General features: G+C 48.6%; 35 protein-coding genes and 1 pseudogene (1 of these 36 running past the window's edge). 24 read left to right on the top strand and 12 right to left on the bottom strand.

The annotated features are described in order from the left end of the window. Positions 1–988, top strand: the 3' end of a protein-coding gene (locus DFP95_RS09295; protein WP_115992342.1) for a glycoside hydrolase family 97 N-terminal domain-containing protein. 1,571 nt of this gene lie to the left of the window's left edge; only the last 988 of its 2,559 coding nucleotides appear in the window; the start codon falls outside the window, past its left edge; the stop codon is at positions 986–988. 59 nt (positions 989–1,047) lie between these two features. Here DFP95_RS09295 and DFP95_RS09290 read toward each other — a convergent pair whose 3' ends face one another. From DFP95_RS09290 to DFP95_RS29105, 3 genes are all read right to left on the bottom strand, one after another. Next, complete coding sequence (locus DFP95_RS09290; protein ID WP_115992341.1) at positions 1,048–1,746, bottom strand: response regulator transcription factor; 699 nt, start codon at positions 1,744–1,746, stop codon at positions 1,048–1,050. Between the two features lie 7 nt (positions 1,747–1,753). Continuing rightward, entirely contained in the window at positions 1,754–3,904 is a 2,151-nt protein-coding gene (locus tag DFP95_RS09285; RefSeq protein ID WP_245987502.1) for a sensor histidine kinase, read from the bottom strand. A 185-nt stretch (positions 3,905–4,089) separates the two neighbouring features. Further along, positions 4,090–5,733 carry a chitobiase/beta-hexosaminidase C-terminal domain-containing protein gene (locus DFP95_RS29105; RefSeq protein WP_220376363.1) on the bottom strand — a complete coding sequence of 548 codons (1,644 nt, stop codon included), beginning with the start codon at positions 5,731–5,733 and terminating at the stop codon, positions 4,090–4,092. 295 nt (positions 5,734–6,028) lie between these two features. Here DFP95_RS29105 and DFP95_RS09270 point away from each other — a divergent pair, with 295 nt between their 5' ends. After that, positions 6,029–12,949 (top strand): S-layer homology domain-containing protein, encoded by a 6,921-nt coding sequence (locus DFP95_RS09270; protein ID WP_115992340.1) that lies wholly within the window; start codon positions 6,029–6,031, stop codon positions 12,947–12,949. Between the two features lie 180 nt (positions 12,950–13,129). Beyond that, complete coding sequence (locus tag DFP95_RS09265) at positions 13,130–13,477, top strand: hypothetical protein (protein ID WP_115992339.1); 348 nt, start codon at positions 13,130–13,132, stop codon at positions 13,475–13,477. Between the two features lie 35 nt (positions 13,478–13,512). Here DFP95_RS09265 and DFP95_RS09260 read toward each other — a convergent pair whose 3' ends face one another. From DFP95_RS09260 to DFP95_RS09230, 7 genes are all read right to left on the bottom strand, one after another. Beyond that, positions 13,513–15,288, bottom strand: a complete 1,776-nt coding sequence (locus DFP95_RS09260; protein ID WP_115992338.1) for an ABC transporter ATP-binding protein — start codon at positions 15,286–15,288, stop codon at positions 13,513–13,515. 12 nt (positions 15,289–15,300) lie between these two features. Then, positions 15,301–16,485: a nucleotidyltransferase domain-containing protein gene (locus DFP95_RS09255; protein WP_245987500.1), complete on the bottom strand. Its 1,185-nt coding sequence runs from the start codon at positions 16,483–16,485 to the stop codon at positions 15,301–15,303. Beyond that, positions 16,475–16,954 (bottom strand): lasso peptide biosynthesis B2 protein, encoded by a 480-nt coding sequence (locus DFP95_RS09250; protein WP_115992337.1) that lies wholly within the window; start codon positions 16,952–16,954, stop codon positions 16,475–16,477. The genes DFP95_RS09255 and DFP95_RS09250 overlap by 11 nt, the downstream gene beginning before the upstream one ends. Further along, on the bottom strand, positions 16,951–17,259 hold the full coding sequence (locus DFP95_RS09245) for a lasso peptide biosynthesis PqqD family chaperone (protein ID WP_115992336.1): 309 nt from the start codon (positions 17,257–17,259) through the stop codon (positions 16,951–16,953). Before DFP95_RS09245 ends, DFP95_RS09250 begins: the two co-directional genes overlap by 4 nt. A gap of 4 nt (positions 17,260–17,263) precedes the next feature. Continuing rightward, the gene (locus DFP95_RS09240; RefSeq protein WP_115992335.1) at positions 17,264–18,190 is read right to left on the bottom strand and encodes an HPr kinase/phosphorylase; all 927 of its coding nucleotides are present in this window, start codon (positions 18,188–18,190) and stop codon (positions 17,264–17,266) included. A 75-nt stretch (positions 18,191–18,265) separates the two neighbouring features. Then, positions 18,266–18,388 (bottom strand): paeninodin family lasso peptide, encoded by a 123-nt coding sequence (locus DFP95_RS09235; RefSeq protein WP_115992334.1) that lies wholly within the window; start codon positions 18,386–18,388, stop codon positions 18,266–18,268. A 5-nt stretch (positions 18,389–18,393) separates the two neighbouring features. Continuing rightward, positions 18,394–20,334 carry an asparagine synthase-related protein gene (locus tag DFP95_RS09230; protein WP_115992333.1) on the bottom strand — a complete coding sequence of 647 codons (1,941 nt, stop codon included), beginning with the start codon at positions 20,332–20,334 and terminating at the stop codon, positions 18,394–18,396. Between the two features lie 328 nt (positions 20,335–20,662). On the opposite strand from DFP95_RS09230, the gene DFP95_RS09225 reads away from it, so the two are divergent. From DFP95_RS09225 to DFP95_RS09215, 3 genes are all read left to right on the top strand, one after another. Next, positions 20,663–29,344, top strand: coding sequence for an immunoglobulin-like domain-containing protein (locus DFP95_RS09225; protein ID WP_115992332.1), 8,682 nt, complete (start codon positions 20,663–20,665; stop codon positions 29,342–29,344). 262 nt (positions 29,345–29,606) lie between these two features. Further along, positions 29,607–30,725, top strand: a complete 1,119-nt coding sequence (locus tag DFP95_RS09220) for a Gfo/Idh/MocA family protein (RefSeq protein WP_245987498.1) — start codon at positions 29,607–29,609, stop codon at positions 30,723–30,725. Next, positions 30,722–31,744 carry an NAD(P)-dependent oxidoreductase gene (locus DFP95_RS09215; RefSeq protein WP_115992330.1) on the top strand — a complete coding sequence of 341 codons (1,023 nt, stop codon included), beginning with the start codon at positions 30,722–30,724 and terminating at the stop codon, positions 31,742–31,744. Before DFP95_RS09220 ends, DFP95_RS09215 begins: the two co-directional genes overlap by 4 nt. Before the next feature lie 102 nt (positions 31,745–31,846). On the opposite strand, the gene DFP95_RS09210 is transcribed toward DFP95_RS09215, so the two are convergent. Further along, positions 31,847–33,592: a sensor histidine kinase gene (locus DFP95_RS09210; RefSeq protein WP_115992329.1), complete on the bottom strand. Its 1,746-nt coding sequence runs from the start codon at positions 33,590–33,592 to the stop codon at positions 31,847–31,849. Then, positions 33,589–34,398: a LytR/AlgR family response regulator transcription factor gene (locus DFP95_RS09205; RefSeq protein ID WP_181907336.1), complete on the bottom strand. Its 810-nt coding sequence runs from the start codon at positions 34,396–34,398 to the stop codon at positions 33,589–33,591. The genes DFP95_RS09210 and DFP95_RS09205 overlap by 4 nt, the downstream gene beginning before the upstream one ends. 389 nt (positions 34,399–34,787) lie before the next feature. Here DFP95_RS09205 and DFP95_RS09200 point away from each other — a divergent pair, with 389 nt between their 5' ends. The 18 genes and pseudogenes from DFP95_RS09200 to DFP95_RS09120 all read left to right on the top strand — a co-directional run bounded on the left by DFP95_RS09200 (position 34,788) and on the right by DFP95_RS09120 (position 57,630). Next, positions 34,788–35,894: an AAA family ATPase gene (locus DFP95_RS09200; RefSeq protein WP_115992327.1), complete on the top strand. Its 1,107-nt coding sequence runs from the start codon at positions 34,788–34,790 to the stop codon at positions 35,892–35,894. A gap of 10 nt (positions 35,895–35,904) precedes the next feature. Continuing rightward, positions 35,905–37,128 carry a TadA family conjugal transfer-associated ATPase gene (locus DFP95_RS09195; protein ID WP_245987497.1) on the top strand — a complete coding sequence of 408 codons (1,224 nt, stop codon included), beginning with the start codon at positions 35,905–35,907 and terminating at the stop codon, positions 37,126–37,128. Between the two features lie 33 nt (positions 37,129–37,161). After that, the gene (locus tag DFP95_RS09190; protein WP_115992325.1) at positions 37,162–38,082 is read left to right on the top strand and encodes a type II secretion system F family protein; all 921 of its coding nucleotides are present in this window, start codon (positions 37,162–37,164) and stop codon (positions 38,080–38,082) included. A 4-nt stretch (positions 38,083–38,086) separates the two neighbouring features. Beyond that, positions 38,087–38,959 carry a type II secretion system F family protein gene (locus tag DFP95_RS09185; protein ID WP_115992324.1) on the top strand — a complete coding sequence of 291 codons (873 nt, stop codon included), beginning with the start codon at positions 38,087–38,089 and terminating at the stop codon, positions 38,957–38,959. 24 nt (positions 38,960–38,983) lie between these two features. Next, entirely contained in the window at positions 38,984–39,202 is a 219-nt protein-coding gene (locus DFP95_RS09180; protein WP_115992323.1) for a Flp1 family type IVb pilin, read from the top strand. A gap of 14 nt (positions 39,203–39,216) precedes the next feature. Beyond that, positions 39,217–39,936: a TadE/TadG family type IV pilus assembly protein gene (locus tag DFP95_RS09175; protein ID WP_181907335.1), complete on the top strand. Its 720-nt coding sequence runs from the start codon at positions 39,217–39,219 to the stop codon at positions 39,934–39,936. Positions 39,937–39,958: 22 nt separating this feature from the next. Next, positions 39,959–42,373 carry a hypothetical protein gene (locus tag DFP95_RS09170; protein ID WP_115992321.1) on the top strand — a complete coding sequence of 805 codons (2,415 nt, stop codon included), beginning with the start codon at positions 39,959–39,961 and terminating at the stop codon, positions 42,371–42,373. A 59-nt stretch (positions 42,374–42,432) separates the two neighbouring features. After that, complete coding sequence (locus DFP95_RS09165) at positions 42,433–43,203, top strand: TadE/TadG family type IV pilus assembly protein (protein ID WP_115992320.1); 771 nt, start codon at positions 42,433–42,435, stop codon at positions 43,201–43,203. A gap of 29 nt (positions 43,204–43,232) precedes the next feature. Further along, positions 43,233–43,748 (top strand): A24 family peptidase, encoded by a 516-nt coding sequence (locus DFP95_RS09160; RefSeq protein ID WP_115992319.1) that lies wholly within the window; start codon positions 43,233–43,235, stop codon positions 43,746–43,748. A gap of 18 nt (positions 43,749–43,766) precedes the next feature. Further along, positions 43,767–45,194: a DUF6382 domain-containing protein gene (locus DFP95_RS09155; RefSeq protein WP_115992318.1), complete on the top strand. Its 1,428-nt coding sequence runs from the start codon at positions 43,767–43,769 to the stop codon at positions 45,192–45,194. Positions 45,195–45,199: 5 nt separating this feature from the next. Then, positions 45,200–46,072, top strand: coding sequence for a PP2C family protein-serine/threonine phosphatase (locus DFP95_RS09150; protein ID WP_181907334.1), 873 nt, complete (start codon positions 45,200–45,202; stop codon positions 46,070–46,072). 22 nt (positions 46,073–46,094) lie between these two features. After that, positions 46,095–46,469 (top strand): hypothetical protein, encoded by a 375-nt coding sequence (locus DFP95_RS09145; protein ID WP_115992316.1) that lies wholly within the window; start codon positions 46,095–46,097, stop codon positions 46,467–46,469. Between the two features lie 36 nt (positions 46,470–46,505). Then, positions 46,506–47,237: pseudogene (locus DFP95_RS29290) on the top strand (serine/threonine protein kinase); the annotation flags it as partial. Positions 47,238–47,330: 93 nt separating this feature from the next. Next, positions 47,331–48,116 (top strand): vWA domain-containing protein, encoded by a 786-nt coding sequence (locus DFP95_RS29285; RefSeq protein WP_245987533.1) that lies wholly within the window; start codon positions 47,331–47,333, stop codon positions 48,114–48,116. A gap of 145 nt (positions 48,117–48,261) precedes the next feature. Beyond that, positions 48,262–49,404, top strand: coding sequence for a copper amine oxidase N-terminal domain-containing protein (locus DFP95_RS09135; RefSeq protein ID WP_115992314.1), 1,143 nt, complete (start codon positions 48,262–48,264; stop codon positions 49,402–49,404). A gap of 29 nt (positions 49,405–49,433) precedes the next feature. Further along, positions 49,434–55,265 (top strand): glycine rich domain-containing protein, encoded by a 5,832-nt coding sequence (locus tag DFP95_RS09130; RefSeq protein WP_115992313.1) that lies wholly within the window; start codon positions 49,434–49,436, stop codon positions 55,263–55,265. 32 nt (positions 55,266–55,297) lie between these two features. Further along, the gene (locus DFP95_RS09125) at positions 55,298–56,383 is read left to right on the top strand and encodes an S-layer homology domain-containing protein (protein ID WP_115992312.1); all 1,086 of its coding nucleotides are present in this window, start codon (positions 55,298–55,300) and stop codon (positions 56,381–56,383) included. Between the two features lie 179 nt (positions 56,384–56,562). Beyond that, the gene (locus tag DFP95_RS09120) at positions 56,563–57,630 is read left to right on the top strand and encodes a copper amine oxidase N-terminal domain-containing protein (protein ID WP_115992311.1); all 1,068 of its coding nucleotides are present in this window, start codon (positions 56,563–56,565) and stop codon (positions 57,628–57,630) included. Positions 57,631–57,671: the final 41 nt, after the last annotated feature.

The following is a 57,671-nucleotide window of genomic DNA, read 5'->3' as shown; positions in this document are numbered from 1 at the left end:
CGAAGCGATGATCGTACGTCTGCAAATGGATTTCCTGCCCGAAGGCGAATTCGTGGCCGAAGTTTACGAGGATGATTCGAGCGGCGAAATGATGAAAGTAAGAAGCTTCAAAGTGACTAGCGAGACTGTGATTGAACTTCCGCTTAAGAAAAGCGGAGGCGCCGGCATTTATATCGCCAAAGAGATTCTACCATTGCCAAAAGGGATTGAATCCGGCTATATGAGCGCTGCAAGATCGGAATATTTGGCGCAAGAGGCACAAACGCGGCAAGGAAGCGAGCCTGTCGTATATGAGAACGATCAGCAAGCCGTATTGCTGACTTTGAACAGCCGTCTTGTTTTTTCGGTGAAAACAACGGCCGAGCCGCAAACCATAAGGCTGTTCTACGCGGCGAAGGAACCTTGGAAAGTGCGTATTAGCGATGGAATCAACCAAGTGGAAATGGATATTCCGCAAAGCGGATCCGTTAAGATATTTATGACGAAAGACGTGGTATTCCCTTTCTCAGGCGGCGAGAACGCTTTGACCATCGAACGTATTGCAGGATCCGTGCCCGCCTTGGAAAAAATCCATATTATCGATAATAAACCGCGGCCGGAATTGTATGTTCCTGTGGGACAAGGCATCTTGAGCGGCGGCGCGGAATTCGTATTGGATGCGTCGGGCGAAGAAAAGGTTACAGGTCTTGGCAACGGAGGCGAGCTTAAGTTTGATTCCATTACGCTGCCGAAGGATGGCTATTATTTGATGCGCTTCGAATATTGCGCGGGGGAAAGCAGAGACCTTAGCGTAGAAGTGAATGGAGGAGCCCACACGTACAGAACGAATTTACACACCACGGACGGCTGGGAATTCCCGACTTGGAGTATCAAGGACCAGCGTGAAATCCGCATCCGGATGCAAGCGGGCAAGAATACGTTGCGTCTATACAATGATCAAGGTCGGGCAGCTCATATCTACGGCTTGGCGATTACGGCAGATGACTGAGATTGGATATCGTTGAAAATGTTGCACCAAACAAAGCATCCTCGGGGGGCGAAAGCCTCCTAAGGATGCTTTGTTTTACCGGCAACCAGCATATATCCGGCCCCCCGAATCGTAATGATTCTCTCGGGATTGGCAGGGTCGGCCTCGATTTTTTTGCGCAGATTACTGATGTGTACGGCGACCGTTCTCGTATCCTCCAGACTCTCCGTACCCCAGATGAGCTGAAACAACGCATCGACGCTGACGACGCGATTAACGTTTTGTGCCATATAGGACAGTAGACCGAACTCTTTTTTCGATAAAAAGATAGTTTCGCTACCCACGTTGACGGACTGTGCGTAGAAATCCAGCGTCAAACCCGGTAACTCCAGCAGTTGTTCCCTTCTGCCCGTCGACACTCTGCGAAGATGAGCCTTGATCTTGGCCATGAGTACTCCCGGACTGAACGGCTTAGTCACATAATCGTCTCCGCCATAGGATAACGCGCTGATTTTCACCTCGTCTTCCTCGCGACTGCTCAGAAACACGATCGGCGCATTCGTGTAGCTGCGTGCGTTCCTGCACCAGTCAATGCCGTTTTCGTTAGCCAGCAGTACATCCAATACAATCAAATCCGGCTCGAAAGACGCAAGCAGCTTCATGGCTTCCGTCCCGTTATGACTGTAGGCGGAAATGAAACCCTCCCGCTCGCAATACACCTGAACAATCTCGCATATATGGGGATCATCATCGACGATCATTATTTTGTGCGTATCCATCTCGCCGTCACCTTCCTTCTTCTAAGATACAAGGAAGCGATACATAGAATATCGAGCCCGTCTTGCCGTCGCTCTCCGCTCGAACCGTTCCTCCATGCGCTTGGACGATTTCCCGGCAAATCGCCAGTCCGAGCCCGCTACCCTCTACTCCATTCTCCATGCCCGGTCTATCAACCTTGTAATTGCGATCGAAGATTTCCTCGAGCTGATCCGGAGGAATTCCCGTCCCGGAATCTTGTACGCTAATGATCGCATAGCGGTTATCCTTCACATCGTCCACGGCAATTGCAAGACGCACCACCCCGCCGCTAGAGGTGAACTTCATCGCGTTCGACACTAGATTAAACAACGCCTGCTCTAATCTTTGCGCATCCATCTCGACAACAAGCAAGTCAGGTCGTTGATCTTCCGTATTTCCGATATCCAGTATGAAATCCAACCCTGCGTCGCGCACAACCAGCTCATATTGTTCATAAAAACCATGCAAGAAGCGAATCGCATGAACCGGCTCCATTCGGTAAGAGACTTGGCCCGTTTCCAAATGCGACAAGAAGGACAGCTCCTCGATCATGCGGTTAATCCTTATCGTGTTATCCCGGATATACTTCAGGTACTGTTCATCGCGTTCCGGCTTGACCCTGTCCTGCACGGCTTCTACATAACCAAGCATGCTGGACAGCGGCATACGCAGATCATGCGTAATATAGGCCAGGAGCTTCTTCCGTCCTTGCTCGGAGTGAAGCAACCGGTCATACGAAGCGCTGAGATCGTCGTGAGCTGCGGATAAGGCGTGCGTGCGCTCCTGTACGGTCCGTTCCAAATTCATATTCATTTCGGTCAGCTTGTCGTTAGCGTCCCGCAACTCGCGTGCAATCCTCACCTCGTTAGATGCCGCCCTCGTAAATCTTGAAGAGAGCAGAAGCATCTGCGCGATCGTAAATACCAACAGTCCAAGCGGAGATGTATTTCCGATCGGCGACCATTCGTTGTAATATAAAAAATCGTTGATAACCGTGACTAAAGTAACCACCGAAACCAACAGGAAGGTCAGCGCTCCCTCTGTACGCCGCGCAGCCTCTTGGACCAGCCCAACCATCAGATACACCATATGCAGAACAACGATCACGCCGATCGTCAGTAACATTTTCGAATAGAGAAGAGCAGGGGTCACCGCAACAACTAGACAGAGCGCGCCGGTTACGATCCGGGTGCCAAGACGAAACCATCGCGACACGTAATTCGGGAAAATGCAATCAAAATACATGGTGATGATATAACCGCTGACGCAAAGAATCAGATACTCGATCTTAAACTGCAATTCCCACGGAAAATGGGGAAACAATTGCGTAATCATGAGCTCGCCGACCAGCAAGGATCGGATACCGAACAACAGGGCGAACAGACCAAAATACAACGGCGCCCTGTCCTTGCGTCGTTGCACGAACAACAGCAGATTATATACGCCAATCACCAGCAGGCTTGCGGTTATGAACATTTCGGCAGCGATCTTCAGATGGGTCCTGACCGTTAACGCATCGCTACCGCCCAGCTCTATATATTTGGTGATGCCGCCGCGCTTATGATGGAAGTTGGCTACCTGCATAACCAACTCTACTGTTTTGTTCTCAGGCTGGAAGAACACCAGCTTCGTTGACAGATGCGGCGTCACGCCGCTCTTGTCCGGACCAACCCCACCGACTTCGGCCAGCAGGTCTCCGTTAACCCATAATTTATACGAATGAAAAATAGTAGGAATCCGCAGAGCGAGTCGCTTATTCCTATCCTGTTCGCTAAGCTCGATGACTACCCGAAAGGTTGCAAAGCCTGTACCCTTCAACTGCCGACCATCTAACCGATAGCCTAGCCAGGAGCTCGGGATGCGGATCCAGCGGTCATGATTTCCGTCCCTTGCGGAACGAATCCGTATGTCCTCGGGCGACAGCAGCTCTTGCCAGTAAAACGCCCACTCCCCGTTTAACTTGATCGGATTCTCGCTGACATGAACCTGCGTTAAATCCAGAATGCCTTCTTCGCTTTGGAGCTTAGGGGAGTCCGGTGCCGAGATGACGGCATAGCCTGCTACCAAACCGACAACAACGGCAGCAGCTATATAAAGGAAGATAGTACGAGAACCGAATCGGAGAATACCCCTCATCATGAAGTCGACCCCAATCTACAAGATGCGCTATAAAAAATAAGTTGAGTTAATGATAGCATCATAGGAAGAAAATGTGTTAAAAGCGGCGATAAAATGTAGTCTGTTTGTTTGGCATGTTTGATCTGGAGGATAAAAATAGCGGCGCAGGGATTAACTCCCTTGCGCCGCTATTTTTATAGGGTCAGTTATACGGTTAAGAAAAGATCAACAACGTCCTGAATATCTTGCTTCGTAGACATCGGCGTTCCAAAAGGATTGTTCCTAGACTCCTGATAGGCCAAACTAAGTTCATCTAAGATAGCGTCTAAATTGACTGCATCCACACCGGTGATACCGGCGCGAGCGAATACTTCTACGGTAGGGGCAGATCCTCCACCGAAAGGATTCAAGTAAGCATAGATTGCATCTACCGTAATGGCTTGAATAGCCTCAACAACAATCGCTTGAATTTGAGCCAATGTTCTTGGAAGCGGCGTTGCACCGGTTTCCAAATAGTATTGGACGGCGGACAGGTTATCCGATGCGACATCCGTAATACCTGCAGTAGCAAAAGTCGTCGCATCTACATCGGTCCATACAGTCGAAGCCGATGCGGCATTGATCAAATCTAGTGCCGATTGCTTCGTGATATCGTCAATAACCTCATCGACGATGGCTTGAATTTCCGAAACCGTCCACGAAGATCTTCCAGCAGAGTCGAGTGCATCTATAACAGCTGATACATTCGATGTCGTTACGCCCGTAACGCCTGCATCGCCAAAAGTCGTCACATTAACATCGTTCCAATTATGGGATTCCGACGCTTCATTGATTACATCCAGTGCCGATTTCGGTACGATAATCGTGTACGACGCCGATATGATGTCACTGTCTCTCATGCCATTTTGTACCGCGAGCGCTTTGACCGTCATTGCGTGATTAACTACGATCGGAACGCTATATACGAGGCCGTTCGTCCTCGTCGGCGTGCTGCCGTCTGTCGTATAGTAGATCGTTGCGGCACCCGTTGCGCTAAGCGATACTTGCGTATCTGACACGACAGCGCCGCCTGCGGGAAGTGCCGTAGGAGCCTCGACGGTAGCCTGTACCGGCTGCGGAGCCGGAGACCAAGACTGCTCTTCCTGCTTTTTCTTTTCTTCTTCCTTCTTCTTCTCTTCTTCCTCTTTCTTTTTCTGTTCTACCTGTGCTACGTATTGCCCCTTGGCTTCGAATGCGCCCGTAACAAGCAGATCGCGCGTTGCGTTGGCTTGCCCGCCGAACTTTCCATCCGCTCCGTTGTCCAACAATTTTAGTCCCAACGCCAAGGCGACATAGCCCTCCGCCCAGTTAGATACGGTAGAATCGTTCACGCCTGCCGTTGCCTTGGCTTCCTCGTTCATACCGAGTCCGCGTACAAGGAACGTCGCGAGCTGCTCCTTCGTCACCTTACCGGCAGGAGCGAAATTCCCTTCGCCATTGCCAGCCGTGATCCCTGCCGTTTTCACCGCTTCAATGTACGGCAACGCGTATCCATTTGCAGGATCGTCGGCGCTGACGTCTTTGAATGAAGACGTCGTTAAGTCCTTATTCACCTCCAAATCGAAAATCAACGCTGCAACCTTAGCTAATTGCGCCCGGTTCATCTCCTCCCCGATACCGAATTTGCTTTCGCTTACACCGTTGAATATACCGGCGGAGATCAGGGCATCGAACTTGGCCTTCGTTGCGGCATCCAGATCCTTCAAGTCCGTAAAGTCGGCCGAAGTTTTCGTTGCGCCTGCTGCAAAGCTGACGGAAAAATGAAAGCACAGGAGCACCGCCATCAATAACCCGACCATTTTTTTCCTCATCGTTTGTCCCCCTGAAGTATGTTATGAGATCGATTTACCTCTTTCATTTTATCAGGTAGATTAGTCCATCTATGAAACATAAAGAAAACTTTAAGATCTTGCTTGCAGGAATGAGAATGGACTCCAATTTTTGCTTCCGCTGAAGATAGGTTTACACAAAAATAGGATTAAGTTAACAATACATCGCTATACTCGAGGTTATGACTTTTGAGTTGAAGATGAAGGGGGCTGTAGCCTGAACACTGGAATCGTCGTTTCTTAATGTAAAAACAATCCTAGAATAGGGAGTTTCATCATGAAAACAACATTAAAGAAATATGCAAAACCGCTGTTAAGCGTCACCCTGCTATTTTCCATGACTCTATCCATTTTACCTCCTATTACGGCATCGGCAGCCGAGCCTGTTGTCCCCGATGAGACGCGTCCCACCTACCTCGGAAAGTCCCTATACACGGGCGAGTTTCATGCGCACACGTCGGTGAGCGACGGAGTGAAATTGCCGCCGGATGCCTTCGAATACGTGCACGATAAGACGCAGGCCGACTTCTTCGCGGTCACCGAGCATGACGTCATGTGGGACATTCGCAACGGCGACGACTTCATCGACGACTGGCGCGACGCTGCGTCGGAAGAGTGGCGGTACGTGCACGAGCGGGCGTTCGCGTTCAACGAGTCGCAAGACGACCTCGTTGCCGTCCCTGCCATCGAGAACACGTGGTATGACGGCACGGGCCACATCAACGTCTTCAATTCGGACTGGCACGCGACGGCACGGGCGACCGAGAAGGGCTCGGTCGACGGTTTCCTCAATTCGTTCGGCACGGGGAACATGATGTACGACCTGTACACGTTCTACGCGCGTCTCAAGCAGGACCCCGACGCGATCGCGCAGTTCAACCACCCGAACCCGACCAGCAAGGGCGACTTCTTCGGGTTCAAGGGTCTTGACCCGGTCACCGACGAGCGCATGGAGCTTATCGAGGTCAAGACCGACGGGCAGTTCGGCGAGTTCCAGAAGGCTCTGGACGCGGGCTGGCACCTGGGTCCGGTATGGAACGGCGACGAGCACTCCGATAACTGGGTCACCTCGAACGAGTCGATCACCGGCGTGTGGGCCGAGGAGCACTCGCTCGAGGGCCTCTACGCCGCGATGCGCGACCGCAGCGTCTTCTCGACGCTCGACGTCAACACGGCGCTCGAGTTCAGCGCGAACGACAAGCTCATGGGCGCGATCCTTCCCGCCGACACGACCTCGCTCTCGTTCGACATCTCGGTGACGGACGCCGACGCCGGCGATGCCTTCACTTCGGTGAAACTCTACACGAACGGCGGCAGAGTCGCCCGTGAATTCACGGGAGTGAACGGACGCGACGTACACCTGACCGCCGAGCTTCCGTCATCCGACGGCGACTACTTCTATGTGCGCGCCGACCAGGCCGACGGCGACTTCGTGGTCTCCGCTCCGATCTGGGTGGGCGAGAAGACGCGCGGCGCGAACTACGCGCCTGCGATCGTCGTCGACGACGAGGTGCCGACGCTTGCCAAGTACGGGCAGTCGATCGAGCTGCCGAAGGTCACCGCGGTCGACGACTCGGGCGTAGAGCCCAACGTCGCGTACGAGGTGTACGACTCCACGGGCAAGGTGCCCGTAGCGGATGGCGCGTTCGAGATCCGCAGCTACGACGACGCGTTCATCGTTGTCAAGGCGACGGATGCGACGGGCAACACGAACGCGGAGCTCATCCGGATCCAGGTCGACAAGGACGGGCTTGATCCCGCCGGCGTCTTCCAATACTTCGGCTCGACGGCTGCGGTCACCGAGAAACCGGGCGGAGCGGGCATCGCCGTGTCGACCGATCGTACCGTCGGGAAGGTCTATGCACAGGTCATGCCGGCGGATTCGAACGACTGGTCTTCGGCATCCGTTCTCGCTTCCGCGAACGACAAGCCCTACGAGGTCAACGCGATCGGCAACGACGAGTCCGAGTACCAATATTCGATCACGGGCCAGACCTTGCGTAGCCACGAGTTCGACGTAACTGGGCTCGATGCGGGCGAAACGTATAAGTACCGCTTCGGAGTCGCGGTCGACGGCACGGCACCCAACGCGGGCGACACCGATGCTTGGACCGAGACGAAGGGCGAGTTCACCACGGGCGGCTCCGGGAACGAGCCGATCTACGTCGTCGGCGACCTGCAGGCAACTACCCACGACGCCTCGGACCTCGGCTTGTTCGGCCAGGTCGTCGACCGACTCGAGGCCGAGTCCCCGGGCGGGGGCACGTTGATCCAAACCGGCGACTTGGTCGATAACGGCGGGCGCGGACAATACTGGGACGAGATATTCGACCACGTCTGGGACGGCCTCGATGTGCAGATCGCACCCGTCGTAGGCAACCACGAAACCTATGGCGACCTCGACTACGACGTGGTGAACGGGGACCGTACCGCGATTTTCTCTAACATGTACGACCTGCCGAAGAACGGCGCGATCGGCGAGAGCAACTACTCGTTCGAGCGAGGCGACGTGCACGTCGCGGTACTGAACTCGAACTTCGATATGGACGAGCAACTGGCTTGGCTGAAGGAAGACATTCGTTCGTCGACCAAGAAATGGAACGTCGTCACGGGGCACTTCTCGTACTACGGCGGACAGCACGGAGACGACGCGGGGCTTGCCGCCGACCGGCCCAAGATCACCGCGGCGCTGGATGCGCTGGGAGTCGACCTATACATCGGCGGACACGACCACGTCTACAAGCGCTCGACGATCTACGACGGCCGCCTCGCCGCGACGCCGAACGAAGAGGCGCTCGGCACCACATACGTGACGATGGGTTCTGCCGGACCGAAGTTCTACGACAACACAGTGCACTGGTGGGATGACGTCGTGTTCGACGAGGACACGCAGATGGGCGGCGTGCTCGAGGTCACGGACGACGGTCTGAGGATCGCCACCTACACGCTTGACGGTCGGGTCGTAGACGACTACACCGTTCGTAAGCCGAGCGGCGAGTTCCGTATCGGGTCGACCGAGATCGCGAATCGCGAGCTCGAGGGCGTCGGTCTGCTCAGCTATGAGGGCAGCCGCGACAGCCTCGCTCTCATCGCCGCGACCTATGACAGCACCCAGACGCAGCTTCACGACATTCGCAGCGTCGACGTGGAGCTCGATCACCAGGGCAGGGAGCAGTTCGTCACGTTCGACAGCCCGCTTCCGGTGAAGACCAGCGACGTAGTGAAGCTCTTCGTATGGGATAAGCTCGGCAACGGGAAACCGCTTATCCCGTCGCTCACCCTGCGCGAGGGAATCGCGGGCGACGGAACCGAGGAGGATCCGTACCTCATCCAATCCGCCGCGGACTTCGGCAAGATCGTCTACGACCCGAAAGGACACTATCGGCTTGCCAAAGATCTAGATCTGGGCAATGCCGGCGTTCGCGTGGAGGTACCGTTCGGGGGCGAGTTCGACGGCGCGGGTCATGCTCTGACAGGATTCTCCTCGACGGAGGGCGGACTATTCGCGATTCTCGCGGCGGGTTCGTCGGTGCATGATCTGGCTATCGTGGACGCGAACGTTAAGAAGAGCACCTCGACGGTCGGTATTCTGGTCGACTCGCTGGGTACGAGCATAAATGCTCTTGGCGGTACGGTGGAGCGGGTGTGGACGTCGGGGACGGTGAGCGGGCCGACCTATGTGGCGGGTATCGCCGGGACGTCGTTCGGCACGATCCGCGACACGTACTCGACTGCGAACGTGACGGCCTCCGGTACTTACGCTGGCGGCATTATCGGCGTAGCCGATTCGCCGAGTATGACCGAGCGCGTGTACGCGACCGGCAAGATCATTTCGGGATCGACCGCGGGAGGTCTGACCGGCTACGCGCGCAACTCGGATGTGACGGTACGCGACAGCTTCGCGCTCAACCCGACGGTGACGGGAAGCGCGTTCGCGCAGCGTGTCGTTGCGCGCTTCGCAAGCGGTCAGACTGCCGCGCTCGAGAACAATTACGCGGCCGAGACCGTATCCGCCGCAACTCAGTCGAACACGGCTACGGGACCGACGACGCTCAACGGCGCAACTAAGACGACCGTCGAGACGCGCGATGTCGCTACATGGCAGACGGGTCTCGGATGGGACTTCGATTCAGTGTGGCAGTGGAACGACAACGGGTCCCGGCCGGTGCTGCAATCCCTTCCGGAACAGATCGCCGCGCCTCCCACTGCACCTGCGCTCGAGCGGGACGCGGACGGCGCCTACCTCGTCGCCGAAGCGGGAGACTTCGCCGAGCTAGATGCGTGGCCTGCCGAGCGCTTCCGGTTGGCGTCCGACCTTGACCTGAGCGGTGTCGATGTTCGTGTCGACGCTCTCTTCATGGGCGAGCTCGATGGCGCGGGTCACGTCCTGACCGGGTTCAAGTCCACCGCAGGCGGTTTGTTCGCGAGTCTCCGCGCCGGTTCGTCGGTGCACGATCTTGGTATCGCGGGCGCCGAGGTGAGTAAGTCCACTTCTACCGTGGGCATCCTAGTCGACTCGCTGGGCACTAGCGCAAGTGCCCTTGGCGGCACGGTGGAGCGGGTATGGACGTCGGGGACGGTGATCGGTCCGACGTATGTGGCGGGTATCGCCGGAACGTCGTTCGGCACGATCCGCGACTCGTACTCGACTGCGGACGCGACCGCGACGACCGGTAATTATGCGGCGGGCATTATCGGCGTAGCCGATTCGCCGAGTATGACCGAGCGCGTGTACGCGACCGGCAAGATCACCGCGGTATCGACCGCGGGAGGTCTGACCGGCTACGCCCGCAACTCGGGCGTGACGGTTCGTAACAGCTTCGCGCTCAACCCGTCGGTGACGGGAAGCGCGTTCGCGCAGCGTGTCGTTGCGCGCTTCGCAAGCGGCCAGACTGCCGTGCTCGGGAACAATTACGCGGCCGAGACCGTTTCCGCGTCCGTTCAGTCGAACACTCCTACGGGACCGACGACGCTCAACGGCGCCACCAAGACGACCGCCGAAACGCGCGACGTCGCGACATGGCAGACAGGTCTCGGATGGGATTTCGACGCGGTCTGGCAATGGGATGCCGCGACCGCACGTCCCGTTCTGCGGGCGACCGGCTCGGCGAGCGTCAAGGGTGCGGCCGTTACGGGCGCGCTTGAAGTTAGGGCATCTGTCATGGAGGTTGTCTACGACGCGATCTCGCACGAGGCCGCTGCGGGAGAGGACGGCATGGTGTCGCTGACGCTGAACGGCGGAGCGAGTGCGGCCGGACAGCGGATGTCGGTGCTGGTGCTGAAGAAGGACGCCTACGTTCCGTTGATCGACGACGTGGCGTATCTCAACGAGGTCATGCTCGACGCATCCGGTGCCGTTCAACTCTCGGTGAGACTGCCGGACGAGAACCTGGACGAGTATGCGATCGCCCTCAACACGACAGGTGAGTCTACGCGGTACGTCGCATCTCTCGACGTTGAGTGGTCCTCCGTTGATAGCGTTACGGTTACGCCATCAACAGCTACCGTGCAGAAGGGAAGCATGCAAGCGTTCAGCGCTACGGTGAACGGAAAGAACGATCCGGAGCAATCCGTAACCTGGAGCGTGTATGGCACCGGCAACGCCGGCACAACCATTAGCAGCTCCGGCGTGTTGACGATTGCTGCCGATGAAGCGGCGGAAGTTCTGACGGTCAAAGCCGCTTCGACGGTGGATCCCGCGAAATTCGGCATGGCAACCGTGACTGTGAAAACGGACGAAAATAACGATACGGGCGTTACGAGCGTTACGGTTACGCCATCGACAGCCACCGTGCACAAGGGCGGCATGGAATCGTTCAGCGCTACGGTGAACGGGGCGAACAATCCGGAGCAATCCGTAATCTGGAGCGTGTATGGCACCGGCAACGCCGGCACAACCATCAGCGGCTCCGGCGTTCTGATGATTGCTGCCGATGAAACGGCGGAAGTTCTGACGGTCAAAGCCGCTTCGACGGTGGATCCAGCGAAATTCGGTACGGCAAACGTGACTGTTACGGAAGAGCCGGTTCAGCCGATCGTTCTGCAAAGTATCGTGCAGCCGTCGAATATCGCGGAGCTAGCTAACGGTACTCCCAAAACGGCAGAGGCATTCGGACTGCCCACGTCGGTCACCTTAGCGACGTACGGCGGCAGCACCACAACCATGCCGGCGGCTGTTCATTGGAACGTGGCTTCCAGTTCCTACAACCCGTCATCTGCCTCCGCTCAGACCTTTCCGGTGAACGGTACGGTGACACTGCCGAGCGGAGTGACTAACCCGGACAACGTGCCGCTTACGGTCTCCGTCAGCGTGTCCGTTAAAGCGCAAGTCCGAAGCGAAACGCCGCCTCCGACGTACTATACGATTACCGCTTCGGCGGGCGAGAACGGCAGCATTTCTCCTTCCGGCACAGTTAGTGTAATAAACGGCGGGAGCCAAAGCTTTACGATCAAAGCGAACGACGGATATCAGATAGCCGGCGTGACCGCGGACGGACAAAATATCGGCAAAGTTTCAACCTATAGTTTCAGTAACGTGACCGCTAGTCACAGCATTAGCGCAACGTTCGTTAAAGAGGAGGTCGTCGTAACCCCTCCGGACGAATCGACGGGTAAGCCGACGGATAAACCGACGGATATGCCATCCCTCGAGGATGTCAAAGAAGGCGCGTGGTATAACGATGACGTGGAGTATGTCATTGCGCACGGATTGATGAGGGGTACTGGCGATCATACGTTCAGCCCGAACATGGAATTAACTAGGGGAATGGTCGCTACCATTCTCGGACAGCATTACGGCTTGGACGTGAGCAAGTACGGCGAGAATTCCTTCGAAGACGTGGACGATAACAAGTATTACGCCCCTTATGTCGAGTGGGTTCGCGATGCCGGAATCGCCGGGGGGATCGGAAGCAACAAGTTTGATCCCGATGCGCCGATTATGCGGCAGGACTTGGCCGTTATTCTCATGAGATACGCGGGGGTTGCCGGATTGAACCTTCCCGTAGTCAAACAGAATACAGGCTTCAAGGATGACGCAGACATCTCGACTTATGCGAAAGATGCGGTTAAGACGTTCTTTATGGCGGGGATCTTCACCGGGAAGCCGGGAGGAATATTCGATCCGAAAGGCGTCATTACCCGAGCCGAGGTTGCAGCTATTCTGCATCGGTTCATCGAAACGGCAATAAAGAAATAATGGAAAAGGCTAGTCACGTCAAATAGTCAAACAAGCTCATGCAGCAACTGCATGAGCTTGTTTTTTTTCTGAAGAAATGTTTCATGGAGTATTTAGAACTCGCTTTCAATAAGGAAGAATCTCGTATCGGATCTTTTTTTTTCGGCTCCTTCCCGGTCAATAGGCGACGATGAGAGTGTGATGTCTGAACTGGCGACCGCCACAATCGGTAATATCGACTATGGGAGTGTGATGGTTGGAGTTGCGACCGTCATAGTCGGTTATATCGACTATGAGAGTGTGATGGTTGGAGTTGCGACCGCCACAGTCGGTAATATCGACTATGGGAGTGTGATGGTTGGAGTTGCGACCGTCATAGTCGGTAATATCGACTATGGGAGTGTGATGGTTGGAGTTGCGACCGCCACAGTCGGTAATATCGACTATGGGAGTGTGATGGTTGGAGTTGCGACCGCCATAGTCGGTAATATCGACTATAGGAGTGTGATGGCTGGACTGGCGACCGCAAAAGTCGGTTATATCGACTAAGAGAGTGTGATGGATAGACTTGCGGTCGCGCCATATTATCCCCAGGCGGAATCAGAGGGAAACTTGATTTCAGAGTTCGCGGATATCCCCTTCTGAACGATAGTCCCTTGATCGATCACGATCACTTGATCCGCGTTCCGTATGGTTGACGGCCGATGGGCAATGACGATAACGGTCATTTTGCCCTTTAACCGATCCAGCGCTTCTTGAATTTTCGATTCGTTTTCCGTGTCTAATGCGCTGGTCGCTTCGTCCAAAACAAGAATGGAGGGCTTACGCAAGATCGCCCGGGCAAGAACCAACCTTTGGCGTTCTCCGCCCGATAATCGGATTCCTCGGTCTCCGATGAACGTATCGAGCCCTTGAGGCAGCTTTCGAATAAAGTCCGCGGATACGGAAAACTCCAACGCTTCCCAGAGTTCTTCCTCGCTTGCATGAGGGCTCACCATCCGTAAGTTTTCCCTTATCGTTTCATTAAAAAGGAAAGGGTCTTGAGGAACATAGCTGATGGATCGCCTCAAAGCTAATAAACGATCGCTTGTCAGAGGGATTCCGTCAATGACGACTTGTCCATGCTCCGGCTGTACAAGCCCCATTAAGATATCAATCAAGGTGCTCTTCCCGGCACCGGATCTTCCTACGATCGCAGTCATTCGATTCGAGAGGATTTGCAAATTAATATCTTGAAGAGCAAACTGCGGCTCCAGCCGATTATACCGAAAATAGACGTTCCTGCATTCCAGACTCCGTTCGATCGTAATCGTCTTTACATCCTGCCCCTGCGGGTCATCCAATGCGAATTCCGTGGCTTCCGCGCATTCGTCTTGCAGCTTAATGATGTTATGAAAGGAAGGGATGGATGACGCGATTTGCTCCAGGCTCGACTGAAACCCGGTAAACCTTGGCCACAAACGCGAGAAAATGATGATGACAAGCAGCAACTGCTCCAACCTGGCTTCGAACAATCGAATCGACAAAAAAATAAAAGCTGCAATTAATAATGCGGATGCCGCTTGATAATAAAACTGCGAAGTGGTTTTCAATTTAATATACTCGCCTTGTTCGCGTTGCATTTTCATACTCATACGACTAAGCCATGTTAGACGGGATTGCTCCAGCATATTGATCTTAATATCCTTAATCCCGTTCAATTGATCCGTGATCCCCGCCATATATTGCTTAGACAATTCTATCGTTTCCTTACCCAGATTTTGAGATCTCCGAATAAAATTCCTTGATAGAAAGGAAAGACTTAAACCGCACGCGATAACGAATATCGTCAGTTCGGGAGATAACCAAAAGGCTAGTCCGATCTGAATGAGCGTAAAAATAATCGAAGCCAATAGCTGCAAGGACAAACTGACTCCGCTGCTGACGCGTCCGATCTCGGCCGTTAAGGAATTGATGAAATCGGATTTCCGCCTCTTAATAAAAAAACCCCAATTCGACTGCAGCAACGCACGATACGTTTCCGATCTCAGGTGGAAAACAAAGCCTTGGTGGATTTTCACGTTTTGAATGCTTATACTCCGTTTCAAAAGTCCTTGGCCGATGACCAGCAGGACGAAGCTGCCCAATATGAGCGGCAATACCCACGGTGCAGGAATAGATTGCAAAGCTCCGAATATTCCCGAGAGAGGGGTTGTATCGGTAGTGACGCCGGCAATTCCGCTCATGCCGATCATGGGAACCAATAAGAAGATGCCGATCCCTTCAAGGAGACTGACCAATACCGTTCCGAAGAGATTCACGTACAGTTTTTTTCCGGCAAAACCATGTAAACGCTTCGTAAAATAAAGAATAGGTTCCATCTTGGAAACCCCCTAGGTTAAAACGTCTTTCGCTTTTCTCCATGCCCAAAGGAATGGACGTAAAGGAAAGTATAGGTAATGAATGGACTTGGGCAACGGCAAAGTCTGAGCATCGATGGGGTAGGGGTAGAATTTATTCAGGATGTATAGCAGCTTTTGCCGTTTGGATTTTACTGCGAATAAATATCGTTTCAGATTACTTGCAATCGTTTCCGGAGGATTAGAATGTAAATCGTATTTCTCGTTAATGAAGAGGAGCGCTAATTGCGCTAATAGCCCGGCCCGACTGCGATTAGCCATCGTTTCCATTTCGTTGTTCAATGGGGTGCCTAGCAGATTGGATGCCAATTTCAGTGCTTGTCCGCCGATCATAGTCAATTGATATTTTTTTAGGAACAAGCTGACGCTTGTCCAATCGATCTGTCGTCTCGTCAGAATATCGATGTCCACCAACCAACGCAGCCGAAACCATCCATGACGCGCGCCATGGGAAACTAAGAAACAGAACAAGTCGGCTTCGCCTAAGCCGTACACGGGATAACTTGTAAGAGCATTAAGTTTTTTCCGCTCCCATAATTCATTAAAGCTTGGTTCCTTGGCCGGACCGGGATTTAATCTCCAGTGAAGTTCCAGAAAGATCCTCTTGCGCGGATGAAAGTAGGCGACATGTTGCTTTCGCCATTTCCAACTATTTAATAAGGTCTGAATAATATCCTCGGTCTCGTAGCCTTGTTCCAGAAGCAACTTATTGACTTCATCAAGCTTATGGATATCGACCAGAATGTCCAGGTCCTTGGATGTTCGGAGGGAAATGTCCCCATAGAGATCAAAGGCAAGCGCTGGCCCCTTCAGAAGAAGAGCATGAATGTGATTCTCTGCCAATAACTTGCAAATAGATTCCATTTCACCGCTTAGGTGCAGCATTCGGAATACATTATTGTTGTATTCATTACGTAAAGCTTCAAGGACATTTGTAGGGATCCATGGGTGATTGGCGTTCTTCAAACGGTTATAAATGATGGCGGACACCCGATGGTGTCTGACCAACTGAATAAATCGATCCCAATCCATATCTATTGCCAGTTCTTGCTGACGTCCGTGCGACAATTCATCTTGTTCAAGCTTCAAATAGGCAAGAAGCAGGTCCAATTCTTTAGGAAAAGAATCCCGCTTCATAATGAGTTGACTATTCCTCATAAGATCCCTCATGTCCGGGAGTATCGAACCGCTTTGCAAACGTCCCGACCACTGTAAATTTCCTCATTTCTTCCGCTCCGGTCACATAGAAGGTACCGCTGCGCAGCCAAGCATGGGCAATCATTTTCTTATTCGTATCTTTGGCGGTTCCTAAATAAAGCGTACTACCCATATGTCTTCTATCCAGCATCTTCATCGCCGCTATCGCCCTCACGAGGCACTTACTGTCCCAGAATGTATGCCGACTCGTCATATGAAGAGCTTTAGATAGCTTTATCAAGATTGTTTCTTGTTGGTTGGATCGATGAGGAGTTTCCGCCATCCAAGAACCCAAAGAAGGAGCAATCCTGGCAAACGGCAGCCACACAAGGAAACGTGCCCATGCCAAGTACGCAAACGTCTCCAAGAGCAGCAGCAGCATCTCCGCATCCAACGAAAAAAGCTTACGAATGGTTTTCAGCGGATTCATTGCCGCGTTCCTTCTTCTCCTACGTCTATCAGTTGGTTATCTAGTAAATTTCCCAAGAAGGAAAGAACATGCTCTTCGCACACGCTCTGCTCAACGTTATATTCGACCATTAGGATCTGAACGAGATTACGAATGGATCTCGGGGCGCTCATAGCATCCCATATTGCCCCGCCAACGTCGCCTAAGTTGAAATACTTTCCTCTGCTAACGTTAAGCATGACCTTTTCCCCGTCCATATCGCTGACGATATTTCCCTCCGCTTGAACGACAACATCATCCAAAGTAAGCTTCTTATTCGTAATCATAGGACTAACCTTCCTTATCTATTAGATTTAAAATCAAGGAAGCCAAATCCGGAGCCGTAAATCCGGTAATAGGTCGATACAGTCTGAATAGGCCGAGTTTGCTTGCCATACCGGCAGTCATATTCAAATGCCATTCCATCAATCCTAACCGGGAGATAAAAGAGTTGCGGTACGTATGACCATATAGAATAGACAGCTTTTCCAGGTTACGAATGGGATACATTTGCATCGTTTCCATGTCCGATTTAACTAATTCGAATATCCCGGCAAGGGGTAGACGCTCCTTATAGAACATGCCCGGTACAGGGACGGCGAATTTGGTTTCCCTTTGGAATATGGGGCGATAGGAAGCATTCTCCATGTCAAAGCCGTCCAAGCTTTCCTGCCATAGCTTTTGTTGAGGGTATGACGGCATAACCATAGGAGTTTGATCCGGAGCAAGGGAGACTGCGATTACATCGTCGCTTACAAGCGGATAACCTCTTTGGATGAAAGCAGTAGCAAGCGTTGACTTGCCGGCACCGGAATCGCCAACGAACGCGTAAGCTTTTCCGCCGATTTCCACGGCGCTTCCGTGCAAGGGGAGAATCCTTCTTTGAAAAAGAAGCGCGCCCATGCAGGAACCTAGAATATATAGCCGAATCCGGTCTTCATCGGACCCAGCCATTGGAGAAACAATGATTTTATTACCATCTTGGATGCAATAAGTCGCCGTACCGGCAATTTGGAACATAATCCGATCGACTGTCACGAAGGTCGTCCGATTCGGTACGGCTAAGCGGCCCCATTCCTCTGACAAATCCGCTCTTTCGACGACAATATCCGCAGTTTGGTCCATATCTTGCATCACCGGCAATTCCGGCAGAGCGATATCGCTTGCCAATCGATATCCAAAAGCTATGTATATGGGCTTATTTAGAGTAGGGATCATTATTCTCACTCCAACGGGTTTGCTTAGTAAAAGGACCCTCATACATAACGGGTATAAGGGTCAAAAGAATTAAGGTTAGCTGTGATGTTGAGTCGCTTCATCCGGGTCATAAGAATCGGGGACTGCGACGCCAGGACCTGCAAACGTCATTTTTACATCGAGAACTTCCAGGGTTGGTTGGTTCCACTCTTTTTTCATGGTTTTCACCTCCCTTCAAGTTTTTTGACGAAACGGTAAACGATTAACCCGCGCATTAACATCGTAAATTCCCCGTCATACACCGATTTAGGATCCGGAGTTTCCCGTATCTTGCGTATAGCTGCCCGTACGACTGGGATGTTAAGAAGCTCCTTCATTCGCGTGTCCTCGCACAGCCGTTCAAGCTCATGAATAAAGGATGGCCATTCGCGAGTCATCCGATGAACCGCATCGGCGCCTTGAATCCCTCTGACCCTGTAATTTAATCGAACTTTATCCGGAAGCAGATCCGCGGTAGATCTCCGGATTAATGCCCGGTCCATTCCGTTCTGAACGAACTGCTTCACGGGTACGGACAGACAAAATCGAATGACCCGCAAATCGTTCGTTGGATCCCGGTACCATATGCCATGTCGCAAGGACATTTTCGTCCCGCTGACTCCGCTGTTGGTCCAATTGATGAACTCATCAAACGGCTTTGCCCTTGACTCTATGGGGTTGCCCCTCGATAATTTCATCCCGTTCCTATCGATACCGTGTCTTTCAAGCCATTCATAGATTTCCATCCGTTCGGCAAACTCCGGATTGATGAGCATAGGCGATGAGTATGGATCTTGGGAGTTCAAAGTCTTGGGGAACGCCCTTTTTCTTATTTGAGTCAGGAGACGCCGTCTACCGATTCCTACGTTATTGCTGTACATGCTTATCTCGCGATATAACCGAAGCAGGTTAAAGCGTTTGAGGAGAGTTGCATAATAATCCAAGGCAGGTCCCCAGGAAATCGAATAGTTGCCCCGCCCCCCGTTCAGCAGTACGCCTACGCCTTGCTGACCGGCTTTCTCATAGATTCCGCCGAGCCAAAAGGAGTTTTCGATGAATTTGTACGGCATCTCCAACGTTTCCAGCCATTCGCCCACTTCCGACAAGGGACTTTTTCCCTTAAAGTCAAGATAATGATCGTTAATATTGCCGACATGCCGAACCGTGGATCGAATGAACGGCGTTTCATCGGCCATTCTGTTCTTCGAGGTCCAATCGATAAAATCTTCCTCCGGGATATAGCTGTACGTAAATAGCCGCTTATTTTCCTTTTGCAGGGCTTTGGCGGCAAAGCTGACGACAGAACCGGAATCGAGTCCGCCGCTTAGATAAGAACCGACTTGACGCGCGGTACGCAGCCGGGACGACACCGCGTCTTGGAATACATCACGGAACGCTTCTTCATATTCCCCATCGGACTTCAGCCTCAATGGCTCCGTTGCCGTAAAGGTACAATACCTTGTAAATCTGACTTTGCCGCCCTCCACCGTAATGGAATGCGCGGGAGGAACTTGCTCAATATTCCGATAGACGGTAGAAGAGGCATCAACCGTTTCGATTCTCCCGGGATTGGCCAAAAATTCCGCAAGCCATCGGTCGTTCAGTTGATTGCTTATATAAGGTAAAGTAAATAGCGGTTTTATCGTCGTGCAGAAGGCGAAACGATCGGGGGTCCGATGAAAATACAGTGTTCTGCTGCCGGAAAAGTCTCTTGCTCCAAAAAGCAGGCGTTTTCTCTCATCCCAAATCATAAAGGCGAAATCGCCTATTAGAAATTTCGGAGCGTCTGTTCCCCACTTCTCATAAGCAAGCAAAATCAATTCGCTATCCGTCGCTGTTTTCCTGAACGGAGGTTCCACTTGTAATCTTTCGAATAACTCTTCGCGATTGTCAATAATCGCATCTGCAGTAATGGCAAGTTGTCTGCGCTCATCATAGTAGGGCAATTGTTCTCTGCTAGATTCAGGTGTAATCCATTGCGCATGACAGCCAAGAAATACGGGGTTTCTATGCCAGGAGTGAGCACGGTCAGCGCGATATAGCTCCAGGGCCTTCATGATATTCATCCCATGTTCAGAAGGGATGGGTTCATGATTAATGTGGTAGATACCAACAATCGCACTCAATTTACTCCCCCTTGATGTGCATGCCATAGGCGGCTCCATGTTTCGACAACAGAACGCATATAATATAATTATAGATTAATGTCCGAAACTTATCATAAGAACAGAGACGCAGGTTTATAGGTTAATAGGAAGAAATCGTAGTCTGTGTTCATTGAGGTAATATTGCCCCAGTAAAGGATAAGACTGTCTCATTGGAACTCGATTGCAGCACCCGTATGATAAGATCAGTCCACAATAAACAGATTGTGTTCGATAACAGGATTTCGTGAAAACGCTAACATCAGGTCGATTGTGGACGAAAAACAGGATATAGGGAGGAAATTTAAGAATGATCAAAAGACGGTTATTAGCATCTTTACTTGTGACGGCGATGCTACTTACTTTGTTTTCTCCGCCTATGACGGTCAGCGCGGCTTGGGGGGACGACGTATCTCTGTTGACCGTAAATGCAGGTACGGATGGAAATACGGCGACATTGGCCGATGCGCCGGACGGTCAGAACGCGTGGAGGTTAAACACCGGAACCTCAAAGAACGGGGCTCCTTGGGATAACCTCTTCACGCCGAGCGTGGCGCCTCTCAGAGATCTGTCCGCTTACAGAGACGGCTATCTGGCTTTCGAGATGTACATTCCCAATGCGAGCTTTAAAGATATGCAGGGAAATAATTGGCTCGTCATCGTAAGCGACAGTAATCCCGCCGGCGACAAGTTTAACGCCGATTCTCGTCTCCAACTTAATGTGAGCGGAGTCACGACAGGGGCGGTGGGCACATGGGCAACGGTCTATACGAAGTTATCGACGGCGAGCGCCGTAGCCGGGAATTTCAATGACGCCTGGCTAGACCAAGTAACGAGACTTGCCATGCATCTGCAATGGGGTCCTAGTGTTCCTAACACCGACGTTTACATTAAAAACCCGCGTATCCAGAAAAGTACGTTAGGCGTTCCGGCTTCGCCGTCAACGACTCCCGCGCTTGACGTAGCAACAAAAACAGTAACCGCGAACGCGCCGGCCAGCGGGCAAGCCGTGGAATTCGCAATAAGCGAAGACGGGGTTGCTCCAGCATCCGGATGGGTGGATGGCATTCTTGATGCTAGTGTGTATACTCATCAATTTGCCGCATTGCCTTCAGCAGACACCTACTATGTATTCGCGCGCGCGAAAGCGGACAGCAGTAGTTACAACTTTATCGGCGCATCTACAAGAACGACCGTAACGACAATTGACGAACAAACATTGGTAGACGCAGCAACGGCGTCTCTGACATGGAATACGATTAAAGGAAATAACACGTTGGAAAGCGATGTGAAATCACCACTCGGTCTCCCGACAACGATAGGAACAACGAACGTAGCATGGACCTCGGACAATGCGGCAATTAGCAACACCGGAAGCGTAAATCGCTTGTTGGATAGAGAAGTAGACAAAACCGTTGTACTCACGGCGACAATAACCAAAGGTGCCGCAAGTGCTACGAAACTTTTTACCGTGACGGTGAAAGCCGCGCCGGCGGCGGTAAACGCTCGGGCCGCGACGTATTTTCCTAATATAGAAGAGGGGACGAACACCGCGGTTGCGCCGGACGGCAATAACGCGGTTAAGCTGGGCGCCGGAAAAATAGGCGCCGGCGCCGAACGACTGTGGGATGCCCGCTTTATTAACGGCGGCGGCAATCAGGATTTGTTAGGTTACGCGAATCAATATTTTGTGTTCGATATGTATGTTACTCATGCGGACCTTTTGAATTTAAATGGTAATAACTGGGTTGCTATAGCGTCTGGCGGTAACAATCTGGATACTAATTCACGCCTTAACCTTAATGTTAGCGAGATCAGAAACGGACATGTGAATGAATGGATTACCGTTCATGCGCAATTATCGACGGCAAATTCTACGAACGGTTTCAATCCCGTTAATTTGGACACGGTAGAGGCCGCGAGATTGCAAATGCAATGGTCTTCCGTGCCCCACGGCGACATCTATATCAAGAACCCGCGTTTTCAAGTCACCTCGGATTCGCCGAAACCTATTCCGGCAGCGGTTGAAACAGCCGATAACGTTACGTTATCGTCGGCAGCGCCGACGAACGGTCAGGCCGTGCAGTTCGCGATCAACACCACGGGTAACGCTCCCGCAGACGTCGATTGGACGACGGGAACGCTCGATTCGGGCGTTTATACAGCGGAAATTCCAAAACCCGCAGGCAACACCTATTATTCGTTCGCACGCACCGCTCCAAATACGCAATATCCTTTCGCAGGAACGCATACCAGAGTTAAAGTCGTGCATCTGGCCGATGATCAAGCCATATCGGACGCGGCAGCTCTGCTGACTTGGGACACGATCAAGAATGCGAACGCGAATCAATCCGAAGTAAGAACGGCGTTGAACCTTCCGACAACGGGTGCGAACGATACGGCTATCGCTTGGTCGACCGTACCGGCAGCAGGTGTCATAGATCCCTTAACCGGCACCGTAACTCGCGACCCCGACGAAGACAAAGCCGTAACCCTAACCGCGACAATAACCAAAGGCAATGCAACGCCCGTAAATGTAACTTTTAATTTGACGGTAGCCAGCACGACTAACGAACTTGCCGAAGTGTTCATTGACTTCAACGATACGGGCACGTTTGTTCAATCGGGCAACAAGCTTCAAGGCAATGGCATAGGCATAAGCCTCGACGGAGACAGCGTAGCGGTGGAAAAAGTAACCCAAAGCGCTGTAGGCGCCGTGAAGGTTGGGGACTTTATTTACGTCATCGTAAACGACCCACAGCTTGAGCATGTAAACAAGGTCGAATTAGAGGTCAAATACTGGAGACCGAGCGCGACCGGCGGTATTTCATTGCAATATAACACCATATATCCCGGCAGTTTCTCCGGTTATGACGCGTATAGAGCGGCGAACATTCCCGCGGCAGGAAGCGGCAACTCTTGGGTAACTTCAAAAGTCGTGCTTAACGGAGCTAACTTCGCGATCGGCGCGCAAAATCAAGGCGCGCACTTCCGTTTCGCTACGGCCGGAGCAATTATTCAGAGCATACGAATAACCGAAATTCCTCCAACGGATGCTGAAGCGGTACAACTTGCTTCGGACGCTCTGACTTGGGACGCGATCAAGGGCTCGAATACGAGACAAGATCTGGTTGAAACGGATTTGACTCTTGCCGAGGCGGGTTCGGGGAGTACGAACATTGCGTGGACATCTACGGATAACACGGTAATAAACAGCGACACCGGCGCAGTTGCTCGTCAAGAAGCCAATGAAGCCGTAACCCTTACGGCGACAATAAGCAAAGGTACGGCAGCACCGGTTGTTAAAACCTTTATTATCGTCGTTCGCGGAACGGGTACCGGAACCGACGTGGAGGCAGTAAATAATATGATAACCAAACTGACTTGGGATTTAATCAAAGGCGTGAATGATACAGAGGCTAATGTGACGACGAACCTTGTTCTTCCGTCGATGGGCGAGAATATGACGGATATTACATGGACGACATCCGCCGATACCCTCATTACCGCTACAGGCGCGATACCGACCAATCGGCCGGACGCCGGCGGTGCCGTGACGCTTACGGCGACGGTAAAAAGAGGTCCAGTTGCCGCCCCTGTAACCGAGACTAGAACATTCGAGTTGACCGTTCCGGGTAGATATGATTACGCGAAATACAAGAGAACGGCAATCGCTCAGGATCACGACGCGAAAGACTGGGCGATATCCGACTTTAACGTACTGGCTTTCGGCGCGAAAACGGAAGAGATGGCAGCAACGGAAGACTTAGTCGATTTCGATAACAGAGAGGCCTTCCAAGCGGCGATCGACGCGGCTTATAATGACGGCGGCGGCGTAGTCTATATTCCGGCGGGAACCTATGCGTTCCGTACGGAAACGACCGGCACGATCAGCGTTCAAAGCACGAACGGCAATACGACCTACGAATTTAAGCAGGTCTTGAATTTGCGGGCTGGCGTACAGCTCCGCGGCGAATGGGATAACCCGGATGCGGAGGATTACGACGGTCAAATCGACGGAACCATTCTTGCGGTATATGCCGGACATAATTCCGCCAATTATGACACGTATGTGGACTCCGACGAGAGAGAAAATCAGACAGGCGGCAAAAAAGTAGCTAACGTGTCCGACAGATTCATAGACATGGAACAAGGCACGGGCGTCACGAACCTATCGGTATGGTATCCGAATCAGGATCTTAATGCCGAAACCGTCGTTGAAAAGAGGAACGAAGACGGACAGAAGACCGGGGAATTCGAGACGATTCATGGAATCCCGTATCCGTGGACGTTCTATCAGAGAACCGGAAACAGCGTGACGCTCGATAACGTTACTCTTGTAAACTCTTGGGGAGGATTCATCTCCCTGCCGAGCGAGATGCATTATGTCTTGAACAGCAATATGACGGCTCTCTACAAGGGCGTCGTGGTTCACACCTGTACGGACATCGGACGAATCGAGAACGTTAACATCAATCCGAAATACTGGGCGAATTCAGGACTTGACGGCGCACCGTCTCTTTCGGACGCGAGAGCGTTCACAAGAGCGAACGCTACCGGATTCATGATGCACCGCTCGGACTGGGAATACGTATCGGGATTGAATATTTCCGGGTATAAGACGGGGATGTGGATCGGAAGAGAACCTGGCGGCGACGAAGCTCCTAACGCGCAGTTCTACGGATTGAAGATCGAAGACAGTCAGACGGGTATCTATATTGACAACGTTAACGGTTTCGGTCTGCTTCTCTCGAATTCGGAATTCGGAGGCGACACCGCTGTATATTTCAACGAACGGTTCGACACTTCCGTTCAATTCAACGGAGTCGACTTCAAAGGTCCGATTATAAGCAACGCCAGAGGCGGAGTGATATCCTTCGAAGATAGCACCTTCGACGAGTATGACGATTACGCGCTGAGTTTCCTCAATCGAGGCAACGCATTAGTCAGTCAGAGCAACTTCAAACAGGCAGACAAACATGCGCATCTCGGAACAAACTTCGGGACGTTCAAATCGGTCAATTCCGGTTATAACCTTAACATCGAGAGCGATAACCTTGCCGCTCACATCGATAACCTTGAACTTGACGTTAAGGTTGACGGTAATAACACCGCAGTGCAGACCGTCAATGACGTTGATTATCTGTTCGAACCTATTCCGAAAGACGTAAAAACGGATATCGACGTACACCCGAGACCGACATCGAACGCAGTGCTTAGACTTGACTTCCCGCGCTCGTTAACAAGCAACGCGCCGACCGTGGATATATCCGCAAAATTGCAGGAAGCTCTTGATTATATTAAAGATAATCACGGCGGCGGAACGATTTATTTACCTGGTGGAAGATATAGACTGGATACTCCCGTAATCGTTCCCGAAGGCGTCGAACTCAGGGGAACATGGGACGTACAGCACCATACTCAAGGCGGCGGCACGGCGATATTTACCACTTACACCGGCGGCGCTCAGGGAGAGAACGGAGCTTCTCTTATTCAGCTTAAGGCAAACGCAGGTCTCAGAGGACTTAACATTACGCAAGCGAATTTAACCAGCGTCAACCTGAATAACCCCGACCAAACTCTGAAAACTCCGTTTTTGGTACAGGGACAAGGCGCGGGCGTATATGCCATCAACTTAACGATCCCGATAGGAGATAAAGGCATAGACCTGGCTTCCTATAAAACCGACGGTCACTATGTCGATTACTTAGGCGGCACGCTCCTGAGAGCAGGCATCTGGGTCGGGGGAGGCGCGGAAGGCGGATTTATCAGAAATATGCAATTCAATCCGCATTACGCTTTGAGACTTCCGGGAGGTCAAGGATATACGGCACCTTCGGGCGATTTGTACGGATTCGTGCAAAGATACATGAGCGCGCTCAAATTCGCCGACGTGGAAGACCAGACGATTTTCAACAATTTCGTTTTCGGTTCGGTATACGGCATACACTTCCTGAAGAGAGACTTGGGGAACGGCGAATTCGCATACCCTGGTAAATTGACGATGATCGGTCACGGTTCGGACGGAACCACGTACGCTCTCTATGTGGAAGACGCGGACGAACACACCAAAATCATCGCGATCAACTCGGAATTGGTGAATACGAACATCGCGACTGAGCCGAACAGAGCTTATGTCAGAATGGGCGATGTAGCGAATACCGCAAAAATTCACCCCGATGCCGAACTTGTCCTGTACAACAGCGCGTTCTGGGGAAGTCCGAGCGTAGCGGGGGCGATAGTCAATAACGGTATCGTTCGGTTCCAGCAAGCCAACTTCACTCAGCTGCCCGGCAACAATCCGGGTATTGATGTAAACGCCGGCAAAGCGCATGTGTACTCCTCTTACTTCCAGCCGTCGAAGAACGGTCAGAATAATAACGTGTATGCCATGTTGCGCGAGGGCGGCACATCGATAGAGCTCAGCAACAATTATTACGCATCCGGGTTGAGGAACAGCACGCCAGCCAACAACCCGTACGGAATTTACGGCTCGGATTTACTGGCGGAACCGTTCGTGTTTAACCTTATTCAAGACGGAACCGGACAACGATTCAGCTTCAAGTATAATGTCGGAGGAAGAACATCCGCGCCAGGGACATTGACCATTGTTGCTCCCGAGGCTTATGCAGAAGATTTCACTCCTATTCCTTTCGACGCGCTTGCGGCAGGCGAATCCGTAACCGTAGATTTACCGGATTATATTGCAGGTCTGATCACATTCGAGCTTCATCTCGACGACGGTACGGAATACGCCTATACGGCAAAATACGACGCGGCTTACGCTGAAAAAGCAGACTCTGCCGGCGCGGAAAATCCGGCAAAGAGCGCCGCGACTCCGGCCTATGTCATGGACGCAGAAGATTATGTAACGAAGGGGACGCGGGATGGTTCGCAAGACCTCGGCGTAGAATCGCGTTTCGCATGGGACGACGGCCATTTATATGCGTACATTGTCGTTACGGATGACGTGCAATTCAATAGCCAGACGGGCGGAAATATATGGAGAGAGGATAATTTGCAGTTAGGCATTGATTTGCGCAATCCCGTAACGAACAGTACGACGCGGAATGAGCTCGGATTCACGCTCACCAATGACAACGAAGAAGTGATATGGGCTTGGACTCGTCCTACGGGCGCCAATGCGCCGACGGCTCCGGTAACGGATATCGTAGCCGAGATTACGAGAGATGAAGCTGCGAAAACGACGATTTACGATTTGAAAATTCCGTTTAATACGCTTCTTAGTAATCCTGCATCGGAGCTCGCGAACGGAAGAATCGGAGTATCCGTCATGCTCAACGAATCTGACGGCCCCAATGAAACCGACGGCAGCAGAGGGACATTCGAAGTCGTAAGCGGGCAGTTAAAGAATTCGGATTTATTCACGAATTTATTTCTGTTAAGCGCAGGCGAATACAATGAGAGGCTAGAAGCATCGGCAACGGCTGCCGTGGATAACGCTGTCGCGTCCGAATCGGCTGCCGATATCGCTACGGCACGCAACTTCGTCGCTATTATGGCAGACGGCGAAGTTAAGACGGAGCTTCGGAACAGGCTCGAAGCTATCTCTGTGTCGTCGTATACCGTCACATTCAAGGACTGGGATGGAACGGTCCTGAAGACGGAAGCGGTGAACCATGGAGATGATGCAACCGCGCCGACGCAACCGTCGCGGACAGGGTATGCGTTCACGGGATGGAGCGTCGGATTCTCGAACGTGACGTCGAATTTGACCGTTATGGCGGAGTATGATGCCATACCGAGCAATCCAGGAACCGTTTGGATACCGCCATCTACGGAGGTCAGCGTAGATAGCAGCGGAAACGTAACGGTTAGCTCGACGCCAACGATGAATAACTCGTCCAATATCGCACAAACCGTCTTGTCCCAAAGCGAGATTGAAAATGCATTCGGACGTGCAACCGGCGAGTCTAAGCGGATTAAAGTGAAATTATCCGGCATTGTGAATGCGCAAGGTTACGCATTAGGGCTTCCGACTTCCTGGTTCAAGGGAGAATCCGATAGTTCGGTCGTTATTGAAACGCAGTTAGGCACGATTGTCGTGTCGAGCGCGATGTTGAACGCAGCTCAATTGCAAGGCGCCGGTCAATCGATAACCATCGTTGTTCGCCAAGCGGATAAGAGCGGATGGAGTCAACGGCTTATCGATGAGATCGGCGATCATCCGGTATTGGAACTGTTGGTCATGTTTGACAACAAAACTGTAGCGTGGAGTAATAGCGAAGCGCCGGTTACGATCATGGTGCCGTATACGCCGACAGCAGCGGAGAAACAAAATGCCGATCAGCTTGTCGTCAGGTACGTAGACGGGGAAGGCAACGTAACGTCTGTTCCTAACGGCAGATATGACAGCGCCACAGGTCAAATGGTGTTCCAAACTTCGCACTTTAGTCATTATGCAATCGCATATGCAGCGCCTAAGTTCAGCGATTTGGGTCGTGTAGCTTGGGCAGCGAAGGAAATCGAAGCGTTGGCCGCTAGAGGCGTAGTTGAAGGGAAGTCGGCAACGACCTTCGATCCAGGGACTGCGATCGGCAGAGGGGAATTCCTCGCGCAATTGATCAGACTCCTGGAGCTTGACGCCGAATTCACCGACAACTTTGCCGATGTTTCAACAAGCTCGCCCTATTACCAAGAACTTGGAATCGGCCGCGCGCTTGGCATCGTTAAAGGCGTTGGCGGGAACAAGTTCTTGCCCGATACGGCAATCAGCAGAGAAGATGTTGCCGTAATCATTAAGCGTGCGTTGAATCAATGGCAGAACGAGCTGCCGACAGTATCGTCCAAGTCAATCGACGATTTCAAGGACGGTGCGAAGGCGGCGACCTATGCAAGAGAAGGCTTGGCCTATCTGCTTAGCGCAGGTTTACTCCAAGGAAACAGTAACAACGCCTTGAATCCGAAGGGCAACCTGACTCGCGCGGAAGCAGCGGTTATCTTGTATCGAATTTATGCGCAATCGCGTTAAGGAATTTAGAGAAGAAGCCAGGGAGCTCTCCCTGGCTTCTTCTTCGCTTCTTGCTAAGATTTATTAATCTGGATAATCAAATCCGAAGATGCAAAAATTAACGGAGAGGAAGCCAGTAACCGTACCGTACTAATACGTTGGAGTAGAGGAATGCTCATCGATTTTTCGGAAAAAATGATTAATTGGGCAGGGAATAATCGAAAATCGTCGAATACAGTTTGATTATGTTTATAAAAGAGAGACTATGCAGGAGGGCAGTTCCTTGGCGAAGAAGGTTACGGTGGCAATCGTAGGACTTGGATTCGGGGCAGAATTTATCCCTATTTATCAGCATCATCCGAACGTGGATAGCCTGACAATTTGTCAGCGGTCAGAGGAACATTTGCATCGGATCGGCGATCATTTTAACATCCCGTCCCGCTACACAAGCTTTGAAGAGATGCTTCAAGATGAAACAATTGACGCTGTACATATTAATACTCCGATTCCCGATCACGCCGAGCACTCGATAGCCGCTTTGCTTGCCGGCAAACACGTTGCTTGCACTGTTCCCATGGCAACGTCATTAACGGACTGTCGGCGCATCGTGGAGGCGCAGCAAGCATCGGGTAGAAATTATATGCTGATGGAAACGGCTGTGTTCACCCGGGAATTCTTATACATCAAACACCTTCGGGATAGCGGGGAATTGGGACGGATTCAATTTCTAAAGGGGGCCCATCACCAGGATATGTCGGGTTGGCCGGGCTACTGGGAAGGCTTGCCCCCCATGCATTATTCCTCGCACGCGATTAGTCCATTGTTGGCTTTAGCCGGGAAAGATGCCGAAGCTGTCAGCTGTCTCGGTTCCGGGCGGATCGATCCGAATCTGGCTTCTAAATATGGTTCGCCATTCGCCGTGGAGTCCGCTTTGTTCAGGTTGGCGGATTCCGATCTCGCTGCAGAGGCGACTAGATCCTTGTTTCAGACATCCCGTCAATATATCGAAAGCTTCGATGTTTATGCGGAAAAAATGAGCTTTGAGTGGCGAAGGTTAGAGAACGAGTCACCAATGATTTTCAAGGGGAATGAAGCCTTTCACATTCATGTGCAGGATTATGGACACCTCCTCCCGGAAGGTATCAGATCCTACACGACAGGTTGTCTGGACGACCACGAGGAGAATCGGTCGCTCGGTTTGAAAGGTAGAAGCAGCCACGGCGGCTCGCACCCGCATATGGTGCATGAATTCATTTCAAGTATCTTCGACGAGAGGTTACCGTTTCCAGATGCGGCGACCGCATTCAATTGGACCGCAGCAGGTCTATGCGCGCATGAATCCGCACTCCGCATGGGAGAGTCGGTGCGTATACCGTCCGTTACCGGGAGGGGAGATCAATGAGAACGGTTATGGTCATTCATCCGGAATTCGATCGATCGTGGCCGTTCGCTGCCGTACGATTTGAACAGCTTTTTAGGCAAAGCGGCGAATTGGAAGTCATCCGGCTGGAAACAGGTTCGGCAAGCAGAGTCGGCGATGTCGTTCGGCACCCGGAAACGGTAACCCGTTTGATCAGTCTTCAAGTTGAGATAACCCGTGAGTGTGTTCTTAGATTTTCTGCCTTAGAGGAAGCTGTCATTGAATCGACATATCAAAGCGCCGAGCCTCCTTCAGAGATCATCGAAACGCTGAGGGAGCAAAATATACAATGGTATACCCAACCGACAGAAGGCTTTTGGGGGCAGTCGGTGGCCGAATTCGCGCTGGCGCTTACGCTATGCGGGCTGCGGCGAATTCCGCAAACCCATCATGAGATGATATCCAGTCTGGACCCATGGAATTATGATTCGCCGGATGGCGTTGGTCGTCCCGGGTCTCGGGGGTTCCAGTTCGGAGACGACAGCCGATTCGCGAATGGAACGATAGAAGGGAAGCGCGTTCGAATTGTCGGAGCGGGGAATGTCGCAAGCCGCTATGCCAGTTTTGTCCGCATGCTAGGCGCGGATGTCGCAGCGTGGGACCCCTATGCGGCCGAGCCCTGTTTTCACCGGGCGGGAGCAAGAAAGGAATGGCATCTGGATAGCTTGGTATTGGATGCCGACATTTTCGCCCCCATGCTTCCGCTAACGCCGCAAACAAGAGAAATTGTTACAGCCGATCATATTCGTTCCCTCCCCAAAGGCACGCTTGTCGTACTCGCGACACGCGCGGAAATTTGCGACATGAAGGAGTTGCGCCGTAGGGTGCTTGCGGACGAAATAAGCCTCGCTGCCGATGTATTCGACATTGAACCACTGCCTCTTAACGATTCTCTACTGGGGCGCCACAATGTTGTCCACACGCCCCATAATGCCGGGCGTACCAAGGAAGCCAATTACCGTTACGCGGAAAATCTGTATTTACAGTTTAGGAAACTCTAGCAATAGCAATTCGTACTTAAATCCAGCTATCAGAGGCTGGATTTTTTGGCATGAAATGAGGATAAGGCAATTGCGCATTGCTTATGGAATGCGATTATTGTCTTAATTAAGAGATATCGACACGTTAAAGTTTACTTTCCCTGGTTGTTCCAAATCTAAATGAATGGATCCCTTGTATTTATTTACAAGCTGCTTGGTGATAACCAGCCCTAGTCCGGAGTGATCTGATTTCGATGAATATCCTGGTTCGAATATGAGATCTGCTGCTTCTGGGGAGAGTGTACCCGGGTTCGAAACAACGATATGTAACTTATTGTCGGTGCCCCACCCTTTGATCTGAACATTTCTATTGTCATCTTCTTCATCGCTAACGGCATCGAACGCATTGTCAATCAAGTTCCCGATTAATCGCACGATATCAACCGAACGAATACCTAATGGGAAATTAGTCAAGTTCTCGAACTCGTGCGTGAAATGAATCCGTTTAAGAATCGCTACCGCAATCTTGGATTGGATTAATGCCGCAATAGCGGGTTGACCAATCGTAATAATATCGTTCGTTACCGTAACGTCGCCTATCCACTCCTTCATATAAGACCGTAGCTCGTCGTATTTGTGTAGGGAAGCCATTGCATTAACGGTGTTCATATGGTTAAGAAGATCGTGTCGCTGCCCGCGGATGGAAATGAACATTTGATTTACTTCATCAATATAGGTTTCTTGAGTAGCTCTTACAACTCGATCTCGTGTTCTTGAGAGAAAACGCAAAAAAATGATCACTATAATGATACTTGTCAAAGTTACGGTGCCGACAGTCAGAAGTAAGGTGTTTAGTTGTTTGTTGAGAGTTGTTTGTATGGATTCATAATCGGACACTAAGGATAGAACGTAACGGGCTAATTGCACGCCCTCTTTGTCTGAAATACCCGGATAATGTTTAATGTCGACGGGGATATACATTTTCAAGGTTGTTTTTCCATTAATTTTTCGAATAGTCGATTGGACTTGATCAAAGCGTTCTGCTTTATTAATCAAATCAGCATCGTCATTTAATTTGAATGTATAGCTGCCGAAAATAATAGGGCGCGTAGAGTTATGTGCCAGTTCTTCTCCTTGATCGGTGAGAGTTATATACTCTTCCGTTCCGAAAGTTTTCGGATTAAATGCCGTGATTTCAAGCAAACTTGCGTGTGCTTTAATCGTGTTGTCTAGAATTGATTCTACTCCAGCTGATTTTTGAAAGTCGAGGTACGTTTGATCGGAAACGAAGGGATCAATAATATAATTGGTCGTGCCATCATAATAGTAACCATATTTCTGGAGGTTTTTCTTGGTTAAATCGGTAGCGGAATATTCAAAAGGACCACTCCAATAGTTCTTAGAAGTATAACCCCAATCTATACTTACGTCCTTCTGTTCAAAGAGCTGTTGGAACGCCTGGTACCACGGGTCCCATTTCTTGGTAGAAGTTCCTTCTTCTTTCGGGTCGGAGGATTTATATAATAAAATATCGTCATCTGTTTGCTTCAGCAAAGTAATGGTTTGAACATTGAGTTGCTTAGCCAGTTCGGATAATTCATCGCTGGTAACGTTATCGATATCGGGGTCGAGTCTATATTGAGCCGCTACCGCTACCGATTTTAAGTTTTCCGATATCTTATCTTCCAAGTAAATAGAAGCCTCGCGCGAGTTTTCAATAGACAGCTCCACTTGAGATGCAATTGAGAGCAACTCTTTCTTTAAGTTTTCCGTTAACGATTCTTTCGTCAGAAAGTAGAATAATAAATTATTCAACAAGATCAGTACAATTACAATGGCTAGCGTTGAAATGAAGAGTGTTCTTTTCATACGGATTTTTTGCTCCTTAATTCTTCGCTATCTCCCCTTTTATGAAGGTTAAGCCTGTCCGAAAACCCTTTTTCCTGCAATCTTCCGAGTGGCGCCGTCAATTTACTGTTATTGAAAAAGATCGTATATCTTCTAAGCATAGTTTGTAATGAGCTTGATTCCCTCTTGTAGCCGGCAACATGGCGAATATTGACCAGGAATCCTCTAATCGATTCAATCATTAAGTCGGAGGTCTGTTTCTTGATTTGGTTAAGGGTATTGTTACTTTCGATGATATCCCCGGAGGTTAAATAAACGTTGATATGCTTTCGCCCTGATTCCTTCTCGATTAGGAGAATTGTTTCTTCAGCTATGGGATACGATTTTCTAGAGGTGTGAATATCAATGAGTTGAGAAGATTGCGCGAGTTGTTTGTTATAGGCTTCTTGTTTCTCGAACCAGTCCCGTACCTTTGATATAGCAATATTCCAACGTTCCTCTTGTATAGGCTTAACGATGTAGAAAGCCCCAATCTCGTTAACGGCTTCCATTATGTTTAATGGGTCTGTGGACCCTGTTGCAAAAATAATAGCAGGGTAGTATCCGAGTTCCGAACGTAATTGTTTGGCTACGGCAATTCCGGACATATCCTCTAATTCAATGTCAAGGACAATGATATCGGGCTCGAACTGCTTGATTAATAGAATGGCTTCTTGTCCAGAACCGGTTTCAGCAATCAAATCGATTCGGCTATTCACGCAATATGACCGAATCAATTGGCGTACATAGTTAACATCCTCTGCGACAATTGCACTAAATTCCCTCATTATAGTTGCCCCCTGATGCCTACGTTGTGATCTAGCCATACGTATTTACGTAAATTTCATGGATTCATAGTACCATAATTCGCGCGTTTTAGACATTGTTGCCTCTTCTTCCATGGGGAATTATGCCATTTCACGTCGCTTTATGGACATTTCGGGAGAAATCCATTACAGAAATATCCTTGCTTGCATATACTTGTCCTATTCCTTTAGGTACGAGGATACAGGTGGTCATGGGTAATTGTTACCAAGTAACGAAAACGATGCTAACGGAGGTCTTTATGCTGAATAAGCAAAAGCAGGAAAAACGAGTTGCCATCATATTAGCGATCATGTCGCTCATTTTGATTTCCGGCGGAGTGGCCAAGCTGTAGCGGAAAGGGTCTAAGGAGATGGAAAGATTAACTGTAGTGCTCGCTGGCCCGGATACGGAATATTTGGAGATGGTATTACGATTCGTCCGTAGTTCCGAGTTCGCATCGGCGTTAACGATTAGAGCCTTCTCTAGCAAAGATAACCTTGCGACCTATTTGAATACGCAGTCCATCCCTCATGTCGTACTGGTCGAGCCGGATTTCTTAACTGCAGATGTGTCATGGACGACATTAGATAACGTTATATTGTTAGTTTCGAGCCAATATTCGAAGGAATCGGAGCGCTATCCGTCCTTATTTAAGTATCAGCCGATCCATCAGCTTCTCACCAAGGCGAAAGCTATGTATTTGGACAAGCATGAAGTCGTAGTTGAGCAAGCCCTGGGGAACGGTCATACGAAGGTGGTTTCCTTCTACTCCATTGTAGGAGGATGCGGGAAAACAACAGCAGCCATTAATATGTCTAGACAGCTGTCGCTAGGCGGGAATAAAGTGCTGTACTTAAGCCTAGAAACCGTAAGTTCTTCCCCGGCGTGGTTCGGTACGGTTCCTAATCAAGAGTTGGCCGAGATCCTCTATTACATTACGTCGGGGAACAAACAAGCGGCTTCGAAGCTCGAGCAATACAGGAAGACGGATTCCGAAAGCGGCTTGCATTACCTCGAACCGCTCACCCATTTGAAGGAAATAGAGGACGTCTCTCGCGAGGATGTGCGGGGGTTGTTGGATATCATCGTAAGCTCGCATTCCTACGATTACGTGGTTATTGACTGCGACTCTAACTTCCACGCCAGGACGATTGCGGCATTGGAATACGCTCACGAAGTCATGCTCCTCTTGCTTGACGATATTCAATGCATGTACAAAACCAAAGCGGCACTTACCGCATTGCGGAGCGAGAATGCGGAGCTCTATCAAGCCTTGCATCGCAAAATACATATGGTCGTGAACAAGTACACGGGTAGTATGGCTAATCGGCCCGAGCCGGACTTATTCGATATTCAAGGTTATCTTCCGTACATTCCGCAATGGAAGAACGTTACTCAGGGGCAGCAGCTCTCTGCTTCCCGGGAATTCAATCATCAGGCGATGTTCTTAACGTCCCTGTTCTCACAAGCCAAATGAGGTGATGGTCGTGGTTTCGGATGAGTCGTTCATAGAGCTTAGAGAGTCGGTAAGGAGCAGGCTGGATCTGTCTAACTCTACCTCCGACGACCAACTGCTTCAAGTCATCGAGGATGCGGTATTTCATTTCTCGGAGGGCCAGTATTTAACCATTAGAGAGAAGCAGAAGTTCGTCAGTCGCCTATTTAACTCGTTTCGAGGCTTAGACGTGCTGCAGCCATTGATTGACGATAAATCAATTACCGAGATCATGATCAATAATTTCGATGAGATCTTCATCGAACGGGAGGGGCATGTACTTCGCCACCCCGGGAAGTTCGAAAGCCAAGATAAGCTGGAGGATATTATTCAGCTTATCGTAGGCAAGGTCAATAGGGTCGTTAACGAGGCTTCCCCGATCGTCGATGCTAGATTGAAGGACGGTTCGAGGGTTAACGTGGTGCTTCCCCCGATCGCGATGAAGGGTCCGACGATGACGATCCGGAAGTTCCCCGAGAATCCGCTGACCGTAGACGATCTTATTCAGCGTGGGGCATTAAGCCGAGAGGTTGCCGAGTTTCTTAAGAAGCTAGTCAAGGCCAAGTACAACATCTTCATCGGCGGAGGAACGGGATCGGGGAAGACGACTTTCTTGAACGCCCTATCTAATTACATCCCCGCCGATGAACGGATTATTACGATAGAGGATTCGGCCGAGCTCCAGATACGCAGCGTACCGAATTTAGTCAGCCTAGAGGTCCGTAACGCCAATACGGAAGGCAAGGGCGAGATTACGATGAGGGACTTGATTAAGTCGTCCCTGCGGATGCGGCCGAACCGGATCGTAGTGGGCGAGGTCCGCGGAGGAGAAGCATTGGAAATGCTGCAAGCAATGAACACCGGTCATGACGGTTCATTGTCGACGGGCCATGCCAACAATACTTACGATATGCTCAGCCGCTTGGAGACGATGGTGTTAAGCGGAGTTCAGCTACCCGTAGAAGTCATACGCAAGCAGATTAGCTCTGCTATCGACATCATGGTACATCTGTCGAGGCTAAGGGATAAGTCCAGAAGGGTAGTTGAAATAAGCGAAATTACGGGTGTCGTCAACGGCGAAATCCAACTGAATCCACTCTATGTATTCGAGGAGGAGGGGGAGAGCCCCGAGGGTAAAGTGATTGGTGGCTTAAAGCCCTCGGGTAACCCTTTACAGAATACATTGAAGATTCGAATGGCGGGATTAGCCTATTGAATGCTCGATAAACTCGCTTGGAGGTGAAGAAGCATGAATATCGTACTTGTTGCGATAGCCGCAGGTGCCGTCATATGGCTCGGGCTCGTCCTGCTGGATCGAAGAAAGCGCAAGGGTACCGACGAATCGGATATCCCGGCAAAGAAGAAGTCCGATATGGTAAGCCATGGTAAGGACAACCCCGTTAAGGCCAAGCTCCCTACGGGCGAAGATTTGATTCGATATTCGGAATATACGCTATCGTCCAGGGAACGGATTGAAGCATGGGTAGTCGGCTGCGCGCTTTTCTTTGCTCTAGGGTATTTGTTCTACAACAACGTTTTATTAGCAAGTGTGACAGCTTGCCTTGGTTTATTGAGTCCACGTGCAAAGCGGAAAAAGCTGCTGGAAAAGCGGAAGACGGAGTTGAACTTCCAATTCAAGCAAGCGCTCTACTCCTTATCGTCTTCGTTAAGCGCCGGCCGATCGGTTGAGAATGCGTTCGAGGAAACGGTAAAGGATCTGAGGCTGCTATATCCCGATCCCAGAACGCATATTATCCGGGAATTCGAGGTCATCATTCATCGAATCGAGAACGGTGAACCTATGGAAAGCGCACTGGCGGACTTCAGCGAGAGATCGGGCGTCGAGGACATCGAGAACTTCGCCGATGTGTTCATCAGCTGTAAACGAACGGGCGGGGATCTCGTCGAAATTATTCGCAGAACATCAAACATTATCGGCGATAAGCTGGAAATTCAACAAGAGATATCGGTCATGATGGCCCAGAAGCGGTTTGAATCGAAGGCGCTCAGCTTCGCGCCGATTATTATTGTTGCTTTCCTAACCTTAAGCTCGCCGGACTATATGGCACCTCTTCATAGCGGAGTCGGTTATGTCATTATGACCGCGGCATTGCTTGTATTAGTGGGATGTTATTGGATTACGCAACGAATTATGAATATCAGGGTGTGAAGCGATGCTGTCGATCTTATGGGGATTGCTCGTTGTCGTGGGAGTGCTATTCGGCAGCTTGTTCCTTCTAGCCGGGCGGAAGTACAAGGATTTTATCGAGGAATATAAGGGCAAGTTTCAGCTGGATTTCATGGCTCCCGCGTCTTTGTATGCGGTAGACAAGCTTAGAGTGTTGGAGAGGCTTCCTAGTCAAGTCAATAAAGTCCACCAGAAAATCATCTTGCTCTACGGAAGCAAAACCGGATTACAGCATACCCGGATGTTTATCGCGCAACTGGTTTCCTTCATGATCCTGCTGCTGATTGTCTCGATCGTGCTGGGACTGGCATCGGATGGGGACATCTCGTTGTCTCTCGTTATCTTCGTACTGATAGTTATAGTCCCGCTCTTCATGACACGGGATTTAGATAAGAAAATCAGAATGAGGCAAAGGGAAATTCTCATTGAGCTTCCCGAATTCCTGAATAAGATTACGTTGCTTGTCAACGCGGGGGAAACCGTGCAGAAGGCCATTCTGCATTGCGTGGAGCAGGCGAAAGACGCGAGTAAGAGCCCCCTGTTCACGGAGCTGGAAGAGGTCGCCAGGCAGTTAAGGAACAATTATTCCTTCTCTCAAGCCTTGGAGGAGTTCAGCAAGCGTTGCGCGATGCAGGAGGTAACGGTATTCACGACGACGGTTCTATTGAATTACCGCCGCGGCGGCGAGGAGTTCGTAATTGCTCTACAGCAATTAGCCCGCGGTCTATGGGAGAAGCGCAAAGCGATTTCCCGGACGTTGGGGGAAGAGGCCTCATCCAAGATGGTATTTCCGATGGTTATTATCTTCATGGTTGTCATGGTAGTCGTAGCGGCGCCTGCAATCATGATGATGAAATAATATAAATCAATCAGGAGGGTTTACATGAAACGATTAGTGGATGGGATGAAGAGGTTTTGGAAGAACGAGCAGGGGATTGGCACGTTGGAGATTATTCTGATTATTGCAGTCATTGTCATTATTGCCGTTGTATTTAAGGATTATATTATCTCTTGGGTTAAAAGGCTTCTGGAAGGTACAGACGAAAAGCTGGATGGAATTGATCCTTCTGCTGATGAGGGCATTGATGCCCCAAACCATTAATAGGTGGCACTCCATTGAATATAAGTGAAAATAACTCATTCCGCTTTATCAAAAACCAAAAGGGAAGTTTCACTATCGAAGCTTCCCTGGTTTTTCCTTTGGTTTTTCTCGTTACGATCCTGCTGATCTTCATGAGCTTGTACGTATACCAGAAATCTACATTGTATTACCTAGCCGATACGACGGCGAAGCGTGCTTCCTGGGTATGGGATAACACCTACCGGGATGGCATTACGGGCGAGTTCAACCCTTACGAGAAGGATCCGGGGACCCAACAGCAGCTCCAGAACGATGGCTTATATTGGCGCTTTAACGATTTCAATATGATGGACGTTCTCACCTTTCAATTCAAGGAAGCCGTCGATGCCAAGGAACTAAGCATCTCTGCCAGCGATAGATCCGCTCCTAGCCGCAGTTCGAGCTTAGTCAATTACAAGCTTCAGAGAGCGGTAACCACTTTGCCGAAGGGAGTCAGCGGCTCAATCAGCTATGAGAATAAATTTTATAAGCGAAAAATTACCGTTCACTTGGAAAACCCATTGAAAATGCCCGACTTTGTGAAATCATGGTTCCGACAAGAGCTGGTAGAAGCCGAAGCTAGCTCATTCGTGACAGAACCGACGGAGTTTATTAGAACGGTCGACTTTGCCATGTATTTAGGCAAGAAATTATCCCAGCCTGGGGCTCCGGCGAAATCCGCGGTCACCTCGATATTGACCAAGACGAAGAAATAGAGGGCAGAAGGATGAGTGTAGCATGAAGGTATTCAAACGTAATCAGAGAGGATCCGTTTCCGTATTCCTCATTAGCATAGTTGCGGCGGTCTTTCTGTTTAATGCGGTGCTCATCGACTTTGCCAGAATACAAGCGGCGAAGAGGCAGAGCGATATGGTTGTTCAAGCTGCAGTTCGCTCTGTCTTAGGCGCTTTCGATAAGAATCTGCACGGCAAGTACGGCCTATTCGGAGTCGATAAAGATAAGCTGGAACCGTTGCTTACGGACATTCTAAAGCAGAACCTGCGAAGCACTCCCACGGAGGATTCTTTTCAGTTAATAGACACGGCACTGTCGGGTTCGCCTGTATTGGAAGCAAGCGGAGACTTAGGCAATCAAGTCATTCTCCAGCAACAGATACTGGAAGACATGAAATATAAAGCTCCGATCGAGATTACGGTTGAGCTGTTCGACAAATTCAAGAAGCTTGCCACCGTGATGAAGACAGCATCGGCAGCCACTAAAGCATCCAAGGAAATGAAGAAGGAATATCTCGCGCGCGAGAAGAGCTTCGAGCAATATTGGGAGCTGCGCGATCAAATGAAGGACTTGAATGTGAAGCTGGACCCCTTAACCCTTCTTACAGGCTCAAGCGAGCTAAGCTCCATCCATAACCTTGGGGGGATCGCTAATCATTATGATTATATTCGGCACAGGTATATCGAGATTCAAGGCTGGGAGCAAGCCCAAATAGATAAAGAAACCTCTATAGTTTCTTTGGAAAGCGCGCGTTCGTCCTTATCAAGCCAAAGAAGCGCACTGATTAGTAACGCCGAAGAAGACGAAGTGGTAGATACCAGCGAACTGGATAATCAAATCGCGTCCCTATCGACGGACATCTCTAGGCTGGTAGACGAGATTAACGAATTGAAATTGAAAATTCGAGCAACAATCGCGGTGGTCAACCCTTATCTATCGCAATCCCACCAGCTCTTGCAGAATATAACCGGTAAGATTGACCAAATCGTTCAATTGTCATTGGACGCGGAAGAAGAGCTTAATTCGGCAAGGAAGCACAATCAATCGATGCGGGAAGCCTTCGATAAAGCGATGGCAGCGACGAAAGAAGGAAATTACGATAAAGTCGCCAAGGCTCCGGATTCGGCTGGCAACGTAGCTAACGATGATATGAAAGCCGTAGAAAGCGGATTGGATCAGATTGTTCAAGATCTTGAAAAAACCATTTTGCCGGATACGCATTTCGAGACGATTAAGAAAGACATTGTCGAGGAGAGAACGAAGCTGGCGGCCGTCTCCTTGATCACAAAAGAATTATCGTCTTCGATGCCGACTCAGTACAGCTCTACAGGGGTACCGCCTTCCACATCAGAGATTCATTCGTTTGCGAGTGAAATTCATAACACATACAAGGGTGTTGAAGGGGCTATCAATACGCATAGCGATCCTAACAGTTACCCGGAGGAAAAGAAACGGATGGAGGACAAAGCGAATTACGATAATAAAAGCGGGGAAACCAATGAAGCGGCAGGAAAAGCCAGTCTTGGCGAAGTGCTAGGAATCATAAATGCTATCAAGCTAGTAGATTCCTCGATAGACGACTATAAGGACTTGGGCGGATTTTACAAGAACTACATCGCACAGCAAGCCGAAGATACCGACAAAGGTGCAGTAGCAACGAGCAATGACCTGGATGACGCCGGCGGTGATGCGATGTCGATGATGGATAGTCTGTTTGAGGGTTTGGGGAACTTCTTCGAAACAATGCGCAACGAGTTGTATGTCAATGAGTATGCCTTTCAAAGATTTGATAGCTTTGACGGTTCCGCCTTGCTTAAGAAGCCCGTTGATCTAACGAAGCTTGATGAAACGATAGCCCCTTTCGTCAACGTGAACGGATCCGGATTAGAGTACATTATTTACGGCTTGGAATCTCCGGGAGCGAATATTGGAGCAGCCTACGGAGAGCTGTTCTTAGTGAGACTTGCTCTAAGAACGTTGGAGGGCTTTACGAACTCAGCGGTGAGAGCTTTAGGACATCCCCTGTTAGTGTTAATTGCGGCTATCGCATATGGTGTCATTCATGCACTCTCCGACATGTATCAATTTTTTATGGGCCAACAAGTCGAATTAATACAAATACAAGGAAAAAAACTATTTCAACTGAGCTACAAAGATTATCTGCGTTTGTTTTTACTGCTACATAGCTCGGAAAAGAAGAAGCTGGCCAGAATTCAGGCTCTCATTCAATTCAATCTACCCGGTCAAAAGCCATTAACTGATTATCAGTCCTATGTTACCGCGCAGGCGGAATTTTCAGTTCGGTTGTGGTTTTTACCTGGAGTAATGGAAGCCTTAAATCAAACCGTCCAGCTGAACGGAAGAGTTCAAGGAAGTAGATACTACTATGACAGCGGACAACGCTTTATGTCGTATTGAGGAGCATTCTAATACTATCAAAATCACAAAATAATCTAATCTACTAAGGGGGAGAGAGCATGAAATTCCGCAGGAACGAGAAGGGAAGCATCACATTGGAAGCGGCGATGGTCCTCCCCTTATTCCTCGCCTTTGTGTTGTGCTTGATCACGGTCATTCGAATGACCATCCTCCAGATGGCCCTGCAGAACGCGACATCCGAAATGACTAAGCTAGTTGCGACGCATATATACCCGGTATCCCTCGCGTATGATACCTATCAGAATTCCGCTTTCGGGAAAGCGATTCAAGAGGCTTATCAACTAGCCACGAGCTCCGAGGCAAGAACGGACAAGGCCGGTGAACTCATCGACGGGAAGATCGATCAACTCATCACCGACCCCATAACCAATGGACTTAAGACATCAATTGAAGAACAAGGAATAGACCCGATCATCAGTACCATGATTACGGATTTCGTCAGGGATAACATCTTAAGCATAGCCACGAACGAACTGAAGGAACGAGTGAAAGATGAGGCACTGAGTCCCGCGCAAGGGGCAAATGAATCCTTGGAAGAGTTCACTAAGAGAATACAGGAAGAAGCTAAGACACATATGACCCGATCCTTCAACAACGCCGTGAGGCCGTTTGTTATGAGCTTCGTGGATTCCACCCTGATCGATAAGAATAACCTGGAGATCACTCAATTGACGCTGCCTAATCTAGGAGGAGATCAACAGAATTTCGGCGTGGAGGTAGAGTATACCTATAAGTTGATCGTACCTTTTATTTCATATGATCTTAAATTAAGCTCCACCTCATTGGAACGGGTTTGGTCGGGGATTTAGAAGCTTTCATAGAAGAGAGGCGTTACTCAGTGCCGGTAGAGTACTATTTGTTGGGGATTTTTATCCTGGTCGCTTTTTACACGGATGTGATGTACAGCAGAATTCCTAACGTATTGAACGTCGCTGGAGTCTCTGTGGGTCTGGCCTATCATGCCATTCAAGGGGGCTGGACCGGATTTCTCCATGCGGTATTAGCGGCTGCAGCAGGGTTCGTCATTCTATTATTCCTCTACTTTATGAAGGCTATGGAAGCGGGAGACGTCAAGCTATTCGCAGCGATCGGCGCTTTAACGGGGCTGGAGTACGTGCTCTATAGTCTGATGTACTCCATTGTGTACGCGGGAATTATTGGCGTTATTATTTTGCTGTTCCGTCGCGAGTTCATGCAGCGAATAAATCGGATAATGAAATATTTCTTCGGGGTAATTCTGCTAAGGAATCGGGCTGCCGTAACGCAGATTACGAAAGAGAATAATCTGAGATTTCCATTTATGTACGCGGTGTTACCTGGGGTTATTACGACTTGTTATTATTTCATCCGGTAGAGGAGGTAGAGGTTGAAGATGAGCCAGCAGATAGCGGGTATATCCTATGATTATGTACATAATAACGGGCATTTCTTAGTAATGGGAAGCGACGGACGACTTCTAAGCTCGGAGCTCGCCAACCTACAAGTTCAGATGCTGCAGTCGAATACGATTCCAAGACTCCTTCCTGTCAGCATGGAGGAGCTAGATTTATCAGTCAGCCTAAGATACGACCTCTCCTCTAAGAGGACGCTTTTCCAAGTCGTGCAAGACTCCTCATTAAGCCTAATAGAATATTACGAGCTGCTTCTCATGATTGCGACAGCACTGGATGACAGCAAGTCCTATATGCTTCTAGAGGATCAGTATATTTTACAGGAAAATTATATATTTATCGGAGCGAAGCTGCAGGATATCTACCTGCTTTACTTACCGATCAAGCCATTACAGCAAGGGAAGGGCGTTGCGGAACAATTTCGCGAGCTGGCCATGAATTTAATAGGATACGTTAGGGAAGTAAAAGGGGACGGATTTCAAAGCTTATTGAACTATTGCAGGAATGAGGCATTCAGCGTAAGCGAGCTGAAGAAGCTGCTGAAGAGGAACCACCAGAAAGCGATCGAGATGCCGCCGATTCGTCCGCTTTCCTATCCGTCTGTAACACCAGCGCCTCCAGCGCCTTCCGCATCGATGCCCATTCGGGAGCAGGCAGTCAAGGCTTCAAGGGAAGTAGCGGCCACAAGTATACCGGATCATCAAAGCTCGGCAGTTGTTCAAGCACCGTTGCAGCAAAGAGAGAAAATGATTATGGCCTTAGTCCTCATTCTAACCAATGCACTGGTCTTGAAAGTATACATGGATCATCCAAGCGAAGGAATGATGCTGGTTTGTTTAGGACTAACGCTGCTTACGCTGGATGGCGCTTATATTTTCAGTAAATTTAGAGGCTCCATTTTCAGTAAGAAAGCACCTTCCTTTATGGAAATAGAGCCCAATAACATTCAATTCAATAATCCAGCTAAGCCGGTACCCGTTCAGGCATCGGCTCCGCAGCCGCAAATAGACCCACAATATTATAATCATCTTTCCATGCAGACGACTCTGTTGGGCTCCGCGGCCGCTGATCAAACCGTGCTGTTAACGCCGCAGCAAGCTGCGATCCAAGCTGCGCCATTCTTGGAAATTCGCAAGAACGGACAAGTGGAGAAGCATCCGATTCATGGGCAGAAGCTAGTGATCGGTCGCGGCGGAGATGTCGTTCATTACGTGGAGGACGTCATCGGCGTATCCCGAACGCATCTGGAGATATCGCAGGAATTGGACGGATGGCATGCCAAGGATCTCGGTTCGAAGAACGGTAGCCGATTGAACGATGAGCAAATGACGGGTCACAAATCCTATGCGCTTCAAGATGGAGACGTCATCAGAATCGTCAAGACGGAATTCGTCTTCAGAGCGGGGTAGCCCTCTTGAACAAGCGATACTGGGAGTATGGAATATCAACGGATAAAGGTCCTTATAAGCAGATTAACGAGGATTCATGTTTCCTGCGATTGGAGAGCGTAGGGCCGAAACAAGACTGCGCTCTGGCGGTTGTCGCCGATGGAATGGGCGGTTATGGGGCCGGAGACCAAGCCAGTCAATTGGCCGTCGATCATGTCAAGGCTTGGTGGGCAGAACGTATTCATGAGGTTGCAGCCTTAGATAATCCGCACCCCCTGCTGAATGACGAGATGCTTCATGTTACTCGCAAAATCAACGACGAGTTATGCGGCTATAGCCGGTCGAGGAGTATGACGCCAGGGACTACGCTTTCCATCCTGATTATTATTCATTCGCGGTATTACTTATATCATACCGGGGACTCGCGCATCTATGTCATTGCAGGCCAAGGTTCCCCGGAAGCAAACGATGAGAGCCCGACGAGAATGAGACAGCTCTCGATGGATCATTCTTGGGTTGCGGAAGAGGTTAGGCAAGGTCGACTGCATAGTTCCATGATGAATAGTCATCCAAGGAGGAACGTGTTAACCCACTGCTTAGGAATCGACGAATCGCTGGAACTATTCCAAGCCACGGGACAAGTGCGCTTGAATGACTTGTTCCTGTTATGCAGCGATGGATTTTATTCGATCTTTCAGGATGAAGAAATTTTACGAAATACGAAGCTTTACATCCAGCAATACGGACGGTTGCAGAGCGTGAGCGATCGACTTGTACAGCTCGCCTGCGAGTTGGGTACGACAGACAACGTGAGTATGGTGCTTATTCGCGCCAGGGCAGAAGAGCAGACTAAGGCGAAGGCCTTCATTCGCAAGCTATTCAAGCACAAAGGAAGCTGAATCCTCGTAGGGTGGCGAAAATATGATAAGAAGCTCGATATGGACTGTATTATTCGTGCTGCTATTAACCGGCGGTTATCTATGGACGCATAAAGAAGAAGGCGTTGATTCTACGCTCCAATCGATTATCAAGAACTATGTCGGCGCGGACGGGAGAATATACGATCCCACGAACGAGCTAGGCATTAAAGACATAGACAATATCGGATTCGCGAAGAAGGACGACACGTTAGAGATCACATACGGCAAGCTATTCTTCGAGGTGGATGTACATACGTACGAGAAGATAAATGAAGTAGCCGAGTATCTTAAGCCTCTAGGTATCACGATACAATTCAACAATGAAGGCGACGTTCAGCTTAAATATAATGGAAAGCCAGTTAAGGAATACGAGTAACCGAAATCCTGATTTGAATTATTTCGTGAAGGTAGGGTGAACTCAGTGCTGCAGCCGGGTGACGTAATCGGAAACAGATATAAGGTGGAGTCGCTAATCGCGAGAGGGGGAATGGGATCCGTTTACTTGGTAACGGACTCCAAGCTGAATCACAAAACCTGGGCTATCAAAGAGATAACGCAAATGCACAATAATGAACGGTTCCTAGAAGAAGCCCGCTTGCTTACGACTCTAACGCACCCCTATATTCCTAAGATTACGGATTATTTCGAGCCTGATGCCCAGGGCAACTGCTACTTGGTTATGGAATATGTGAATGGGATTACGTTGCAGCAGCGATTCGAGAACGCGAATTACAGAATCCCGTTGTACACGATTCTGAAATATATGCAGCAGGTATGCGAGATCCTTATGTATTTGCATAACCAGGAGCGGCCTATCATCTTTAGGGATCTGAAGCCGGCTAATATGATGGTGGACGAGCATGACAATATTCGGCTGATCGACTTCGGTATAGCGCGCAAATACGATCAGGACAAGCATTCGGATACGATTCAGCTAGGCACGATAGCTTTCGCCGCTCCTGAGCAATTCGAGAACAAGCAAACCGATCAAAGAACGGATATTTATGCTTTAGGAGCGGTCATGTACTATTTATTATCGGAAGGTAAATATTACTATCAGAATAGCACGGTTCTTGACAAGGCACCCTCGCATTTACCCCAAGAGCTGATTGCCATAGTTCGTAAATTACTAGAGCCCAATCCCGCTCATAGATATCAGGATATTAGCGATGTCAGGCAACAGCTGAATCTACAGATCGCCAACCGCGATAGAGAATTCAGCGTAACGAAGACGCTGATGCTGAGGAGCGAGGATCATCATTTATTGTACCCTGCTTTCTACACGACGCAAGCAACGCCGAGTAATCCGGCTCTGATTATCTATCTCTTAGATGTTAGCGGCTCAATGAGCCTGATGAAGGGATATAAGAGGCGAATCGATATTGTATCGGATTCCTTGCAGGTGGCATTAAGGCAGATGGTTTTTCGCTCTACGAAAGGAAGCCGTATATCCTCCAGGTACCGCGTGGCAATCATCGCTTATAGCGATGAAGTGTTTGATCTGATCGGCGGAGTGAAGAAGATTGACGAGTTGATGAGCACCGGGCTGCCGACATTAAAGACGTATCGATTTACGGATACCGCCAAGGCTTTCCAACATGCGGAGCAAATTCTACGGGACGAGCTTCCTCGTATGCAGGATTGTCCAGCGCCACTTGTCTGTCACATGACGGACGGGGTTTACACAGGGGAGGATCCACAGCCCATCGTCCGCAGAATTATGGATATGTCGGTGAAAGACGGCAACGTGCTGGTTGAAAATATCTTTATCTCGGATGATGTATTGGAAACAGAGGTGGATCAACCGAAGCATTGGCAAGGCGTTCGTGCGGAAACGGTGTTTAAAGACGACTATGCCGACAAGCTCAGACGAATGTCGTCCATCATTCCCGAAAGCTATAGGGAAATGATCAATGAGGCTAACTATAATATCGCTCGAGGCTCGCTCTTCATGTTTCCGGGTACGAATCCCGACCTAGTTTCTCTTGGTTTCCAGATGTCCGCTGCGACTACTTTGCGGTAGGTGTGGGTTAGGAGGGTTGGGGAGTCGGTCACCAAATATGGAAAAATTGTTATATTCTTATTTATATATAAATAGTACGATATAGATTAAAAGTTTCTTATTTATTCAAATTAAAAACCAAAACAGAAACAAGGGAGATGTTGTTATGTATAAGAAAATCATTGGAGCAGTGATCGTTGTAAGTGTAGTTATGGGGGGGACGTCGGTGTTTGCTTCCCCAGGAAAAGACCTTCGTATGTTGCCAATCATCGTTAACGGCCAGAAAGTTAGGTTTCCTGATACCGAGCCTTATGTAGACACGAACGGCAGAACGATGGTCCCTGTAAGATTCGTCAGCGAGAAGCTTGGCGGAGAAGTAGAGTGGGAAGGCAAGACTCAGACCGTTGTTATTAACTATAAGGATAAAGTAATAAGCTTGCCCGTAGGTTCTACGACGGTAAGTGTTGACGATACCACCATAGAACTGGATACTGCAGCTGAGATCTACGAAGGACGTACTATGGTTCCGCTTCGTTTTGTAAGTGAGGCTATGGAGTCTACTGTAAAGTTTGATAAAGATGCTTACTCCGTGCTGGTAACCGACGCTGCTTACGCCGCTAAAGTGGCAAGCGGAGAAGTGAAATTAAATGATTGGGGAAGAGAGTTAAGTAATGAATTATCTGAAGACTGGTACAAGTTGTCGGATCTGCCTGCTTCTTTCTACGACATCAAAAAGACAACTAACTGGGGCTTAACGAATAAGGAATTCATGGCTGTAACCCCAGAGGGTAAGACTAAGAAATATATAGATGAATGGTCGGAGCACATCAGACAATACTACGCAACTCAGCTTAATTTCGATTACAGAACTGTTAATAGTGATGCCTTTGTAGATAGTCTTATGGAGAATACGACTGAGAGAGGAGGATACTTTAATTCTGAAGCTAGAGCTGTGATGAAAGATTACGTTGTCTGGGCTAAGAAGAATAAAGTTGTATCTAGAGGGTACGCTGACCCAGAAAACTCTTTAATTCGCTATGAATTAGGAAGGCCAATTGTGAGGGTTTACTTCAAGTATATGATTATATCAGCAGTAGATTCTTCCCAGACTTACTTAGATAACTATAATCCAACAGAGTACTCAGAATCTATAAAACTAAAGCTTGGTGTGTGGTACGGTGGATACAGTGACGTAGCCCTAGACTCAACAGCTGGTAATATGCAATGGAAAGATTATGCTGTAAATGGATCAGAGAGTATGTTTGGCAAAGGAAGATACAGCTACTCTATATTAACTTCAAGTAAATAGACATGTAAGAATCGGAGTTGAAAACAACGATGAAAAAGCTACTTAACTACCTTCTGCTAGTAGTTATAACTATGACTTCTATAGTTTCTCCTTGGTCTGTAAGAGTAGTAAACGCAGCAACAGGTGCTCCAGCTCCAGACGCAGAGAAGTTAGGAATACATTTTGTAAGTCAAGAAGAGGCTGATAAAAGTCCTTACGGAGTAGAAGCCGGAGACATTATATTTATAGCTGTCAATCAGAAAGCCACAACTAACATTAAGTACCAAACTGCTGGGTGGATAATCCGTAAAGAGGGAGTACCAGGGGAGGACAATGATCATATTATCTGCTCTGATAGGGATATCGTAACAGAATACAGCAAGCTACACGCTGAATGTACACCTGAGAAAGGATCAAACCACTTCTCAATAGAAAAGTCTCAATTTGGTATACCAGTCTATGAGGACGTTATTACTGGAACAAGTCCGGTGCAACTGAAGACTGTTTACGTGCTTAAGAAAGAGATTTTCAAGCAAGAAATGGATAAGCATGAAGAATTTATAGGTATACAGGATAAGACTACCTTATATTTTAATGCCACTTTTAATGTAACTGTAGACGGCGTTATATCGGGCTCTGTCTACAAAACTTTGGACTCCATAAGAAAAGCTCGAGGTTGGGCCAACAAGTCTGGCTTTAGGCAGTATTACGATCAACCAGTTACTTTCTATGGAGGAGAAGATAAGTTAATAGTAGAGACTCGTTTAGAATCAAATCAAGAGCTGGAACTAAAAGACAATTGGGAGGATCCTACTCCATACAAAGTAAGTGCTCCTACAGCTGCAATAAATCTAGAGTCCACATTCATATCACCTAAAGATAAAAAGACATATAAGTTAGTATGCTCCTACATGCTACCTGAATCTCTTAAAGACGAAAGAGGAGATTGTAGTGAAAAGGGGACGTCTCCTTATTTTCAAAGGGACTTTAAGACAACCAGTAGAAATCCTACTATGGCATATGGAGGTCTCAGAATTGTAGCTTTATATAAAGAGTTAGATAAGTGTCTATGTAGTCAAGAAATAGTCATACCTGGACAAAGTACTTTAGGGGGAAAGATAGAGAACGCTAAGCTAGGCAAGAAAATTCCAATACAAATAAAAATGGAGGAAAGCAACACCTCCATAGCAGATTGGACAGCCTATCTAGCCTCACAAAAGGATATTAAAGTATATGTTCGTTTATGGCGCACAGATGTAGTACCTGATGGCACAGGGAATACAGGGGCAACGCCAATATGGGAGAAAGTAGGAACGAGTCCAGATTGGGACACAGAAGTTGCGGTCAGTGCAGTAGATGCACTAGCATATTTAAAAGGGACTAAGACCCTTAGCTATAATGACAATTTAATGAATTACCCTATTGAGCCGGGTAAGAAAGTAATATTTAAATACAACACTTCGGTATCTATAGTCTCAACTAATCTAGTTACGGGGGATAAACAGTCTGTAAGCTGTGCCGGGGGAGTAGTAGTATCTCCTAAGATAGAATTCCAGAGACCAGAAGCCCCTGTTACTGATCATGGGTACTATACATCTACCCCTCAGTATTGGTCCGAGATTAAGGAAGGATCGCCTAGTTTAACTGGTACCGGATCCGATGAGACTTTCGAAGCTATGGCAGGAACTCCGACGACCCGAAATCTGTATTTCTCTTCTGGTGGTTCAGAGTTCATCGTAGACATAGAGACCGAGTACGTCCCTAATGCTACAGCCACTCGTACTTACACGTCTACTTTTACACCTGTAAAAAGCGGGCAGTTTATAGCACCTAGTGAAGGTCCTATAGTTAAAGATACTCAACCTACTTGTAATACGGCTAGATTCGCTGAAGACGTGTCGGGAGCGAGATTCACTGAGTCTGTTACCATAAAGACGGGTACGTATACTAAAGTGCCTGCTGAACCAGCTCAAGGTACACCAGGTCAGCCCGGATATGTTCCGGCAAAAGCAGCTATACCAGGACCAACATACCAATGTATGTATTCAGGCGGCCACGATGTAATGGTAGGTGGGTATACGGACACTTGGACTCAAACTTCTACTTTCGATTACATGAAGATAGTAAAGGCGCAAGTGTGGAAGCTGGATAGATCCAAAGTAAACGGTATGGTAAGACTTATAGGTACAGATCAAGTAACGGCTACTGTAACACAAGGAGACCCTACATTATTTAAGAATGTAGCAGCTAGTAATACGAGTGCAGCAGGAAGGCTTAGATATTCTAGTTATAGTGATCAACATGACAATGTAGTGTGGAACGAAGGTCCTTCTGATAACAGAGATTCTAATAGCGACTCCGATAGTTATGTGAACGAGAAGAAAGTATTTAAGGAAAGGAGAGACGAGCGGGTATTGGTAACGGCGGTATCCGATTTCTTGATCCTTCAGACATCAACTGGAGATCAGTCTGTCATGTATTTCGAGAAGGAATCTCCAGAAGTTAAACAGACAGATCCATTGGTAGTTCCCAAAACTAGTTTTGATAAAATGTGGACTAGCAATCCTAATTCTGCAGCCAAGTGGAATGAGTATAATGTCAAGGTAGGATCTTATAACGGAAATTATTCTAATCCATCCAGTAAATATTCTGGGGGAGCTGGATATGCATTAAGTACCGTATTCGATCGTATACCTGCGGGCATTAACAAACCACCAAGACCGTCAGCTCCTATGAGATTGATGAACACTGCTTTGAACGTCACGGATACTATACCTAACGGGCTATATGTTACAGGTCAGTCGTCTGTATTTTACAAAGTAGAGTGGAATCACAATCCTGCGGGTAAGCCAGCAAAATATTCTATTGGAGTAGACGGCGAGTACAATCAAGCAGGGCAATCGTATGTCAGTGCTTATTCTCCAATGCATGGCAAAGTAAATGATATTGTGATTCACAATCCTGTATCTACGGAATTTGCAATGGTCGAGACTTTACCTGAAGAACTGGATCAAAGGACAGATGCGTCAGTTAATCTAGGTGGGAATCTTTCTACTCCTGTAATAGAATACGAGAGAGTTTTGAAGCCAGGCTATGTATTTGTGCCTACTCCTCCTACTTTCCAGGAGTTAGATATACCTAATCCAGATTATGTTGCGGCTAAGCCCTCGACTACTGAGACATTCTCTTATACAGGATCACCTGACACTTATACAGTGCCATCAGCAGGTACATACACTATTGAGGCTTGGGGAGCTCAAGGCGGTGTTGCATCTACAGTGACTTCAAACAACGGAGGGTATTCTGCTGGCAAGTTAAATCTAAACGCTGGAGATAAATTAACTATAAGAGTAGGAGGTAAAGGGACAAATGGCTCCAGCACTATCGACACTTGTGATGGATGTTCTAAAGCAGGAGGATATAACGGAGGAGGATCTGGGGTAGGCAGTGCTGGTTCCGGAGGTGGAGGAGCGTCTGACGTAGCGCTAGACGGAGGTACTTCCTATACAGATAAAGTTACTATGCCTATAAATCAAGTATATGCAACAGGCATTGATAACTCATTCTTCACCTCGCCTTCTAATCATGCAGCAAATTCTTCTGATGTAGTAGAAATACGAGTTAAGAATAATTCAGCTAATACTAGCGGAGCTATTTACTTTATGGGCACCTACGCCTCAACGTGGTCAGAGAGCTACGTAGTAGGATTTAACATGACACCTTCGGATGCTGATTATAAGATCTATACAGTAAACATAGGAACTCATGGCGCATGGGCCGGAAATATAACCGATCTGCGACTTGACTTAGCTAATGGTCTAAACTCAGGTAACATTCAAGTTGATTATGTCAAGATAAAGACAGCAACTGCAAGTGGATCTAAGTTAGTAGTAGCAGGCGGAGGTGGAGGAGACACTTCTGGTAATGGAACTGCTTATGGTGGATCTGCAAAGTTAACGGATAGCTTAGGAACAGGCGAAAGCGGTGATACATCTCGTCACTCTCCTACTTATCCAAATGATGAAGCAGGCGGTGGAGGCGGATATTATGGAGGTCAGGTTAGACATGGAGATGACGCAAGGTGGTCATTCGGTGGGACTAACTATGTATCTCCAGGATTAACCGCTCAGTCTAATCTACCAGGAAACTCATCTATGCCTAGTCCTTCTGGAGGTACGCAGACCGGACAATCTGGAGACGGATTTGTTAGGATTACTACGCCAGGAACTCCAGCTATTGGAACGCCTACTATTAAGGCTAATGTAATGACTGATCCAGGACAATCTGTACCTCCCGATAGTGCTTACATCCTTATTCCTATATCAACAGATCCTGATGCTGATGTTACTGTAGGAGGCAAATCGTACACCCCTGGAAAATTCATACTATTAGATTACGGTTTCACCATATTCTTCCCTAATAGCGGAAACTTCTATGGGAATGGTGCACACGGAATATCTAATGTTACATCCGACAGAGGCAAAGGATTTGTGGATAACATGGACACTACGGAGTGGACTAAAGAGAAAGCAGTAAAATTCGCTTTTAATGTCATATATGACGGAACTATGTATACAGCCGATGAATGGATCGATCTTCCCGTTGCCCAGAGTTCATTCGATTTCTACGTACCGCTAGGCAATAACGAGAGGACGAGCGCCTTAGTTGAGTATAAAAGCATAGCTATCAACGGAGAAGAAGATAACGAAGCTACCACTAACAAAGTAAGGTATGACAACTATCAAGCAAAGCATAGCGCTAGTAAGAAGTATAATGTTGACGTTGTGGGCCGTATAGGTAATATGACTATTCAGGATACGGAGGACTTTAGATATTCCAATTTATTCAAAATGCCTTTAGATCCTACTCAATGGTTAATCAAAAACATAGTCAAGAAAGTAGATTTGACCAAACAAAATGAAATTGTTGGAGATACTCTTGATATAAGAGGGGAACCGCTTACTAAAGCTAGAGGATACTTAGATACTTACGGTATGCTAGCTCATCTAAGCTTGAAAGAGCCTATATCATTTCCCCTTTCTCCAGAAAAGAATAATAATATACCTTCTCTTGTTACGCAACCTATACGTTTAGGATATAGCACATTGTCAGACATCCAAACCATAGGTAATTATTATGACAGCCTACAGATCATTCCTTACTACTACGCTCTAGATTTACAAACGGGAGACTTGAAGGCAGTTGATATCTATATGGATGTCAATGGGCAATATAAGCCAATTAACAAGAATGGCATTGCTGCTCCTGGTTGGGATCCGACTACTATATATCAACACGTAGTAGGGTTGGATTGGCTTGCGGAATCTAAGAGACGGAACGTCAGTCCTAGAGAAGAAGAGGTCACTAGTGCTGTAGCTGAGTATCAGTATTCATTAGGAATGGATGACACTGTAGGAGGGGCTGGAACTCCGTACGGGAATAATTATAATTACGGTACAGCTCAAATACTGTATCCAACTGGAAGGAATAGAACATATATTGGAAGTGCTATGACCAATGGATGGGATAAGAATCCAGGCCTTAAGTTACCTGAAATACTCTATCAAAAGCAGGCTCAGAGATGGCATTATAGCTTTGCATTACCGTCATCATCTGTAGTAGTCGAGAAAGGTAAAGAGCCGACTAAAGCTAATATTGACGAATTGAGAAAGAGTACGACTAAGGTGCTTCTAATGACTGCGGATATTAAAGCCATAGGGGAAACATTTGTTCTTCAGTACGAATCTACTAACAACAATGGCTTTATTAGATTAAAAGGTTTTCCTGTCAGGTCTCTTGCAAATGTGCCACATCCGGTAATAAACGTGTATTCAATATCCAAATCATCAGCTGACGATCTAGATGTCTTCGGAACACACTAATTCAAGGATACAGGACGGGAGAGTTTATTAGGATGAAAAAACTAATCACCCTTATTATTTCTGTATCCGCAGTCTTCACTGCGACCACGGCTTTTGCAGCTACTGCTGTAACAGGTCCGTCTGGTTGGGCTAAAGAGGCCGTAACCTCTGCTATTTCTGAAGGGCTGGTACCTACTCGGTTGCAGTCTAAATATCAAAGTCCCATTACTAGGGATGAGTTTGCAGAACTGCTCGTGCAAACTATCTTAGCCAAGACGAACAAGGATGATGGCTCCGATGTTTCGTGGACTATAGATTCTTTCTTAGAAAGAGTAACAGTTGATGTGAATTTCGAAGATACTGACAGCGATTACATCAAAGTAGCTTTTGCTATTGGAGCTATCAATGGAGTATCGGATACGATGTTCTCTCCTAATTCTCAGATTACTAGACAAGAAGCTGCTACTATGTTGATCAATACTGTACATTACAGTTCTGGCACTATCTACGCTCAAGAAGGACTGAAGAAGATTTATAGTGACTACTCTAAAATCGCTAAGTGGGCACAACCGGCCGTAGAAAATTCATATTACCTTAACCTTATGGAAGGTGCTAATGGCTCTTTTGACTATAAAGGTAAGTTTACTAGAGAACAAGCGATCACGACTATGAAGAGAATTTTCGATGAAGCGAACTACTCAATACTAACTCTTAAAGGTGTAGCTACTATTCGTCCTTACTTCACTAATACGCACTTCTCCGTAGGGAAAGACTATGTTAACGTAGACTATGCTGATGATAAGTATTGGGAAACTTATGGCGATGACATGTACGTGTACGTCGAAGAGCGTTGGAATGAATTTAACAATAGCAATGTGTATGGAGAAATGCCGTCTTTAGATGCGGGGATGACCTCTTACCTCTTTTCTTCGTTACAGACTGACATGCCTGAGGTTATCAAAGCAGCAGTAGATAACAAGTCTATTTCAGTCGATTTTGGTTACATGACTTATACAACTCTTACAAAAGAGCATGTTATCGAAATGAAGTTGAAGCCAGTTAGCGGTTATATGACAATTTTGGCTGGATACACTTATGGATACCCTAAGAAAGAAGTAACTCCAAAAGTAATCAAGTAATATGACGACGAGACTGCCGGATGAAACTTATTCGGCAGTTTTTGGTATCCGCAAACATTAATCGATGCGACCCCGATATATAGGTTTCCTCTTAAGCCTGTTGCTTACTATCCGATTAAGTATTTGTAAGTGTTATCCATATATTATAAACTAGATCAGAAATAGGGGGAGATGTCGAAATGTATAAGAGAATCATTGGAGTAGTAATTGCAGTAAGTGTAGTTATAGGGGGGACGTCGATATTCGCTTCACCAGGAAAAGACCTTCGCATGTTGCCAATCATCGTAAACGGCCAGAAGGTTAGATTTCCGGATACCGAGCCTTATGTAGACACTAACGGCAGAACGATGGTCCCTGTAAGATTCGTCAGCGAGAAGCTTGGCGGAGAAGTAGAGTGGGAAGGCAAGACTCAGACCGTTGTCATTAACTATAAGGATAAAGTAATTAGCTTGCCCGTAGGTTCTACGACGGTAAGTGTTGACGATACCACCATAGAACTGGATACTGCAGCTGAGATCTACGAAGGACGTACTATGGTTCCACTGCGTTTTGTAAGTGAGGCTATGGAGTCTACTGTAGAGTTTGATAAAGATGCTTACTCCGTTCTGGTAACCGACGCTGCTTACGCCGCTAAAGTGGCAAGCGGAGAAGTTAAGGTAAACGAATGGGGTAGAGAGTTAAGTAATGAAGTATCTGAAGATTGGAATAAGCTTTCTGATGTTCCTTCTGAATTTTATAACGTAAAAAATGTAGCAATTAGCAAATTGTCTAACAAAGAGTTTATGAGTGATGGGTCCGAGTTTACTGAGAAGCAGTACATCGACCAGTGGTCAGAACATATTAGACAATATTACGCTGCACAATTAAATATTAACTATAAAACTATTAATAGTTCAGCTTTTGTCAGTAGTTTGATGTCTAACATGCATGACCGTGGAGATTACTATAATGCTGAAACTGGTCGTGCAATTGAGGATTATGTTAGCTGGGTGAAGAAGAACAAAGTAGTTACGAAAGGGTATGCTGATCCTGAGAGTTCGTTAGTAAGGTACGAGAACGCTAGGGTAATAATGAGAACTTACTTCAAATTTATGATCATATCTGCTACCGATACTGCTCAAACCTTCATGGATAATTATGCTCCTACTACAAGCTCAGACTCCTTTAAACTTAAGACAGGGGTATGGTATGGACGGGTAAACCCCCGTATTATGGACAGCGCACCTCTTATTCGATTGTGCACTTAGTATTCCTATGATTTTCACCGTTTTACGCCGAATTAGACTTT

Origin of the sequence: Cohnella lupini, assembly GCF_003386205.1 — a bacterium.
Taxonomy (GTDB): domain Bacteria; phylum Bacillota; class Bacilli; order Paenibacillales; family Paenibacillaceae; genus Cohnella; species Cohnella lupini.
Note: the sequence above shows the minus strand (reverse complement) of the source record. Positions and strands in the feature narration are given on the sequence as shown.

Coding starts and splice junctions, on each gene's coding strand:
- DFP95_RS09265 (WP_115992339.1), top strand. CDS start 13,130: ATGTCTGAACTGGCGACCGCCACAATCGGTAATATCGACTATGGGAGT.
- DFP95_RS09170 (WP_115992321.1), top strand. CDS start 39,959: ATGAAGGTATTCAAACGTAATCAGAGAGGATCCGTTTCCGTATTCCTC.
- DFP95_RS09180 (WP_115992323.1), top strand. CDS start 38,984: ATGAAACGATTAGTGGATGGGATGAAGAGGTTTTGGAAGAACGAGCAG.
- DFP95_RS09240 (WP_115992335.1), bottom strand. CDS start 18,190: ATGATCCCTACTCTAAATAAGCCCATATACATAGCTTTTGGATATCGA.
- DFP95_RS09225 (WP_115992332.1), top strand. CDS start 20,663: ATGATCAAAAGACGGTTATTAGCATCTTTACTTGTGACGGCGATGCTA.
- DFP95_RS09190 (WP_115992325.1), top strand. CDS start 37,162: ATGAATATCGTACTTGTTGCGATAGCCGCAGGTGCCGTCATATGGCTC.
- DFP95_RS09270 (WP_115992340.1), top strand. CDS start 6,029: ATGAAAACAACATTAAAGAAATATGCAAAACCGCTGTTAAGCGTCACC.
- DFP95_RS09285 (WP_245987502.1), bottom strand. CDS start 3,904: ATGATGAGGGGTATTCTCCGATTCGGTTCTCGTACTATCTTCCTTTAT.
- DFP95_RS09245 (WP_115992336.1), bottom strand. CDS start 17,259: ATGATTACGAATAAGAAGCTTACTTTGGATGATGTTGTCGTTCAAGCG.
- DFP95_RS09290 (WP_115992341.1), bottom strand. CDS start 1,746: ATGGATACGCACAAAATAATGATCGTCGATGATGATCCCCATATATGC.
- DFP95_RS09250 (WP_115992337.1), bottom strand. CDS start 16,954: ATGAATCCGCTGAAAACCATTCGTAAGCTTTTTTCGTTGGATGCGGAG.
- DFP95_RS09135 (WP_115992314.1), top strand. CDS start 48,262: ATGTATAAGAAAATCATTGGAGCAGTGATCGTTGTAAGTGTAGTTATG.
- DFP95_RS09120 (WP_115992311.1), top strand. CDS start 56,563: ATGTATAAGAGAATCATTGGAGTAGTAATTGCAGTAAGTGTAGTTATA.
- DFP95_RS09125 (WP_115992312.1), top strand. CDS start 55,298: ATGAAAAAACTAATCACCCTTATTATTTCTGTATCCGCAGTCTTCACT.
- DFP95_RS09145 (WP_115992316.1), top strand. CDS start 46,095: ATGATAAGAAGCTCGATATGGACTGTATTATTCGTGCTGCTATTAACC.
- DFP95_RS09130 (WP_115992313.1), top strand. CDS start 49,434: ATGAAAAAGCTACTTAACTACCTTCTGCTAGTAGTTATAACTATGACT.
- DFP95_RS29105 (WP_220376363.1), bottom strand. CDS start 5,733: ATGAGGAAAAAAATGGTCGGGTTATTGATGGCGGTGCTCCTGTGCTTT.
- DFP95_RS09200 (WP_115992327.1), top strand. CDS start 34,788: ATGGAAAGATTAACTGTAGTGCTCGCTGGCCCGGATACGGAATATTTG.
- DFP95_RS09205 (WP_181907336.1), bottom strand. CDS start 34,398: ATGAGGGAATTTAGTGCAATTGTCGCAGAGGATGTTAACTATGTACGC.
- DFP95_RS09260 (WP_115992338.1), bottom strand. CDS start 15,288: ATGGAACCTATTCTTTATTTTACGAAGCGTTTACATGGTTTTGCCGGA.
- DFP95_RS09185 (WP_115992324.1), top strand. CDS start 38,087: ATGCTGTCGATCTTATGGGGATTGCTCGTTGTCGTGGGAGTGCTATTC.
- DFP95_RS09210 (WP_115992329.1), bottom strand. CDS start 33,592: ATGAAAAGAACACTCTTCATTTCAACGCTAGCCATTGTAATTGTACTG.
- DFP95_RS09165 (WP_115992320.1), top strand. CDS start 42,433: ATGAAATTCCGCAGGAACGAGAAGGGAAGCATCACATTGGAAGCGGCG.
- DFP95_RS09155 (WP_115992318.1), top strand. CDS start 43,767: ATGAGCCAGCAGATAGCGGGTATATCCTATGATTATGTACATAATAAC.
- DFP95_RS09255 (WP_245987500.1), bottom strand. CDS start 16,485: ATGAGGAATAGTCAACTCATTATGAAGCGGGATTCTTTTCCTAAAGAA.
- DFP95_RS09235 (WP_115992334.1), bottom strand. CDS start 18,388: ATGAAAAAAGAGTGGAACCAACCAACCCTGGAAGTTCTCGATGTAAAA.
- DFP95_RS29285 (WP_245987533.1), top strand. CDS start 47,331: ATGCTGAGGAGCGAGGATCATCATTTATTGTACCCTGCTTTCTACACG.
- DFP95_RS09215 (WP_115992330.1), top strand. CDS start 30,722: ATGAGAACGGTTATGGTCATTCATCCGGAATTCGATCGATCGTGGCCG.